Here is a 55,486-nt window from a genome sequence, read left to right as displayed (position 1 = left end):
AGGCCCAGCACTTCGGTTTCCATGCTCAGCGCCCGCTACGCGCCCGACCCAACCCTTGCAGGTAGGCGACCAGGGCATCCATTTCGGTCTTGCCGGCCACGTCCGCCGCCGCCGCTTCGATCTCTTCGTCGGTGTAGGGATCTCCGAGTCGCTGCAAGGCGCGCATCCGCAGTTGTATCGTCGCCGCATCCACCGGATTTTCCGCCAGCCACGGGTAGCCCGGCATGTTGGACTCGGGCACGACATCGCGCGGGTTGTTCAGGTGAATCACGTGCCACTCGTCGCTGTAGCGCCCTCCCACCCGCGCCAGGTCCGGCCCGGTGCGCTTGGAACCCCACTGGAAGGGCCGGTCGTAGACACTTTCGCCGGCCACCGAATAGGCGCCGTAGCGCTCGATCTCGCTGCGAAACGGCCGCACCATCTGGGAATGGCAGTTGTAGCAGCCCTCGCTGACGTAAACGTCCCGGCCGGCCAACTCCAGAGCCGGATAAGGCCGCACACCCTCAGCCGGCTGACGGGGCTCGTTGAAGATCAAAGGCAGGATTTCGATCAAACCACCGATGCTGACGGCGATGACGATCAGCACGGCCATCAAAGAGATGTTTTTCTCGAGAATCTTGTGACCGGAGCTCATGCTGCGTCTCCCCAGTATGCCGGCGCGGCCGCACGAAATTCCGGCACCGCCTTGGCGGTCATCGTTTTCCAGGTATTCCACGCCATGATGAACATGCCGCTGAGGTACAGAATGCCACCCAGCAGGCGAACGACGTAGTAAGGCTTGGTCGCGGCAAGCGACTCGATGAACGTGTAGGTCAGGGTTCCGTCGTCATTGAACGCACGCCACATCAAGCCCTGCATCACGCCCGCGATCCACATCGATGCAATGTACAGAACGATACCGATGGTCGAGACCCAAAAATGAATTTCCACGGCTTTGACGCTGAACATCTTTTTCTCGCCCATCAGGCGGGGAATCATGCAGTACAGTGACCCGATGGTGATCAGGCCGACCCAACCCAGGGCCCCGGAATGCACGTGTCCGATGGTCCAGTCGGTGTAGTGGCTCAGGGCATTGACCGTCTTGATCGACATCATCGGGCCTTCGAACGTGGACATGCCGTAGAAGCTGAGCGCGACGATCATGAATTTGAGAACCGGGTCGGTTCGCAGTTTGTGCCACGAGCCCGACAGGGTCATGATGCCGTTGATCATCCCGCCCCAACTCGGCGCCAGCAGAATCAGCGAAAACACCATGCCCAGGGACTGCAGCCAATCCGGCAGCGCCGTGTAGTGCAGGTGGTGTGGCCCGGCCCACATGTAGATTGAAATCAAAGCCCAGAAATGCACGATGGACAGCCGGTAGGAATAAACCGGTCCTTCGGCCTGTTTGGGCACGAAGTAATACATCATGGCCAGGAAACCGGCGGTCAGGAAAAACGCCACCGCATTGTGCCCGTACCACCATTGAACCATCGCGTCGACGGCGCCCGAATACACCGGGTATGACTTCCACCATCCCGCGGGTATGGCCAGGTTATTGAAGATGTGCAGCAACGCGATGGTCAGGATGAAAGCCGCGTAGAACCAGTTGGCCACGTAGATGTGGCTGACCCGCCGCTTCGCAATGGTGCCGAAGAAAACGATGCCGTAGGCGACCCAGACCAGCGTGATCAGCACATCGATCGGCCACTCCAGTTCCGCGTACTCCTTGCTCTGGGTGATGCCCAGTGGAAGCGTGATCGCGGCCGCGACGATGACCGCCTGCCAGCCCCAGAACACGAAGTTCGCCAGTCCCCCGGCAAACAGCCGCACGTGGCAGGTTCTCTGCACCACATACAACGACGTGCCGATGAGGCCCGAACCGCCGAAAGCGAAGATCACCGCATTGGTGTGCAGCGGCCGCAGCCGCGAATAGGTCAGCCATGGAATGTCGAAATTCAACTGGGGCAGCCATAGCTGGGCGGCTATGAACACGCCAACGAGCATGCCGACGATGCCCCACACCACGGTCATGACGGCGAATTGCCGAACGACCTTGTCGTTGTATGTCATGGTCTCATTCATCCGGACACACCACTCCCTCTCCGGCCGGACCTGTGTCCGACCGGCTGTTAAGTATCAGTTGGACACCGGGAATCCCCTCCCGGCCATTCAACGTGGATGCCAGCGCACCAGACTCACCGGGACGGTTGTCGCTGCCCCGGTCAGTTCATAAGGCGCCCATTCAGGACTTGGCCACCCAGGCATTGCACCAGCCCGCACCCACCACCGGGCGATTCTGGAAGATGCTGCACGGTGCGGTCTCGGCATCGGCTTCGCCGGCATACAGCGCGCAGTTGTGGCAGAACTGATTCGCGCCGGCGTCACCGGCCCGCTTCGGGAACTTGGTGGTATCCACCTGCGAAGCGTCTTCCACGTAGCCCATGGCTTGCGCCAGCGGCTCGGACGGATCGACCTTTTCCTGCGCCACGAGCTGAATCGGAATGGCGCTCAAGGCCAGCACGCCACCTCCAGCCTGCATGCCGAACTTCAGAAATTGACGACGAGGAAGTTTTTGGGCTTTGTTCACGATATTCTCCGAACGGTTTGAATGAGGTTATGAGCGCAGGTTGGCGCTCATCTATTTTGCCTTCCCGGCAGTTTGTTCAGCAAATCCAATAAGCGGCCCTGCGGAAATGGCTTTTCGAGATAGTCGCTCGCGCCCATCCGAATCAGGTCCACGGCCCGCTGCAACGGCAGCTCGTGGCCGGTAAACACCAGCGGCAGTGAACGAGCCGAACACTGTGCCAGAACGTCGGCTGCTTCCAGGCCCGGCAGGCTGGACTCGCTGATCACGGCAATAACGCCAGCCCGGTCGAGCAGCTCGTCCAAATCCGCGCCCTGGCCCGACTCGATGACACGCCAGCCTTGTTCGCGCAGCAAAACCGCCAGCGCGTCGCGCACGCTGTTATCCGGCTCGATCAACACGAGAGAAGGCTGTAAGGATGTCGCTTGAATCGCTGCTTCTCCCTGCCCCATGGCTGAGCCACTGTCCGTCACCCGGTACATCGTTTGCATGCTATCGGTGAGCTGCATGGCCATCATCAGGGAAAATACGTAGACAGGGTGACCGACATCAGCCCGGCGAACCGGGAGCGTCTGCGTCGCCGTTCAAATCGGGTTCAACGACGGTGATCATGCGCACCAGTGTCGCCAGGGAGTCCGCCTCCATTTTTTCCATCACGTGGGCGCGATGTATTTCCACGGTGCGGGGACTGATCGCCAGGTGGTCGGCGATCCCCTTGTTCGGCAGCCCCTGCACCATCAGGTCGAGTACATCGCGCTCCCGCGGCGTACAGGTCGCCAGGCGGCGTTTGATTTCCTGCAACGTACGCCGGCGGTCACGATCGGCCTCGTACCGCTCGATGGCGTGCCCGATCCGTTCCAGCAGCTGACCCTCTTCGAAGGGTTTGGTCAGAAAATCGAACGCGCCTTGCTGGATCGCAGCGACGGCCAGCGGAATATCACCGTGTCCGGTGATGAAAATGATGGGATACCCCACCCGCTCCCGCATCAGTTGCCGAAACAGGTCAAGGCCGTCGGTGCCCGGCATGCGGATATCGAGCAGCATGCAGTCGAAAGTTTCGCCCGTTCCCTCCGCGAGATAGTGGTCCGCCGATGCGAATGTCCGGGTTTGAAAACCGGCGGCGAACAGCAACAAACGCAGAGACTCCCGGATGGCCTCGTCATCGTCAATGATGCAAACGGTTCGGGTCATGGCGGCCGGATCGCGTGACTTCAGCCGATTGCCGCCAGCGGCAGACTGAGGATGAATCGGGCACCGCCGCTTTCCGGCCGCTCGTGCACCAGTCTTCCGCCGTGGACGGCCGCGATGCTCTTGCAGATGCTCAGACCCAGCCCGACTCCTTTCGGCTTGCTGGTGAAAAAGGGCTCGAACAGATGCGTTTCCTGCTCGACGGGGACACCGGGGCCGTCGTCGCTGACGCTGATGGCCAGGTTTTCCTCCCGCCGGACGACGACGATGCGTATCCGCCCCTCGGAGCGGCCGTCATCCCGAATGGCGTCCATGCTGTTCTTGACCAGATTCACCAGCACCTGCTGAATCTGGATTTCATCCACGTAAATCTCCGGCAACCCGTCCACGGCCTCGAACTCGATACGGATGTCACTGCTGTTCACCTCGTGCTCGAACAAGGGCAGCATGTTGCGGACAATGTCATTGATGTCGTGCCGCGACTTGCTCACGCCACCACCGCGCACGAGTTTGCGCAGTCGGGTCACGACCGCAGCGGCCCGGCGTGACTGCTCACCAATCCGTGCGCAAACGTCCATCAGGTCATCCCCGACCGCCCCCGGCTTGCCGGCGATCTGCCGACCCGCATCGGCATAGGCGGCGATCGCGGTCAGGGGTTGATTGATCTCGTGCGCGATGCCGGCGGTCAATTCACCAAGGGTCACCAATCGGTCGGCATGAAACAGTTGCTGCTCCAGCCGGCGCATCTTGTTCTCGGCTTCCACCCGATGCGTCAGGTCGTGGATGATGCCAACGAAGTTCACCTTGCCGCCGCGACGCGATTCGCCCACCGACAGCCACATGGGAAAAATCTCTCCGTTTTTGCGCATGCCCTGCTCCCGCCGTCCCTTGCCGATGATGGCCGGCTGACCGGTACGCAGGTAATTCTCCAGATAGGAGTCATGCCGGCCACGATTGGGTTCGGGCATCAGATCGCGAACATTGCGGCCGAGTATTTCCTGCTCGGTGTAGCCGAACAACCGCTGCGCGCTGAGGTTGAAGCGTTCGATCCGGCCGCGGTGATCGATGATGATGATGGCATCGACCGCGGCATCCATCAGGGTGTCCAGGAAATCAGCGCGGCGGGCGTTGCCGAGGCCCTCGCCCGGTGCGGCCGCTTCTCCGCATCCGGTAGCCGGGGCCGGACCCCGCCCTGTGGAATCGCCACCACTCATGACAGGCCACCAGGGGAGCCGCCAACACGTCCGTCTCCGGCGGTGAAGGGTGGATGACGCAGCCAGGTGCGCAATACCCGGTAGTCGTCCGCGTCATTGCGCCAGGATGCGACCACAACCCGTTGACGCCGGCCTTCGAGGGCCAGCGACACAACGGTTAGCCAGGCGGTCGACCACGCGGCAGGTGACCAGGAACCGCTTTTTCCGCCGAGCTCCGCACTGCCGTCTTGAAACAGGCGCAAGCGCTCCCGCGGGCAAGCGGGCTGCCAATGACCGGGCCATTCGGAAACCAGAACGAGGCCGGCCAGTACCACTGCGGCGGCCGGCAGACGGCCAGCCAGTGCCAGTATCCCCACGGCCGACCCCAGCCACAAACCCAGTGAGCACCGGCCGAACACACGGCCCGTGCCCGGGGTCAGCTCAATGGCGGAATTCCGTGTCATGACGAATGCGGTCCAGCAGGGCCCGGTACGGCCTGGCGTCCGGGTGCTGGCTGTTCTGCAGCCAGTCCCACAAGCGGTCGTCCTCGGTTTGCAGCAGGGATTCCAGTTCCGGCCATGCGCCGTGCTCCAGCGAATCCTGCTCGGACGCCAGAAAGCGTTCGAGCATGAGGTCCAGTTCCTTCATGCCCCGGCGGCACAGCCATTTCAGGCGCCGAACCCGCCGGTTGGTCACTGACGGCACGGCCGGGCGGACCGGCTCAAACCCCGCTGCGCGCCATCAGCATCTTCTTGATTTCAGCGATCGCCTTGGCGGGGTTGAGACCCTTGGGACAGGTGCGGGTGCAATTCATGATGGTGTGACAGCGATAGAGCTTGAACGGGTCTTCGAGATCGTCGAGCCGCTCGCCCGTCGCTTCGTCCCGCGAATCCGCCAGCCAGCGGTACGCCTGCAACAGAATGGCCGGTCCCAGGTACCGGTCTCCGTTCCACCAGTAACTCGGGCACGAGGTGGAACAACAGGCACAGAGAATGCATTCATACAGCCCGTCGAGCTGCTCACGGTCTTCGTGTGACTGCAGTCGTTCGCGATCGGGCGGCGCGGTGCTCTGGGTGCGCAACCACGGCTGAATGGACGCGTACTGGGCATAGAAATGCGTCATGTCCGGCACCAGATCCTTGACCACCGGCAGATGGGGCAAGGGGTAGATTTTCACGTCGCCGGAAATGTCCTCGATCGGCATCGTGCACGCCAGCGTATTGACGCCATCGATGTTCATCGCGCAGGAACCGCAGATTCCCTCACGGCACGAGCGGCGGAACGTCAGGGTCGGATCAATTTCATTCTTGATCTTGATGATGGCGTCCAGAACCATCGGACCGCAGCTGTCCAGATCCACCTCGTAGCGGTCCACGCTGGGATTCGCCTCGTCATCGGGGCTCCAGCGGTAGATCACGAAGGTCTTGGTATTACCTGCACTCTCCGGCGCGGCGAAGGTCTTGCCGCCGCGGATCCTGGAATGTTCGGGAAGTTGGAATTCAGCCATGCTTCAATGTCTCCGGCGCCTGTGCGCCAAACTCAGTAAACGCGCGCCTTCGGCGGCACGACTTCGACGTCGTCGCTGAGGGTGACCATGTGGACCGGCCGGTAATCGATACTGACCCGCCCTGCATCGTCGAGCCAGCTCAACGTATGTTTCATCCACTCGGTGTCGTCGCGGTTCGGGTAATCCTCACGGGCATGCGCCCCGCGGCTTTCCTTGCGGTTCTCGGCCGATATCATCGTGGTGACCGCGCACCCCAGCAGATTGCGCAGTTCGAGGGTTTCGACCAGGTCGGAATTCCACACCAGTGAACGGTCGCTGACCCCCACTTCGGCGAAGCTGCGATTGACCACGTCGATCTTCTGACAGCCTTCCTGCAGAACCTCACCGGTCCGGAAGACCGCCGCGTTGGATTGCATCACCTGCTGCATGTCATCACGAATCTCCGCCGTCGGCCGGTTGCCGGAGGCATTCCGCAGGCGGTCGAACTCACCGACCACCTGGTCGGTCACCCGATCGGGCAGTGAAGGATGCCGCGATCCCGGCTCGATAACCTCGGCGCAACGGTGCGCCACCGCACGCCCGAAAACGATAATGTCCAGCAGCGAATTGGAGCCCAGGCGGTTGGCGCCGTGCACCGAAACGCAGGCGGCCTCGCCAATGGCGAACAGCCCCGGTACCACGGTATCCGGATCGCCATTCTTCAGGGTTACGACTTCGCCGTGATAATTGGTAGGAATTCCACCCATGTTGTAGTGCACGGTGGGCAGCACCGGAATGGGTTCCTTCGCCACGTCCACGCCGGCAAAGATGCGCGCGGTTTCCGCGATACCCGGCAGGCGCTCATTGATGACGTCGGCTCCCAGGTGTTGCAGGTTCAGATAGATGTGGTCCTCGCGCGCGCCGACGCCCCGCCCTTCACGAATTTCAATGGTCATTGAACGGCTGACCACATCACGCGAGGCGAGGTCCTTGGCGTTCGGCGCGTAGCGCTCCATGAACCGCTCGCCCTGCGAGTTGGTCAGGTAACCGCCTTCGCCGCGCACGCCCTCGGTGATCAGGCAGCCCGCGCCGTACACCCCGGTCGGGTGGAACTGCACGAACTCCATATCCTGCAATGGCAGACCGGCCCGCAGCACCATGCCGTTGCCGTCGCCGGTGCAGGTATGGGCCGAGGTGCAGGAGAAAAATGAACGGCCGTACCCGCCGGTGGCGAGGATGACCGCATGGGCGCGAAAAACATGCAATGTGCCGTTGGCCAGATCCCAGGCCAGCACACCGCGGCAGACGCCATCGTCGTCCATCAGGAGGTCGGTGGCGAAATATTCGATGTAGAAGGTCGCGTCGTGTTTGAGCGACTGCTGATACAGCGTATGCAGAATCGCGTGCCCGGTGCGGTCGGCCGCCGCGCAGGTGCGCTGGGCCGTTCCTTCACCGAAATGCGTGGTCATGCCGCCGAACGGGCGCTGGTAAATGCGGCCGTCCTCGGTGCGTGAAAACGGCACCCCGAAATGCTCCAGTTCGATAACCGAAGGCACGGCTTCGCGGCACATGTATTCGATGGCGTCCTGGTCACCCAGCCAGTCCGAACCCTTGATGGTGTCGTACATGTGCCAGCGCCAGTCGTCCTCGCCCATGTTGCCCAGGGCCGCGGACATGCCACCCTGCGCGGCCACGGTGTGGCTGCGGGTCGGGAATACCTTCGAGATGCAGGCGGTATTCAGCCCGGTAGCCGCCAGACCCATGGTCGCGCGCAACCCGGCGCCGCCGGCCCCGACGACGACGACGTCGTACTGGTGTTGTTGTATGTCGTAGGCTTTGCTCATTTCGTTACGACCCAAGGGTAAGTTTCAGAATATGGACAACCCCGAACACCGCGCCGGTGAGCGCCAGGGCGCGCACGGCGAAATGCAGGGTCAGTTCAACCGCTCGACGGTGCACGTAATCTTCGATGACGACCTGCAGACCGAGCGTCGCGTGATACAGCAGGGTCAGTACCAGCAGGATGAGTCCGGTCGCATTCCAGGGACGGCCGACGAATGCCGCCGCTTCGGCGTGAGTGGCGCCCCCCAGGCTGACCAGGGCGTATACGGCCCAGGGAATCAGAATCAGCAGCAGAACCGCCGAGATGCGCTGAGCGATCCAGTGGTGAACACCGCCGCCGGCGCTGCCGTGTCCGCGGGCCCGCGCCAACGGGTGTCTGAACGCGCTCATGCCAGCACCCCCAGGGTGATGACGGTGCAGATGGCGCTGAGGACCAGAACCGCCCAGCCGGAGCGATAGGCGGCCTCCAGTTCCAGCATGCGGCCGGTGTCCCACACCAGGTGGCGCACGCCGTTGAAGAAATGGAACCACAGGCTGAACAGCAGAACGAGGCCAAGCGCCAGGCCAGGCAAGCCCCCGAGCACCGCGGTCATCGACCGGTAGGCATCGGGTCCACTGCTGACGGCCGCCAGCCACCACAGCATCAACGGTGCGCCAACGAGGCTCAGCAGCACACCGGTCAGACGGTGGGTGATGGAAAGCATGGAAGTCAGTTGAGGCCGGTAATACGGGCCGATCATGAACGGAGACAGCGGTCTTTGCTTCACTTCTCTGATTCCTGGATACGAAACGTGAGGGGAGCCCGCCGGCCGGATTCGGTCAACGGCAAGCCCCTAGAAATCGGTGCAACGCCCATTTTTTTCCCAATCCCCGTAGCGCGTGGGTTCCGGCCCCTTGCGCCCGCCAATCTCGCGAACGGCAGCGTTATCGCTGCCGCGGTGATCGGCCACGGCATGTGTTTTCGGGGGGGCGGAATTCGGAGCCGGACTTTCTGGCTTGCCGGCTGTCGCGCTGACCTCGCCCGTTCCGGCATCTGAACGGGATTTGGGCGGCAACGATTCGGTCGGGCCTGAAATTTCGGGCGTCATTTTTTGCAGGTCGAACACAACCCGGAAAGCCTACTGATTCAGCGTTCGTTAATCAAGGAAAAAACCCACTGAAAGCAGGTCGTAACACCGACAAATTCGGTACAATGCGCCGTATGCGGCATTCGGCAGATTATCCCCGCGTTCCCATCGCGTGAACACCGTGATCCCCCTCCCCTACCTGACCGTTTTCCGGGTCCGGGGCCCCGATGCGGCCACCTTCCTGCACGGGCAGATGGCCGCGGACCTGGAGAACCTGGACGAAGGCGACGCGACCTTTTCCGCCTACTGCTCTCCGCGCGGTCAGGTCATCGCCATGCTGCTGATCCAGCGCACCGGCAACGACTGGCTGCTGGCCGGCCACAGCGAACTGATGGAGCCCGTGATCGAGCGCCTGAGGCGGTTCGTGCTGCGGGCGGACGTTCAATTCGAAGCCGAGACCGGCTCATTGGCCGGGGTCCCGAAACCCGGCAAGGCCCGGGGGACGGTTACGCCGGGCGGAACCGGATTGCATTATGTCTTTGGCAACAACTCGGCGGCGGCCCCGGAAACTGCCGTGTCCGATTGGCGGTGGCGGGAACTGGAACAGGGGGTGAGCTGGCTCGGACCCGCCAGCAGTGAACGATTCATCCCGCAGATGATCGGTCTGGATCGCATTGGCGCGGTGAGTTTCAGCAAGGGCTGTTTCCCCGGCCAGGAGGTCATTGCCCGGGCCCGCTACCTGGGCAAGGTCAAGCGCGGTCCCGTGCTAGTGGCTTTTCGCGGTCTATCCGATCTGGCCGTCGGCGACGATGTCAGCCTGACGGCGGATGACCAATCGGCGGACGGAGTGGTGGTGGAACTGGTGCGCCGGGCCGACGATGCCGTCCTGGTGGTGGTGGTCAGTTCGCTGGATGAATCCGCACCGGTCAGGCGCATCGAACACCGTGGCGAAAACGCGCAGGCGGATCGGATTCAGCGCCTGGACTGAACACCGGTGCGCGGTGGGCGGAAGTGGCGGCTGGTCGCGGCCACTGACAGCCCTGCCCGATCAGCGCTGGGCCACCAGGTAGCAGATCCACCCGGCGTCGGCATCACCCACTTCGCTGGGCTCGTAAATGCCGTTCCCCTCGTTGCTGTCCTCGTCGGTGCCTTCCCAGTAGACCTCAGCCGAAACGAAACCGGCTTCCAACAGTAACTCCCGGATTTCCGGCAGGGTCCACAACCGCCACTGATAACTGAAGGCGCGGTCCATGCGGGAGCCGTCGGGAAATTCAAAGTGGATGTGGCAGGTCATCCCGGAATCGATCGGATTGAAGTCGGCCTGGTCCCAGATGTAGGTGAACCCGTCGCATTCCCGGCTCTCCTCGATCTCGCGCGGCGCGTCGTAACCGCCGTAGGCGTCAAGAACGAAGATACCGTCCTCACTGAGGCCGTCGAAGACACTGCGGAAGTACGCCAGCAATTCCGGCCGGGAGCGAAACAACCAGTAACTGAAGTTCATCGCCAACACGATGTCGGCCGCGCCGCAGTCAGCCTCCAGCACGTCGCCCTGAAGCAGGTCGATGCGTTCGCTTTCATCGGCGTCGAGCGTGGTCAGGTTATGACGCACACCCCAATCCAGCACGTCACCGTCGATATCGACGCCGATGGCGTAATGATCCTCGCTTCGCCGCACCCATTCGCAGGCGGTGTTCGCCGTGCCACAGAAATCCTCACGCAGAACCCCGGCCGGCCGGTCCCGCAATGCGTTCCAGGTTTCCAGCACGAAGTCGATTTCGGCTTCGGTGTCCTGCACCGAACGCTGGTACAGGTCATGCGGGTCGGCCAGATCGGCCATTTTCTTTTTCTTGCGCATCAAAGCCATGTTCGGGGTATCTCGATCCGGTGCTGAAGGGGTGGGCGATTATCCGTCTGCCACGGATTCCGTGTGTGATGGATAGTGGTCGGCCACATATTTTTCAATCATGTCGAGGAATTCCCCGGTCAGGTTTTCCCCGCGCAAGGTAGCCTGCTTCTCACCATCCACGAAGACCGGTGCGACCGGCGCTTCACCGGTTCCCGGCAAGCTGATGCCGATGTTGGCGTGGCGGCTTTCGCCCGGCCCGTTGACCACGCAGCCCATCACCGCCAGGGTGAGGTTTTCGACCCCATCGAAACGGGTCCGCCATTCCGGCATCCGCCGCCGCACGAAGTCCTGAACGTCACTGGCCAGGCTCTGGAAAAACGTACTGGTCGTACGGCCGCAGCCCGGGCATGCGGTGACCATCGGGGAAAAGGCGCGCAAGCCCATGCTTTGCAGCAGTTCCTGCGCCACCACCACCTCATCGGTGCGCGGCTGGCCCGGCGCGGGAGTCAGGGAGATCCGGATGGTGTCGCCGATGCCTTCCTGCAGCAGCACCGCGAGCGCGGCGGTGGATGAAACAATCCCCTTGCTGCCCATGCCGGCCTCGGTCAGGCCCAGGTGCAGCGGATAGTCGCAACGCCGCGCCAGCGATCGGTACACCGCGATCAGGTCCTGTACGTCGCTGACCTTGCAGGACAGAATGATGCGATCGTGCCCGAGGCCCAGTTCCTCGGCCTGCGCCGCGCTGTCGACGGCCGAACGGATCAGCGCTTCGCGCATGACCTCGTGCGCCTCCAACGGCTCGTCACCGCGTGCGTTTTCATCCATCAGGGCCGCCAGCAGCTTCTGGTCCAGGCTGCCCCAGTTGACTCCGATCCGCACCGGTTTATCGTGCTCGATGGCCAGCCGCACGATGGTCGCGAATTGTTCGTCGCGTTTGCGGCCGAAGCCCACGTTGCCGGGATTGATCCGGTACTTGGCCAGCAGGCGGGCGCACTCGGGCACGGCGGTCAGCAACTGGTGTCCGTTGTAATGGAAATCGCCCACCAGCGGAACGTCGCAGGACATCATGTCGAGGCGGCGAACGATCTCCGGAACGGCTTCCGCGGCTTGCAGCGTGTTGACCGTGATGCGGACAATTTCCGAACCGGCCCGGGCGAGGTCCGCGACCTGCTCGGCCGTGCCCTTCACGTCGGCCGTGTCGGTATTGGTCATCGACTGCACCACGACGGGCTGACGGCCGCCGACCGGCACATGGCCGATGCGGACGGTGGGCGTTTCACGGCGGTGAGATAAAGAAGTCATGGAATGCCTGGTCTTTGCGTTGCCGATCCGTGGCCGGTTACGGGTTGGAACCGGTATCCCCGGCGGCGTCTTCGGATGCATCGGGAACGCGCCCTTCGTACGCCTGGTGGTGACGGGAATCGGAGATGACGGGCCAGGCCGACTGCAGGTAGGACCACATCGACCACAGGGTCAGGGCCGCCGCCGTGTACAACAGGATTTCACCGATCAGGGCAATCGGCAACGGGCCGAGGTCCTCGTGGTACAACAGGAAACCGATGGCGGTCATCTGGAATCCCGTTTTGGTCTTGCCGATCCACGACACACTGACCAGCGCCCGTTCACCAATACCCGACATCCATTCACGCAGCGCTGAAATCGTGATTTCACGCCCGACGATGACGGCGGCGGAGATGGCGAACACAACCTCGCGAATTTCCTGCTGCTGCACCAGCAGTATCAGGGCCGTCGCCACCATGATTTTGTCGGCCACCGGATCGAGAAACTCACCAAACCGGGTCAACTGACCGATCCGCCGCGCCAGGTAGCCGTCGGCCCAATCCGTGACCGCGGCCAGAATGAACACCGCCACGGTGGCGATATTGGACCACCCGAACGGCAGATAGAACAGCACCACCAACACAGGAACCAGCGCGATGCGCATCAGGGTCAGCAGTGTCGGAAGCGTCATGGGCATTGTGGGACCGGTCCGCAATCGCGGGCTGTGAAACGGCCAGCGGATGATGGCGCCGCAGGCCTGAGGCGTACATTATTGCAGACCGCCGCCCCCAAAGTCACCGGATTCCGAACAAGCGGATCGCAGGATTCAGTGCAGGGTGCGAAAAATCTGTTCGGCCAGGTGGCGGTTGATGCCGGGCACGCTGGCGAGTTCCTCCACGCCGGCCTTGCGCACGCCCTGCAGACCCCCGAAATGGCTGAGCAACTGGCGCCGGCGCTTGGGGCCCACCCCCGGAATGTCTTCCAGGCCGGAATGGGTCGATGCCTTGGTTCGGCTGGCCCGGTGCCCGGTAATGGCGAAACGGTGTGCTTCGTCCCGAATGCGCTGCACCAGGTGCGATGCCGGAGAAGCCGGACCCGGGTACAAGGGAGCCTGCGGCGGCGGGCGTACCCACTCTTCGTAACCCGGACGCCGCGAGGGCCCCTTGGCCACCCCGACCAGGGCGACGTCGTTGAGCCCCAGATCGGCCAGCACCTCGATGGCCTGCTTGAGCTGACCCTTGCCGCCATCGATCAGTACGAGGTCCGGCAGCTCACCCTCCTCCGCCTGCAACCTGCCGTAGCGCCGGGTCAGCACCTGTTTCATGGCGGCGTAGTCATCGCCCGGCGTAATGTCGCGCAGCTTGTATCGGCGGTAACAGGATTTCACCGGACCCGAGGCATCGAAGGCCACGCAGGAGCCCATGGCCTGGCTGCCCGCCGTGTGGGAAATATCGAAGCATTCGATGCTGGCCGGCACTTCGTCGAGCCCCAGTTCGTCGCGCAGCGACTCCAGTTGCCGCTGCACGTTCGCTTCGCTGGCCAGCCGCAGACCCAGCGCCTGCGCTGCGTTTTTCTGCGCCAGTTCGACCATCTGCCGACGCGCGCCACGCGGATGCGGCTGGATTTGCACCTTGCGCCCCGCCGCCGCGCTCAGGGCATCGGCAAGCAGATCCCGGTCCTCGATGGCGTGAGACAGCACGATGTGCGCCGGCGGCAACCGGTTCTGATAGTACTGGCCGACGAAGGCATTCAGAACTTCGCCGGCCTCGCGGTGTTCGGCCTGGCTGGGGAAGTGACTGCGCTGGCCGAGATTGCGCCCGCCGCGAACCGACACCACCTGCACGCAGCTCTTGCCGCGGTCCTGGGCGACGGCGACGAAATCCACGTCGCCGCCTCCGGAAACAAATTGGTGGGCCTGCATCTGCTTCAGCGCATTGATCTGGTCGCGGTACATCGCCGCCGCCTCGTACTCCTGGCGCTCCGCGGCCTCTTCCATGCGGCGGATCAGCCGGGTGAGGATTTTCTGGTCGCGCCCTTCCAGGAACAACACCGCGTCGCTGACCTGCTCGGCGTATTCCTCCGCGGTCACGAAGCCCACGCACGGCGCCGTGCACCGGCGGATCTGGTACTGCAGGCACGGCCGCTTGCGGTGCTCGAAGTAGCTGTCCTCGCAATTACGAATACGGAACAGCTTCTGGATCAGGCTCAGGCTTTCGCGCACCGAACCCGCCGACGGATACGGCCCGAAATAGCGGTTGCCGGAATCCTTCGCGCCGCGGTGAAACGTGATGCGGGGAAACTGGTGCCGGTCGGTAACCACGATCCGGGGGTAGGATTTGTCGTCGCGCAGCAGGATGTTGTAGCGCGGTTTGAGCGATTTGATCCATTCGTTCTCGAGCAGCAGGGCTTCGCCTTCGGTGCGCGTCAGGCTGACTTCCATCGATTCGACCTGCGCCAGCATGCGCATGATGCGATCGACTTTCGGCCGCGTGTCGAAATAGCTGGCCACCCGCTTGCGCAGATTGCGGGCCTTGCCGACATACAGCGCCCGCTCTTCGGCGTCCCGCATCATGTACACACCGGGACCCGTCGGCAGACGGCCCGCGAACACCTTGCCGTCGAAGCCGGGACCGGCCCCGCCCTCTGGCGCTTCGTCACTCACGACAATTGCCCGCGGACGCGCTCGAGATCGGCCTCGGTATCAACGCCGGCGGGAATGGGCCGGCAGGCGCGCGCCATGGCAATGCGCCCCCCGCTTTCCAGCACCCGCAGCTGCTCCAGGCGTTCGGCGATTTCCAGCGGTGACGGCGGGCGCGCCGCGAACTCGCGGAGTGCACCGACCCGGTAGGCGTACAGCCCGACATGGCGCTTCCATGTCTGTCCCGCCCGCAAGGCCTGGGACACATCACCCCAGGCGCGCGGAAAAGGCAGCACGGAACGGCTGAAGAACAAGGCCGAGCCATCCGCCGCCGTCACCACCTTGACCACGTTCGGATCGGCGATTTCCGCTTCATCCTGCAGGGGCCACCACAGGCTGGCCATCGACGCACCCGAATCGTCGGCCAGCAGGCCGGCCACCTGATCCAGGCATTCCGGCGGCATCAGGGGTTCGTCGCCCTGCAGATTGACCACCAGCGCATCGTCCGGCCAGCCGCTCAGCGCGGCGCACTCGGCGATTCGATCGGTACCGCTCTGGTGCGCGGCCGAGGTCATCAGGGCCTCGCCACCGAACACGCCGGCGGCCGACGCGATGCGCTCGTCATCGGTGGCGATGATCACTGTCTCGGCGGAAGCCGCGCACGCACGACGATAAACGTGCTGGACCAGCGGTTGACCGGCAATATCCGCCAACGGCTTGCCGGGCAGACGTTCCGAGGCCATGCGCGCGGGAATGACGATGTGATAGCGAGCCGTCACGCCGGCGTGACCGCCTGGAGCATGCGTTCGGCAATCGCGCCTTCCCAGCGGGCCGGCAGGCTCGCGTCGATGGACAGGTACCAGGCATTCTCGAGTCCCATGCCGCGGCATTTTACCGCGTCCTTCTCGGTCATGATCAGTGGCAGGCCCGGTTCAAGCCGTTCCAGGTCGGCCGCGACATAGCGGTGATGATCGGGAAACACGTAGCGGTTGAGCTTCAAGCCGGCCTGTTCCAGCACGCGAAAGAATCGTTCCGGATTGCCGATACCGGCCACGGCGTTGGCCCGGCAACCCGCGAACTGGGAAATCCGCCACGACTCCCGGTCATCGAGAGAACGGAGCGGTCCGGGAAGCAACTGCATCGCGACCGCGCCCACCAGCCGCGGTTCGGCCAGCGGGTCCGCGGTATTGACCACCACGTGATCCACCCGGCGCAGGCGCTCCACCGGCTCGCGCAGGGGTCCGGCAGGCAGCAGACGGCCATTGCCGAACTGGCGCTGGGCATCGACGACACAGATTTCCAGGGTGCGTGGCAAGCGATGGTGTTGCAGACCGTCGTCGGTCACGATCACGTCGGCGCCGCCGGCCAGCAGGCTGCGCGCGGCGGCGCAGCGGTCGGATCCCACCGCCACCGGCAAGCCGGTGCGGCCCGCCATCAGCAGGGCCTCGTCGCCCACGACCGCGGCCGACGAGTTTTCGCTCACGCGCACCACACCGCGCCGCCGTCCGCCGTAGCCCCGGCTGACGATGCCCGGCTTCAGTCCGGCCTCCCGCAACACCTGGCACAGGCGGATGACCAGGGGCGTCTTGCCGCTACCACCGGCGGTCAGGTTGCCGACCACGACGATGGGTGCATTCAGCAGATCGGGTGGACGCCGATAGCGCCCGATGGCGCGATGAGTGAGAAAAACCACCCGGTAGACCGGCGCCAGCGCACGCAGCCACCAGGGAGCCTCGGCAGCGCCATACCAGATGCCGTTGAGCCAGCTTTCAATCCTGCCCCGCACCGTTTGCCCGCTCCCTGCCGAATTGCGTGTGGTAGAGGCTGGCGTAGACCTTGCCGTTCGCCAGCAGTTCCTCGTGAGTACCGGACTCGATGACCCGTCCACTCTCCAGCACGATGACCTGGTCGGCGTTTTCTATGGTCGACAAGCGGTGGGCAATGACCAGGGTCGTGCGGTGCTTCATGACCTCGGCGAGGGCTTCCTGGATAGCGCGTTCGGATTCATTGTCGAGCGCCGAAGTGGCTTCATCCAGAATCAGGATGGGCGCGTCCTTGAGCAGGGCTCGCGCGATGGCCAGGCGCTGGCGCTGACCACCCGACAGCAGGGTACCGTTCTCGCCGACCAGGGTGTCGAGCTGCTGCGGAAGTTTCTCGATAAACCCCATCGCATGGGCGGCGCGCGCCGCGTCCTCGATGGCTTCACGCGAGGCCTCGGCGAGCGCGCCATAGGCGATGTTGCCGGCCACGCTGTCGTTGAACAACACCACGTCCTGGCTGACCAGTGCGATCTGGCTGCGCAGATTGTCGAGCCGGTATTCCTTCAGCTCGCGCCCGTCGAGCAGAACGTGACCAGCGCTGTACGGATAAAACCGGGGCAACAGGCCGGCCAGGGTTGTCTTGCCGCTGCCGGAATGGCCGACCAGCGCAGTGACGCTGCCGGCCGGAACCCGGAAACTGATGTCCTGCAGCACCGGCGTGTCGGTACCGGGGTAGCTGAAGCTCACGTTGCGCAGTTCGATTTCGCCGCGGACCCGTTCCGCCTCGAAGCGCCCGGTATCCTGTTCCGGCTCGGTGTCCAGAACCTGGAATATGCTGTCGGCCGCGGCGACCCCCTTCTGCATCTGCGACTGCACCGTGGTCAGGCGCTTGAGAGGCGGAATGGTGCCGACCATGGCCCAGAAGATCGTCGTGAAGGTGCCGGCCGAAATCGACTCCAGCATGCCCGGCCGGGTCGCCACGATCATCAGCACGACAATCGCCGCGGCTGCCGCCACCTGCACCATTGACGAGCCCGCCAGGTGGGTCGCCTGCATGCGCATGTGCAAGCGCCGCGTCTTGTCGTTGACCGTGGCGAAGCGGTGGATTTCCGCATCCTGCCCCTGGAACACCTTCACCACCCGGTGTCCGGTCACGGCCTCCTCGGTCACGTGGGACACATCGCCCATCGAATCCTGGATGCGGTGGGAAATGCGCCGGAAACGGCGGCTGATGACGGTCACGAGCAGCCCGATCATGGGCACCAGCAGCAGCATCACCAGGGTGAGTTTCAGATTGCTGGTGACCATGACGCCGACCAGCAGGATCACCAGCATCACATCGCGCAGGGCCGAGATGATCGACTTGGTGGCGGCATTGGCGACCTGTTCGCTGTTATAGGCCAGCTTGGAGATCAACGAGCCCGAACTGAAGCGGTCGAAGAATGCCGCCGGCAAAGCCGTGTACTGGCGGAACAGTTCATACCGCAGATCCGCGACCACCTTGCGGCCGACCCACTCCATGCCGTAAACGCCGGCGAAATTGCCGATGATCCGACCCACACTGATCAGTACGATTATGCCGGCCAGCCACAAACCGAACGCCGAGTCCTTGCCCACGAACACGCGATCGATCAGCGGTTCCATGAACTTGACGAACGCCGCCTGCATGGCGGCATCCAGCGTCACCCCGAGCACCCCCAGGGCGAACATCCAGCCGTAACGGCGGGTGTACGTCCACAGGCGGCCGTACACGGCCATGGAGGAGGCTTCGGTGCGGCTCATCTGTCCGGGCTCAGTCCGTACCGCTGGACCGGTCGGCGGCAATCGAGAGGTTGGTGAAGCCGAGCCGGGCGGCGACATCCATCGCCGTGACGACGTAATGATGGGGCGTTTCCCGGTCGGCCCGCAGGATCAGGGGCAGGTCGCGGTTCTCACCCACCGCTTCACTGAACGCAGCGGCGAGAGTGGCATCGCTGGAATCGATCAACTGGCGCTCGTTGAGGTACATGCGCCCGGTAGCGTCGATCACGAGTTCCAGCCGTTCGGGCAGATCACGCGGCGCTTCGACCTCACTCGCCTCCGGCAGATCGATTTTGAGCGCCGCCTGACGCTCGAATGTCGTGCTCACCATGAAGAAAATCAACAGCAGGAATACCACGTCGATCAGCGACGTGAGATCAATGGTCGGCTCCTCCAGTGATTGTGAGCGCAGTTTCATCGTCGGCCTCGGGGCTTCAACCGCCCGGAACCCGCGCGGTCAACTGCGCCACGTTGCCCCGTTCGATGGCCTCGATCAGCCGGATGGCCTGCTCTTCCATCGTCACCACGTATTCACTCACCCGGCCCTTGAAATAGCGGTAAAAGAAATAGCTGGGTATGGCCACGGTCAGACCGGCCGCGGTGGTGATCAGCGCTTCGGAAATACCGCCCGCGAGTTCATTGGCGTTACCGACGCCGTGGGCGATGATGGCCGAGAAGACCTTGATCATGCCGATCACGGTGCCCAGCAGCCCGAGCAGGGGTGAAATGCCCGCGATGGTTCCCAGGGTATTGAGGAAACGCTCGAGTTCATGCACGACGTGCCTGCCGGTGTCCTCGACGGCTTCCTTGATCAGTTCGCGCGGCCGATGGCGGTTGGCCAGGGCGGCGGCCAACACCCGCCCGAGCGCCGAAGCGGAACGCAACTGCTCGATGTGCCGTTTGTCCAGTTCATGACGGGCGGCCCATTCCTCGACCTGTTCACCCACCCCGGGGGGGATGACCTTGCCCCGGCGCAGGGTCCAGAACCGCTCGGCGATGATGGCCAGTGCCAGCACGGAGCAAACCAGGATCGGCACCATGAGCCATCCGCCGGCATAGATGATTTCAAGCACGCGTGATCACTCCTTTGAAAGCAGCCAACCGAATCATACAGGGCGCAACCGATGCTGGCCACGCGTGCGGGATCGATCCCCCGTTCCCGTTCGGTGAACCCCGGTACCGACCCCGTCGACCGGCTCCAATCAGGGGCAGGTTTCCGCGGCCGGCCAGCGCCAGGGCGCGGCCCGCGCGCGGCGCGCGCTCTGCGCGCGGATTTCCCCGCCGGCAGACACCTCGATGCGCAGCGCGCCGCAATTACCGGTGGACCACAGCGGCACCCCCCGTTCCCGAAAGCGCCGGCGGACTTCCGTGCGCGGAAAACCAAACCGGTTACCCGGACCGGCGGTCACCGGCGCCACCCGCGAACGCACGGTGTCCAGCAGGTATGGCGAGGACGAAGAGGCGCTGCCATGGTGTGGCACCAACAGAACATCGTGCTGCCGCAGACCGTTATCGACCAGCCGCCGTTCCACCGCCGCGGAGATGTCGCCCGGCAGGAGCACCGACCAGCCTGGCGCGCGAACACTCACCACGCAAGAAGCGTCGTTTCCCAGGTAGGGCAACCAACGGCCGGGGTGCAGGACCCGGAAATCCACCGTTTCCCAGGACCACGCCAGCCGGTCATCGCAGCGACCCACCCCGTCCCGGCCGAACTTCAGGCGGGCGTGGACCGGACTGTGCGGATAGCGTTGCAGAAGGCGCTCCAGTCCGCCGGCATGGTCCATATCGCCGTGACTGACGATGATGCGATCAGGTGGCCCCGCGCGTTGCGCACGAATCGCCGGCCCAATGACGGCATCGACACGGTCGAACCCCCGCCCGTTGCCGGGACCCGCGTCATAGAGCAGAACCCGCTCGTGCGCCGTCAACACCACGGCACTGCCCTGCCCCGTGTCCAGCACTTCCAGCCTTGCCGCCCCCGGGGGCGGTGCCGGCAGGGCAATCAGCAACGGCAGCATCCAGAGCACGCCGGTCCGCCGCCCCGGCAGACCGCGGGGTGCCATCAGCAGCAATGCGCCAGTCACGCCGGCCAGCACCGCCAGCAAGCCGGGCTGTGGCAAGTCGAGCCGGGCGAAAGGCAGCCTGCCCAGTTCGGTCAGGAACACGCCGAGCCAGTCGGCGGTCATCCCGGCCAGGCTGAACACCGGCCCGGCCACCGCATCACCCAGCGGCAGCGCGGCCAGGCCCAGCAGTGTGGCGGGAACCACCACCGCACTCACCCAGGGAATGGCGATCAGGTTGGCCGCGAACCCCGCCAGGCTGACGGTCTGGAACCACCAGGCCGACAACGGCAACATCAGCACCATGATGGCGGTCTGCGCCGCAGCCAGGCTGCGCCAGAAGCCCCAGGCCGCGGAACGGCGCGGCGCGAACAGGAACAGCAGCGCGCCGACCGCGGCGAACGAAAGCCAGAATCCGGCCCGCAGCGGGGCCAGCGGATCGATGATCAGTACACCGGCCAGCGCCAACAGCCAGGCCCGGCCCGGCGGCAGCTGGCGCCGCGACTGCAGCGCCAGCAGAGCCACGGCCAACATGATCAGGGCACGCAGCGTGGAGGTGCCGAAACCGGCCAGCGCCGCGTAAGCCAGCGCCGTCAGGCCACCCAGCAGCGGACACAGGGCGTACAGCCGGGACGTACCCCACCCGGCCGGCAGCAAGATCAGCAGAAAGCGGGCGAGCACGTACCCGTAAAGCGCGGCCAGGCCGACGTGCAATCCGGAGATTGCGAGCAAATGGGCCGTTCCCGTCGCGGCCAGGGACAAGCGATCGCCCGGCGTCAGTTCACCGCGATCGGCGATCGCCAGCGCCAACACCACTCCGCGCCGGTCGGCCTGCGGGATCAGACCACCGAGACGCTCGCGCACGGCGAACCGCCAGCGGTGCCAGGGCGCGCCCTTCAGCGGAAGGTCCAATCGCACCCCGTCCCGCACCGTCGCCACCGCGTCGATACCCTCGGCGAAATACCAGCGCTCACGGTCCGCTCCCTGGAAATTCACTTCCGACCACGGAGGCTTCAGGCTCACCCGCAGCCGCCAGGTTTCCCCGGGCCGCAACTCAGGGGCGCCACGGTACCAGTACACCCGCAGTAATTCGGGTCCCGCCCTTGCCGGAAAATCCGCCGCGGCAGGGACGGCAGAATCCAAACCCGAATCAACCGTGGAAAAGTCGGTAACCCGCAATCGAAACCGCGTATGGGACTCGAACGTCTGCGGCAAGGCGTCGACCCGGCCTTCGATCAGGAACTCCCGGTCCGGCAATGCCTGGGAAAGCCGATGATCGAGTCGACTCTCCAGCGCCTGTTCCGACCAGCACAATCCGATGGCCAATGCAGCCGGGAGTACGCGGCGACCCAGCGCGGCGATCAACACCAGCACGAGTGACGGCAGGACGACAGAAACTCCGAACCAGAACGACAAATGCCCGCCAAGCACACCCGCCGTGAAACCGGCAGGCAGCCTCCAGCCCGGCAGAAGCATGATCAGTCAGGGGTGCGAACGCGCCCCAGGTGAAGTTCCAGGGTACGATCCATCCGCGCCGCCAGACGCGTGTCGTGCGTGACCAGCAACAGACTGGTACCGAGTTCGCGATTAAGCTCCAGCAGCAGACCGTAAACGTGATCGGCGGTACGCTCGTCGAGGTTGCCGGTGGGCTCGTCACCCAGCACGACCCGCGGGTTTCCCACCAGCGCCCGGGCCACGGCCGCGCGCTGGCGTTCACCGCCGGACAGTTCGCCGGGCTTGTGGGTGACCCGTTGACCCAGCCCGACCCGGTCGAGCAGTTCGCCCGCACGTGCGGCCGCGTCGCTCGGGGAAACACCGCGAATGAGCAGCGGCATGGCGACATTTTCCAGCGCGGTGAATTCAGGCAGCAGGTGATGGAACTGGTAGACGAAACCGAGCGTGCGGTTACGCATGGCGCCGCGGGCGGCTTCCGGCAACGACCAGAGGGACTGGCCTTCGATCAGCACTTCGCCTGCGTCGGGCCGGTCCAGCCCACCGAGGATATGCAGTAATGTGCTCTTGCCGGCACCGGACGCGCCGACGATGGCCAGAGACGTGCCCGGCTCCAGCTTCAGGTCGATATCGCGCAGCACGTCGATGGTCCGGCTGCCCTGCCGAAAGGTCCGGCCGATACCACGGGCCTCCAGCACGAAGGTTTCCTGTGACGGGCTCATCGCAAATCACTCATAGCGCAGCGCCTCTGCCGGATGGGTTCGCGAAGCCCGCCAGGCAGGATACAGTGTGGACAGCAAGGACATGCCCAGCGCCATCAACGCGAACTTGCTCACGTCGCCGGCACGCAATTCGGAAGGCAATTCGGTGATGTAATAGATGTCCGAGGGAAACAGGCTGAAACCGAACACCTGTTCAAGGTAGGGCACCACCGCACTGATGTTCATGGCCAGAGCGATACCGCCAATGACACCGAGCGTGGTGCCGATGATGCCGATCAGGCTGCCCTGGATTACGAAAACGCGCAGAATGGTCGCTGGCCGGGCGCCCATGGTCTTGAGGATCGCGATGTCCGACTGCTTGTCGGTAACCACCATCACCAGCATGGAAATCATGTTGAAGGCCGCTACCGCGATGATCAGCGAAAGGATCACCCACATCACGGTTTTTTCGGTGCGCACGGCCTGGAACAGATTGCCGCGCTCCTGGGTCCAGTCACGCACGTAGTAATGACCCGGCAGCGCGGTTGAAATTTCCCGCGCCACGCGCCAGGCCTGATCCATGTCGGCCAGTCGCAGGCGCACACCACCCGCATCTCCAGCCGGCATGCGCAGCAGGCGGGCCGCATCGTCCATGTGCACCAGGGCCAGCGCCGAATCGTTCTCGTACTCCCCGAACTCGAAGGCGCCGACCACCGTGAAACGCCGCATCAGCGGGCTGGCACCGACCGGCGTGGCCTTGAGCCTCGGCGCGATGATCGTCACCCGGTCACCCGGCCCCACCCGCAGGCGGCCGGCCAGCCCGATGCCAAGCACGATGCCGTATTCACCCGGCTGCAAATCCGCCAACTCCCCCATGACCATTTTGTCCGCGACTTCGGATACCCGGCTTTCCAATGCCGGGTCGATACCGCGCAGCAAGGCACCGGACGATTCTTCGCCCTGCAGCCACACACCCTCCTCGATGTAGGGCGCCGCTCCCAGCACTTCAGGATGGTTCCCGACCTCGCCGAGCACGGAATGCCAGTCCTCCATCTCCCCGTCCACCGGCTGGATGGTGGCATGAGCGATAGCGCCGAGGATGCGCGAGCGCAGTTCCTTCTCGAAACCATTCATGACCGAAATCACGGTGATCAGCGTGGTTACGCCGAGAGCGATACCCAGCATGGAAACCAGCGAGATGAAGGAAATGAAATGGTTGCTTCGCTTGGCGCGCAGGTAGCGCAGACCGATGAAGGCGGAGAGTGGCCGGTACATTGCGCGAATTAGAGCACAGGCGCCGCGGGGCGGCCAGCGCCGATTGCCCCGGTATCGTGTAGGAAAAGCACGGTCGTTTCGCGGCCGGTCATGCGATGTCAGGCATCCAGCCGGGCCAGCACGGCGCGCAGTTCGGGCGGTAGTGGGGCGCTGACGGCTATGCCTTCACCGTGTTCATCTTCAAATTCCAGCCGGTGGGCGTGCAGAAACAAGCGCCGCAGCCCGCGGTTGGCCCAGCGCTCGAGCGCCAGAGGATCGCCATAACGCGGATCGCCAGCCAGCGGCGCATCGAGATGGGCCGCATGTACGCGAATCTGGTGGGTGCGGCCGGTGAACAACTCCGCCTCAACGTACGTGCAGTAACGATAGCGCTCCAGTTCGGTAAAGCGTGTTTTGGCCCGCTTGCCGGATTCGATCACCGCCATTTTCGGTACGCCGCCCTCTCCCGGCCCGGTTTCCGCGCGGCCGATCGGCGCGTTCAGGGTCACGACCGGGTCCAGCAGGCGCCCGTCGAGCAGGCACAGGTACCGTTTGATCACCCGGCCTTCGCGAAAAGCGTCCGAGAGGTGGCGCAGCGCGCGCCCGTTCAGCGCCAGGACCACACAGCCGCTGGTTTCGCGGTCGATACGATGCGCCAGTTCAACAAAGCCATCGCCCCGCAATCGCCGAACGGCATCGATCAGACCCCAGGCGAGTCCACTGCCGGCATGCACCGCCATTCCGGCCGGTTTGTCCACCACCAGGTAGTCCGCGTTTTCGAACACGATGGCGGCGCGAACCTGGTCCAGTACCGCCTGCGAGACCGGAGCCGGCCCGCTCGAACCGGCCGTTCTGACCGGCGGAATGCGCACGGTCTGGCCAGCGGACAATTTGCGCGTGGGCTTGCTGCGGCCACCGTCGACGCGCACCTGACCGGTTCGGATCAACCGGTATACCGCCGATTTGGGCACCCCCTTGAGTTGGCCGAGCAGAAAATTGTCGAGGCGTTGCCCGTCCCGGTTGGCATCGACCTTCACCAGCCGGACCGTGTTAGCCTCGGCTTCCCCGCCCGGAGGCCGCCCGCCATCAACCGGTTTCGCCCGATTTCGCGGGTCGCCCCGAGATGGAGCGACGGAGCGATCGGAACCGCGCCCCCGGGGGCGGTCGGTCCGGCGTTTTCGCCCACCGCCGGAAGCGGAACGGGACTTTGTGCGGGACTTCGAAATCACAAGACAACTCATTGATTGGGCGAAAAAAGGCTGTTATATTACAAAGCTTCGGACTTCCGCGCTGAACAATCGGTGAATGGTTCCGCCATCACGGCAAACCCACCGGCCAATCCAGCCGAATTCACCGGCCTGCAGCTCTGATTACCTGCCAGCCCGGCTCACGGGATTTTGATCCCGATCCCGTGATCGTATCCGAACGCGCCTCACGGCGTAGTAGTGCGTAATGATTGAGCACATGCCGTTCGAGCACCTGGTGCCCGAACCCATCGGGAACCCGGGTATCTTTCATGCCCCGGAAATCCCGGCAACGGCCATGATTGGTGTGACCGTTGTCAGCCGCTCACGTTCCGCGTGCGGATCAACCAGATATTGCGTCGGCGGCCCCAAGGCCGCTGTACAAGGGCCTGCCGCCTTCGGGCAGCAGGTCTACACACTAACGAATAGGCATTCCTGGTCGAAAGCAGCACGTTCACCAGGAGAACAAGACATCGTGTCCGCCCGGTCTTCATGACCCGTGGCAAGGTGCGTGTTCAGGCCAGGATGCCTGAGGTATAACAACATGCTGAGAATGCTGATTAACGCAACTCAACCCGAGGAGTTGCGTGTGGCCATCGCCGATGGCCAGATGTTGGTCGACCTGGACATTGAAACCCCCGCCCTGGAACAGAAGAAGTCCAACGTCTACAAAGCTCGAGTCACCCGCGTAGAACCCTCACTGGAAGCCTGTTTCGTCGATTTCGGCTCCACCCGCCACGGCTTTTTGCCACTGAAGGAAATCTGCCCCCAGTTCTACCACCCGTCGAAACGTAAATCCGAAGGCAAGGTTTCCATCCAGGAAGCGGTCAAGGAAGGGCAGGAACTCATCGTTCAGGTGGAAAAGGAAGAGCGCGGCAACAAGGGCGCGGCGCTGACCACCTACATTTCCCTGGCCGGACGCTACCTCGTGCTGATGCCCACCAACCCGAAGGCCGGGGGCGTGTCGCGCCGGATCAGCGGCGAGGACCGGCAGGACCTGCGCGAACAATTGCAGAACGTGATGGCGCCGGACAATGTCGGCATCATCGTGCGCACCGCCGGCGTGGGCCGCGAAGCCGAAGAGCTGCAATGGGATCTCGACTACCTGCTGCAGTTGTGGGGTGCGATTGAAAAAGCGGCCGACGAGCGCAAGGCACCGTTCCTGATCTACCAGGAAAGCAATCTCTTCATTCGCGCGCTGCGCGATCACATGCGCAACGACATCGGTGAAATCCTGGTTGACGACCCACGGGTATTCGAAGACGCCAAACAGTTCATCGACGATGTCATGCCGCACAACGCGCGCAAGCTGAAGCTCTACAGCGACGATGTGCCGCTGTTCAGCCGGTATCAGATCGAGAGCCAGATCGAGTCGGCCTTCTCGCGCACGGTACACCTGCCCTCGGGCGGTTCACTGGTGATCGACCACACCGAGGCCATGATCTGCATCGATATCAACTCGGCGCGCGCCACCAAGGGATCCGATATCGAGGAAACCGCACACCAGACAAACCTGGAAGCGGCCGACGAAATCGCCCGCCAGTTGCGCCTGCGCGATCTGGGCGGCCTGATCGTCATCGACTTCATCGACATGATGGACCGCAAGCATCAGCGGGCCGTCGAAGAACGCCTGCGTCATGCCTTGCAGATCGACAAGGCGCGGGTGCAGACCGGACGAATTTCACGCTTCGGCCTGTTGGAAATGTCGCGTCAGCGCCTGCGGCCTTCCCTGGGTGAATCCAGTCTCGAGACCTGCCCGCGCTGCGAAGGACACGGCACCATCCGCAGCACCGAATCACTGTCCCTGTCGATTCTCCGCCTGGCCGAAGAAGAGGCCATGAAGGAGTTCACCGGTCAGGTTCTGGTACAGGTACCGACCCGGGTCGCGAACTTCCTGCTCAACGAAAAACGCCGGATGCTGGCCGAAATCGAAGCGCGCCACCAGGTGCCCATCCTGATCATCGCCAACGAATACATGGAACGCCCGCGCTATGAAATCGAGCGCGTGCGCAAGGCCGATGTCAGCGACGCGCCGAGCTACAGCCATGTGGAACAACCGGAAGCCGATACCCGCAACGCGGAATCCGAAGTGACCGGGCGTGAAGCCGCAAAACCGGCGGTGGCCACGATCAGCCCGAATCGCCCGGCACCGAGCCGCAACGAGAAACTGGCACCGGATCCGGCGCAGAACGAACAGAACGAGCGCACCGGCTTCCTCGGCCGCGTGTTCGGACGCCTGTTCGCGGCGGGTGAAAAGCCGGCGGCCACGGCCGCCGAAGGAAAGGCTGCGGCCAGCAGCACCGCAACCACGGCGGCCAGCACGGCGCCCGCGCGCAACGCAGAAGACGACAAAGACAAGCGCGCTTCCGGCGATGGCAACCGGAGCCGAGGCGGAGGGCGCAAGAAAGCCCCCCGCAGCGGCAAGAAGACGACGCGCAAAAAATCCACGCGCAAGAAAACGTCGAAAAAAGCGACACGCAAGACCCGCAGCACCAAGAAAACCGAGGCACGCAAGCCGGAAGACGGCGGCACGCAGGAAGCTGCGGCAAAGACCACCGAAGGCGGCGAACGCAAGCCTTCGCGTCGAGGCCGGCGCCGCCGTTCCCGGTACAACACCGGCAAGGCGGGCGCTGATGGAGCCCCGGAAGCGAAGTCAGGTTCGGAAGCAGCCGGCGATGCCGGCAAGCCGGGCACGTCCGGCGAGCAGGGCAACGCGCCGAAGCCGAAACCGGCACAGGGCGGAGCCGATGCAACCGGCGGCAGGTCATCCCGGCCTGAAGGTCAGTCCGAAGCCAAACCGGCAACCAGGTCCGAAGGCAAACCGGAAAACAGAACCGAGGGCAAAACTGAAGCCAGGCCCCAGGCCAGGCCCGACAGCAAAGCTGAAAGCAGGCCCGAGACCAAATCGGAGGCCAAATCGGAAACCAAATCCGAGGCCCGTCCCGAAGCCAAGGCCCAGGTAAAGACCGAAACCCGGACCGAGGCGAAGACCGGCGGCAAGGCCGACGCTCCATCGGGAACGGAAGCCGGCCGCTCATCCGCCCCCCGGGCCGACAACCGGTCGCAGGCAGGTTCAAACGCACCCGCCCGCGCTCCCGCCGAATCCCAGCCCGGCCCATCCACCCGGCCCGCCAGTGGCAGTGGTGCCGATTCGGGTGACCGTTCCAAGCCGGGATCTTCGGATCGGCAAAACGCCCCGGCCCGGGAAACCGTGCGCCAGGCGGAACCGAAGGCGACCGGGAACGATACCCCGGCTGCAAGGCCGCAGCGCGGCGACGGGTCCGGCAATACACCTGAACCCGCCAAACCGCGTGAATCCGCACCCGCGGCCGATACCCGCAAGACGGCACGCACGACCGATGCACCTGCGAAGCAGGCCTCCGAAAGCGGGGCGCGCAACGGTTCGCCTGAACCTGCGCCCTCAGCCCGAGCCCAGCCGAAACCGTCCGGACCCGAAACGCCGCGTACTTCCGCGAGTCGCCCCGATTCCGCGCTGCAGAAAAAGGCGGTTCCCGACGCCAAGGGTATCTACACCCTGAAACCCGCGGACAGCGGCAGCCAATCCACATCCAAGGCCGCCGACAAGCCCACGGCACCGGCTCAGAACGAGAGCAGCTGAACCCATTCCGCGCTACTGCGGGAAGGGACATCGATACACAGCCCGGCCGGCTCCCGGCCGGGCTGTCGTCGTTCAGGCGGGTGTCACGATTCCGTAACGTACCGCCATGCGTGTCATCTCCACGTCATTGCGCGTATCGAGTTTGTCGAAAATACGGTATTTGTACGTGGCGATGGTCTTGGGACTCAGGTGCATGGCTTCGGCCACCTCGGAAATGCGCTGACCGTCCGCCAACATCATCAACACTTCCAGTTCACGCGCCGACAACGCCTCGAAGGGCGAAACCTCCTTGCCCGGCAACCGGTCCAGCGCCATTTTCTGCGCTACAGCGGAACCCACGTGACGGCCACCCCGGCTCACCGTGCGAATGGCTTGCACAATCTCGGTCACGGGACAGCCTTTGCTCAGGTAACCGGAGGCACCGGCTTCCATGACCCGCCCGGGAATGGGCGCGGCTTCATGCACGCTGAGAACCAGCACCGCCAGAGTCGGCCTGGCCTGTTTCAGGCGCGTGGTGAGTTCCAGGCCCGACAGGCCGGGCATGCAGATGTCGACCAGTGCCACATCGGGCTTGAGAAGACGATTGAGACGGATGGCGGTTTCGCCGTTGGCGGCTTCACCGACCAGTTCGATGGATGGATAGCGGACCAGAATCTGACGCAGCCCCTCGCGTACCAGTTCGTGGTCGTCCACGATCAGTAAACGGATCATTGATTCTCCCCCTTAAAAAGAATCGCACCCTATGTTTGACCCGCTTTCACTATACGGGCTGGTCCCGGCGGCGTCGACGGATATGGGGAAGTTGGGGGGAATTCCTACGTGGGGTGCGAAGGTGGAAGGTCCGGCGTTAAAGGGATTGGAGACCGAAGTGGCGGAGGGGGTGTCTAACTTGGCGGCATTCCTGGCCGTTCGCTTCCGTTCGCAGCATTGCCCGAAACCCTTACTACTGCAAGCTTTCATAATCCGCATGTAGTCGCTTCCATCCGTTGACATTCGCCCCCGTTCGGCGCATGGTGTAGGGAACAGAGGCGGGAACATACCCCCGTTTCGAGTTTGACGGAGGCGCCGGGATCACACCCGGGCCTGTTCCCCGCGGAGGCCAAATCATGCGCGAAAAACTCAACGCTACCACGGTCGAGAAGATGACGAAACCGGGCAGGCACGCCGACGGCGGTGGCCTGTACCTGCTGGTGAAGACTGACGGCCGCAAGACCTGGGTATTCCGCTGGCGCGACCGCGTGACCGGCAAGCTGCGCGACATGGGCCTGGGGCCTTATGGAAAACGCGACGTGACGCTGGCCGAGGCACGCGACAAGGCCGGCGAAGCCCGGCGCATCGTGCGGGACGGTCTGGACCCCATCGAGGAACGCCGCAGGAGGCTGCAGGACGCGAAATTAGCCCACGCCCGGCGCCTGACCTTCGGCGAGTGCGCGGAGAAGTGCATCGAGGCGAAGCGGGCCGAATGGAAGAACCCGAAGCACGCCGCACAGTGGCCGGCGACGCTCGACAAATACGCGGCAGTGCTGAAACCGCTGCCGGTCACCGAGATCGACACCGGGCTCGTGCTGCAGTGCCTGGAGCCCATCTGGCAGAAGAAGACCGAAACCGCGACGCGAGTGCGCCAACGCATCGAGGCCGTGCTCGATTGGGCAACAGCGAGGAAATACCGCGAGGGTGAGAACCCCGCCCGCTGGCGCGGCCACCTGAAGACGATGCTGCCAGACCCGTCGAAGGTGAAAAAGGTACAGCATCACTCCGCTCTGCCCTACGCCGAAATCGGCGCATTCATCCAGGAACTGCGCGCCACTGACACGCAGGCTGCCCGCGCTCTAGAGTTCCAGATTCTAACCGCCACGCGACCCGGCGAGACCGTGGGCGCCGCATGGGATGAAATCGACTTGCAGGCGAAGACCTGGACCATTCCCGCCGAGCGAATGAAGGCGCATAAGGAGCACGTAGTGCCGCTGTCGCCGCGCGCCGTTGCAATCCTCAAGGCCATGCCGCAGGCCTGTGACTTTGTGTTTCCCGGCCCGACGCTGAAAAAGGGCATGACCACGGCGGCCGGCATGAAGGTGCTGAAGAATCTGCGCCCCGGCATCACCCAGCACGGTTTCCGCAGCACGTTTCGGGTATGGGCAGCCGAGCAAACCGCCTTCCCGCGGGAAGTGATCGAGCACGCTCTCGCGCATCGGCTGAAAGATAAGGTGGAGGAAGCCTATCAGCGGTCCTCAGTATTCCCGAAGCGCGTGAAGCTGATGAACGCGTGGGCCGGGTACTGTGCGGCCGCGCCAGCAGCAACTGACAATGTTACCGCGATCCGTAAAGGGGCAAAGGCATGAAACCGGACCAAGACACCGGCGACCTGTTCGATTCTATATGCGACGAGCTGCGGCCCTACTGCTGGCCCGAGACGTTTCTGGAAGTTGCGGCCGAAGTGATCGCCTGGCGTAAATCTCGAAACCCACACCACATCGACACGGCGGTTCTAGTCTGCAGCCAAGCCGGGGCGCCCATAACACCCGCCGTGCAAGCCGAACTGGCCAGAGCGGCCAACCTCCGGTTGACCGGAGAAACGGCTGGTACCGCCCGCAAGGTGCGCAAAGAGCGCGTGCACTCATGGGCGCTGCTGCTGATAGCCAACCTCCACCACGCGGGCCTCGATGTGGGTACGGCCGCGCGAAAGGTGGCAGGGCTGACACACGGCTATTACAAACCTTCAACCCTCGAGAAAAATTTCGGCAGCCGTATGCGCCAACGCTACGAACGCGAGTACAAACCCGCTTGGCTGCAGAACATCCCTAACCATCAAAGCGCTTGGCGTGAGATTGCCGAACGCCTGCCCGAAGCTTTGGAAGAATAGCGTCCGAAAATTTCGCGTCGAATTTTTCCTACTAGAGTCACCCCGCGTTTCCTAACCTGCGCCCGTAACCGCACGTACCGCTGCGGGAACGGAGCGACGAAATGCCAGAGACTGCCCAACCGCTTTTTTCGAGCATCCCGGACGCCGCGCGCCGGCTGGGAGTCGGTAGAACGAAAGTCTACGAGCTGATCCAGGCCGGAAAGTTGCGGCCGGTGAAGCTCGGCACGCGCACATTGCTGCCCGAGGGCGAGTTGCAGAAATTCGCAGCCGAGCTCATCGAGCACGCTTCACAGTGAAGATCTCCGAGACGTACTTCGTCGACGGCGAGCCCGTCGGCAAGATCGTCCGCGACGACCACCGAGGCACGGTCGGCTTCATTCCGCGAGAAGGCAAACCGAAGCCCCCTGCGCGCCCCTGGAAGGACGTCGACGAACTGAAGCGCATGCTGATGCATCTTTACGGGCCGGCCAATGGCTGAGGCGTTCACGGACTTGATTCGCAATGATTTGGCCGCGCCGTTCCAGGACGACGTCGATGCGATCGAGCGCAACCTCACCGAAGTGCCGGTCGATGTGCAGGTTGTCTACTACGCCACTCGCGGTGGCAAACGAAAACGCGTGCCGATTCGTGAGCTCTCGATCGGCGAATGCCTGGGCGCCAGCCGGCACATCGAAAAGCACGCGCTCCGACTCGTTCAACGAGCCCGGCAGCAGGTCTTCCAGGTCTTCCTCGAACAAGGCAAGACTGACCGATTCTTCAGCGACCTGAACCCACGGAAGGAACCAGACGATGAGGGCACCTGAAATACGAAGGCCCCCGAACATTGGAAATGCTCGAGGGCCTGGAAATGCGAACTGGACGGGCTCGCGGCTCAATTCTACACCAATCCTCAATGCCGCAAAGGCACTCGAGGAAATCAGCATCGACCTGCAACTCATGGCTTGGGCGGTCATTTTCGATGACGACATGGCGCACGAGCCCGAGAACGTCGAGCTGATCGAGCGTCACGCGAAGCAACTACAGAACATTCAAAGGTGGGCCCGTGACCAGCGCGCCGCGTGAAATGCCGGTCGCGGATTCGGATGCGGCAGACGACAGCAAGCACCGTTTCGGCCTGGTCCGCGTCGACACGATTCTGCAGGACGTCCCACCCCCTGATTGGCTGATTCCCGGCTTCCTGGAGCGTGTCACAACCGCGACGTGCATTGGCCCGCCGGCCCACGGCAAGAGCGCCCATGCGATCGACTGGTGCTGTCGTATGGCCACCGGCACCGCCTGGCATGGCCACCCGGTAAAACAGAGCCCCGCGGTCTACGTGTGCGGCGAAGGCCGGAATGGCATCGCCCGCCGGCTGCAGGCCTGGCAGGCCTTCAACGACATTCCGCTCACGGGCGCACCCTTCGCGATCAGCACCCAGGCGGCACACCTGACTGTCGAGATGCAGGCCTACGAGGTGCACAAGGCGATCGTGGAAACCTTCGACGACTCGCCCGGCTTAATCGTCGTTGACACGCTGGCGCGTAATTTCGGGGCGAACGAGAACAGCACTGAGGACATGCAGCGATTCATCGACCACGTCGACTATTACCTGCGCGATGCCTTCCAGGCCTGCGTACTGATCGTTCATCACACCGGCCACGCCGCTGGAGACCGAGGCCGGGGATCGAGCGCGCTGTTCGCCGGCGTCGATACCGAATACCACATCAAGAAGGACCCCGGCGGGCTGGTGACGCTGCACTGCACAAAGATGAAGGACCATACCGAACCGCGAGATGAACTGATGCGCCTGAAGGGCATCGAGGTTCCCGGGCACGACCACTACGGCAACCCGATAACTGCGCCCGTCTTGGAGCCACTGGACGGCCCAGTGAGCGCGGCCCTCACCAGACCCCTGGGCAAGAATCAGCAAACCGCCCTCGAGATCGTGCTGGACCTCAACGACCTGGCGCTCGAAAAAGCTGGAGCCGGTGAACCGGTGCGCGTGAGTATTGCGGAATGGCGGCAGAAGTGCTCTGCCGCTGGCCTCGACCGCCGACGCTGGACCGAGGCCAGCAACGGCCTGCAGAGCTTGGGCAAGATCAGAATGGAGGGCGGGCATGTCTACGTCACCGAATAACCGTCCGAAGTGCGTCCGAATCACCGTCCGAACACCGTCCGAACTGCTTCGGGGGCGAACCGTCCGAAACAGCGTCCGAAACGGGGTCCCCTTAGGGACCCGTTCGGACGTTTTCGGTCGCCGTCCGAAATCGTGTCCGAAATGGCTATTTCTGGAGACTGGTTTTCAGGGGCTTCTGGGGACAGATGAGACGAAACGATTGGCGCATGAAAAAGAGACGTAATTTCAATGTGTTACCGGGTTTTCTGCGATAAAGCGAGTGAGTTCGATTGAGCTTGTATCCGTAAAGAATATCGTTAAAACAAATAGTTATGTTATACGAAAGATTTTGTTCCCTACGTTGTCCCCAACTGTTATCATGCAGCACATGATTTCCCGCATGAGCGGGCAGTAAGGGAGCGCAGTGAATTTCACCACGGCACCGGAGGCCAAAGACCATGACCATGGTTAACCCGCAAGTCCTGAGTTCAACATTCACCATGCTGCGCGCGCGAGCAATCGAACCCCGTGACGGCGAGTCCGAGATCGACAACGCGGTGCGCGCCATCGACCGTTCGATCGAGGCCGCCAACGAGCTGCACGCATCCGTCGAGCGCACCCGCCAGAATGCCGACGTCAGCGAACTAGGCAAAACGAAGCAGATTGTGAAGTCGACCGTCCACTATGGCGAGCCCGCCCTGGAGACCATCCACGAGGCCAGGAAGCGCCTCAGCGAGCGGTCCGAGTCCCTGGTCTCTGACATCAAGGCCATGCCCGACCTCACCCCCGACCAGAAGGCGATCGGCGTCGAGATCCGCGCCCACTTCAAAGCACTGGAATCCTCGAAGCGAATGCAGCACGTCCTGGATGCTATGAAGCGCATGGACGAAACGGACGTACTGACGATCCGCTCGCTGCTGGATGGCCCGACATACCTCACTGGCCTGGATGCAGAGTTTCTGGAGAAGGCCCGCGAGCAGCTGCATAAGAGACTGGCACCGACCGAGACGCAGCGCCGCGAGCGGATCGCGGAGATGGACGGCCTTCTGGCTACCATCGAGCGCACCCTGCAGCGGGCGGTCGACGACGCGAAGACCACGCCGGTGGAGAGCCGCGCCGCATGAAATACTCGGCTACCTCAGCCCCGCTATTCCCGGGACATGCGCCCGGGTTTTCTATTCGGGTGGGCCGATGAAACGCGGCCCTGCCTGCCTGAGTTGCGAGCACGCACAGCGGGCCGAGCTCGAGCTTGGTCTTGCCAATCACGTGCCGCTTCGGATCCTCTCCAAGCGATTCGGGATCAGCCCGAATGCACTGTGCTCACACCGCAAAAACCACATGGACGCGGAGCTGCTGGCCCGGTTGAAGACCACCGGCAGTGATGAACCGATAGACTTGGAGCAGCTCCGTATCACGGAATCGGAAGGCTTACTGCAGCACCTGGTCGCCGTCCGCGGCCGGCTCTATCGCGCCCTGGACAAGGCAGAGGAAATCGGCAACCCGGGCGACGTCGCGAAGGTCGCGGCGCCCTTGCACAAGAATCTGGAGATCACCGGCAAGCTGCTGGGCGACCTCAAGACCGGTAGCACCGTGAACAATCTCACGTTGATTGCAGCGCCTGAATATCACCAGTTGAGGGTTGGGCTGGTCCAGGCCTTAAAACCCTTCCCTGCAGCGCGTGACGCGGTCCTGGAGGTGCTCCAGCAGATCGAGCAGGTAGACCGTCCAGCCCTGGAGCATGCGGCGTGACGCTCCGGCACCGGTTCACGGCACGATCCGGTCACAAGTACAACGCCCGCGCTACCGTGGTCGACGGCATTCGGTTCGATTTCCAAAAGGAGGCCCGCTACTACCAGCAGTTGAAACTCCGCCAGGACGCCGGCGAGGTGCTCTGTTTCCTGCGCCAGGTGCCGATCCATCTACCCGGCAGCACGAAGCTCGTGGTCGACTTCCTCGAGTTCCACGCGGACGGGACGGTGCACGTGGTCGATACCAAGGGCGTGGAGACCGAGACCTTCAAGCTGAAGCGCCGCCAAGTCGAGTCGCTCTATCCGTTCGACGTCGAGGTGATCTGATGAACCTCGCCCGCGACCTGTCCCGAGCACTCCGCCCCGGCTGGGTCATGCACGACGCCGGGCTCGACCCCGACCCCTGGCAGACGCAGCTACTGGTGTCCGAGGAACCCCGGCATCTGCTCCTATGCTCCCGCCAGTCCGGCAAGAGCACGACGGTGGCGAGCAAGGCGGTCGAGACGGCCATCTTCGACCCCGGCCTGATCCTGATGATCGCCCCCGCTCAGCGCCAGTCCGGCGAATTGTTCCGCAAGGCGAAGGACATTTACCTCGCCCTCGATGACGTGCCCCGCATTGTTCAGGAATCGGCGCGCAGCATGGAGCTGGCGAACGGTTCGCGGATCGTCGCGCTTCCCGGTACCGAGGCCACCATTCGCGGCTACAGCGCCCCGAAACTGGTCCTGGTCGACGAGGCGGCCCGGGTCGAGGATGCGCTCTATCACAGCATCACGCCCATGCTGGCGGTCAGCAGGGGGCGCCTGATCGCCCTGACGACACCCTACGGCCGCCGGGGTTGGTTCTACGAGGCTTGGGAGCACGGAGGCGACTACTGGCAGCGCACCAAGATCAGCGCACACGACTGTCCGCGTATTGACGCCGAGTGGTTGAAGGCAGAACGGGAATCGGTGGGTGATTGGGCTTTTCGGCAGGAATACCTGGTCGAGTTCGTCGACACCGACGAGCAGTTCTTCAGCTCGGCCCTGATTGAGGCTGCCATTGACCCGGACCTGGAGCCGATATGGTGACTCCGGAAACTCTGGAAACGCCGAAGCCCTCGGAACTGCAAGACGGCCTGTGGATCCGCTCGCGCTGGTATGTCGGCGTCGACCTGGGCCAAGCGCACGACCCGACCGCGGTTTGTGTACTGGAGGAGAAGTACGCGGAAGTTCCGCCGAATGCCTGGGGCCACAATGTCCGGCCGCTGGAATACCGCGCGCGGCAGTACGAATCGCCCCTGCTGGTCCGACACCTGGAGCGCCTGCCGCTGGAGATGACCTATCCCGCGCAGGTGGAGCACGTGAGGGCGCTACTGGCCCGCCCGCCACTGCGAGAGCCGCTGACACTGATTGACTACACCGGCGTTGGCCGGCCGGTCTTCGATCTCTTTAAGAAGGCGCGAGTACCGCGGCTAAAGGGTGTCGCGATCACAGCCGGCAATCAGGTGCACAAGCAGCGTCACGGCTGGTCGGTGCCCAAGCAGATCCTGATGTCGAAGCTCCAGGCCCTGCTGCACTCCGAGAAGCTCAGGATCGCGGCCGGGATCAAGGATGCGCCAGTTCTGCTCCGAGAGATGAAGGATTTTCGGGTGAACTTCACCAGCGCCGGCAACGCGATATTCAACGCCCGGGAGGGCGCGCACGACGACCTGGTGCTGGCAGTGGCTCTGGCGGTGTTCGGCGCCACGCAACCCCGGCCGGCTTCTTGGGAAGACATCGCTGAGAACCCCGTAATTCAGCGGATTCAGTATCGCCTGTGACGGAGGACAAGATGGTCAACGAAACAGTCAGACTCAATTTCGTTCCCCACTCGCGCGACGTAAAGACAGCCACGTCGGAACTCGCCCCCCGGGTTGGAAACGTGCTGAAGTACGGAATCTGAAACAGGAGGAAAGCTCTTGGCGAGGGAAGCACTAGCCGTTACCGGTGCCGCGATCGGGTTTGTCGCCAGCGGCGGCAATCCGCAGGGCGCCCTGGTCGGATTCAACATCGGCTACGGCGTCGGCTCATATGTCGACCCGGTCACGATCAAAGCGCCGGGCCTGAATGATGCGCCGATCCAGACCTCGCGCGATGGTGTGCCGATCACCCTGTTCTGGGGCCTGCAGTACGGCCACGGCAACATCATCCAGAAGAACCCCGAGGAAATAGTCACCGAGACGGAGCGGGTCGGCAAGGGCGGCGGGACGGAGGTCGAATCGCAGCGCCGGTTCCGCACCTTCGCCATCGGCATCGGGCAGGGCCCCTATGGCTCCATACACGAAGTCACCCGCATCTGGGAGAACAACAAACTCGTTTACGACGTGCGCGACACCCCGGCCATCTCGGCCGAGGAAACCGCCGCCTACGCCGAGGGGATCACGATCTACACCGGCGACGAGTCGCAACTGCCGGACACCGAACTGGAATCGCACTGGGGTACCGACGAGACCCCGGCATATCGCGGCCTGGCCTACATCGTATTTAACAACAAAGACCTGACCGATTTCGGTGGATCCATCCCGCAATTCGCGTTCGAGGTCAACGGGTCGAAGGACTACACGATCACATCCCGGCCGTACCCGGTCGAGGCGGTCGATGGCATCACGTTTAGCGTCGACGACCTCAACGATCGCGAGTTCAACGTCCCGATTGAGGGCATTGACCAGACGGTCACGGTCACCAGCATTTCGATCGCGGCGCCTCTGGTTGAACACACCGTCCCGACCGAGGGCATCGAGCAGACGGTCACCGTGCCGGACATCACCCTGCGGACCCTGCTGAACGAATACGACATCACCGAGGGCATCGACCAGACGGTCACCGTCACCGACATCACCCTCGCCATCGACCTCGTCGAATACACCTACGAGCCGGAAGGCATCGACCAAACCGTCACCGTCACGAATATCACGCTGATCTAACAGAACCAGTTCGCTCTAAGTGCGGAGCACGCGCGATAATGCGGGAGGACTGATTCCCGAGACCATTGTGCTATGAAGATTGAAGAGTATCCGAAGTTAGCCGTAGCCGAACGCCAGCTTTATCACGCCGTCGATCTGTATTTGGAGGGGCAGCACCTACTGTCAGTCATTACGTTGGCTGGCGCAGCAGAAGAGATTCTCGGAAAATTCCTAAACGACCATGGCGAGAAACACGCGCTTGCAGAGTCAATCGAAAATCTATGCGAATTGTACCGAGATGCGTATGGAAACCCAGAGTTGTTTCCAGAACCCCCCGAACCCGACGAGAGTGAATTTGCGAAACTCCTTAACACCGCTCGAAATGGTTGCAAGCATTACGACAAGGGCAAGCCATTGTCGGTGGATATTGATTGGGAAGCTTACAGGTTGCTCCAGCGGGCGATTCGGAATTATCAGAAGCTGCGAGTGGTGCCGGATCTCGACTTTGGACTAAAGGTCCCCCAGGTGCGACGCGTATTCGGTCAGCGGCACTCGTAGAGTTGAACACCACCAGCCGCGGGAGTATTCTGAGTCGTGAGGCGTGGAAACCTCATAAGGCGGGCATAAAAACCGCCACCGTTATTGGCGGCTTTTTCGTGCCCGGACCTCGATGGTCTGGAGGCCCGGTATCGGTAACGCCCGGGGCCTGTCCTTATCAGGTTCCAACCTCCAGGCCACCCCACCCCGGGGCGGCCGCTGACCGGGAGAAATGACTATGAATGACGCATACGACACCCTCGAAGCCCGCCTCGATCAGGCTATTTCAATCCTCTACTCCATCGACGGTCACGACAACCTGGCCGAGCTTACTCCGCAGGCCCTTTCCGGCACCATAGGCGCGACCCGTGAACTGATCGCGCAAGCACAGATGGCTTTTCAGGAAATCTGCGCGGAACAACCCCCCAAATCGGTTGAAGTGCGGATTCAGGACGAACCAGAAGGAGTGCGACTCATGCGCGAGCTGCGCAGCGACGTTAGCGGCGTTCTGGTGTGCATGAACACCTACCTGAATGAGTACGTGCGGAACGGTAACTACAGGGAATAGCGCCGCAAACGAGGAGCCCCGGAGGGCTGTGGCCTTCCGGGGCGTCATTCCAACCCGGTCCATAGTCCGACGATCGAAACGCGCTGCTACAGGTCCTCACGCAGCGAGAACACGGATGCCGCGGCTTATAGCAATCAAGGCTTTCTGATTTCGCCAGTTTCAACCCAATGATCAAACGCCCCCAGGCTGACATATAGCCTCCCGCCCTGGACCTTCGTCACGGTGCCGTCCGGCCAGATTCCCCGGGCCCGCTTGATCTTTACGGAGTTCACTGAGTGCCCCGTCAGCTCGGCAAATTTCTCGGCCAACACCCAATCGGGGCCCCGTCGGCCTACTCGATCTGAGTCAGCGGCTTTTGGAGCGTCGCTCACGCTTGATCTCTTCGAGCAGCTCACGCGGGTCAATGAGATCCGCGCTTTTCAATGAGGAAATCCGGGGGTGCCGATCCGGCGCCGGAGATATGCTCGGGTCCGGAGCATCGAGGAATGCGGTCAAATTCCGCTCCAGAATGACCCATGCACGCCCCACCTTTCGAGCGCGAAGCTTGCCCGATCGAATTGCATCGTAGATGGATCCGGGGTGGCAACGGCACACCTTGGCGGCTTGCTGCACTGAGTAGGTTTTCAGTGTCATACGCAAATACTAGATCAAAATGGCAGGAGTGCTTACCGGATTCGCGATAGAATTTCCGTATGATCTACCTAAACCCCTCAGACTCCGATGATTTGGTGTTCGCATTGCTCAAGGCGATAAAGCGGTCTGGGCTCTCTCTCGACGATATCTGTTTGGAGCTGCAGGCACGGTACGCTGTTTCACTCACTCCGAGCGGCCTTAGCCATTCTGTTCGCCGCGGGTCGATCCGGTTTCAGCGAGCATTGCAGATTTTTGATGTTTGCAGCGAGCAAAGACTACAAATTTCGACCAAAAACTTACAGAGCTAGACATCAAGACTTACGCAAAGTAAGTCAGCATAACGCCATCGAGTACTTTGACTGAGCCCTCATCCCCACTCTCGCCCCAAACTGAGATTAGACGCCCCACTCGCGACCCGCCGTTAGCTATTGAGCCTAACCCGAATTTCCTATTATCGAACCTCAGGTTCGGGCACGTAATTTCCAACTTCGTGTACCAGAAACTAGAATTGGGCAACAATTTAAATTCATCCGGGGAATCTTGTGAAAGAATTTGAAGGTCATTATTTGTTCGTAGACGGAGCATACTTAGATAAAGTACTAGCCTCTTACGCCGATCGTTTCTACCAAGGCAAAGCTATTGAGATTGATTACAGAAGGATAATTGGTGGCCACGAAAGGTGCTTTTATTACGATTGCCCAGTTCAAAAGAAAAGCAACCAAAGCAAAGCCGCCTTCCAGGAGGATGTTCAAATCCAGCTTGAAAAGTTTCAGAAAATTGCATCCACCAAAGGGGTTCATTTGTTCACGGGTCAACTGCGGGGTCGCGACAGCAGGATTCGGCAAAAAGGCATTGACGTAAAAATGGCGGTTGACATGTTCAGTCACGCGATCCGCAAGAACATGACGCACGCGACCCTGCTTTCAGGGGATTTGGATTTCTACCCCATCGTAGACGCGTTGGTAGATCATGGGATATTTGTCACTTTGTATTGCGACAAGAAGTCGGCCTCACAGGACTTAATTCGAGCAGCAGACGACAAACAGTTCTTTAGCCCCTGGAGTATTTTCAGATGGATTTCGAAGTCTATGACCAACCCGCCAATTGAACCGATTAAGCGAAAACTTATCCTCCTTCCCAACATCCCCGTAATCAAGACTGGTTCGAGATTTGACGGAAAAAAAGTATATGCATATCGACAGCCCGACGGTTACAGCATCGCTTATCCGCAAGGCGCTTCAGGAGACTATTGCGAAATCCGCCACCCAGACTTCGACATTGCGCTTAACTTCGTTGAACTAGAAATTGACTCAGTTTCCTGGAACGAATCTGAGTAATTAGTTCTCATGAATCCTTAAACCATACAGCCAACGTTTGACACCCATAGAGTTTCCATTCGTCGCCTTCCTTGACGTCTACTTCAAAAGTCAATTCACCTGGTGCATCCACTTGGACGGCCGACATTTTGACAACGGTCTTGTGTGTTACCGAATGCTGGTCGGCAAGGTCGAACTCCCCCTCTAGCTCCTCCTGGAAAAACAGTTCGCCGGAAGGCATTCTGCAAGTCAAGCGAAAAGTGAATTTTGGATCATCCGTTAGCTCACGTTTCCAGTTCATAGCAAGGGAAACATCTGCTTGTACAGCAAGAGGAAATCCACTTTCCTTTGCTTTATCCAGCGTTATCCCCAGGCGCATTCCTTCAACACAGTCCAAAAGACTGAACAGCCCAGTTGGCTGGTCGGTAGTTACCCGTCGACAAATCACAAACCACTTTAGTTTTAGCACTTGACCTTTTCGCTCTAGTGATAAGTACTGGCAATCTCAGCGGGATCGTCCATTGCCTCAGGAATAGCCTCTCGTTCAGGCTTAGTCTTCCGCACAATGCCAAAAGAAGGGGCTCGATTACTTATCACACATTCATTGGCCGACATTACGAAGTAAGCGCCAGGGTCTTCGCTAACGCCAAAGCCGTAGCTGGCGACTCTCGCGCGATATTTGATGCTCTCATTCGGAAGACCGAGAGTCCAAACGTTCTTTTGACGAGAAATTAGTTCTTGTCGTACCAACTCAGTCATGCCACGTTGCTGCACAATGAACCGAAATGCGTCTGGAATACTTGCCACAACCCGAAGCAAAATATCCATTGCCAAGCTCTGGCAAACAGCACCGGACTCGTACTTATGAAATGAATTTTTACCCCCACCAAAGAGCAAAGAACACTCTCGCTGATTCAAGCCGAGACCAGTTCGAACGGCGGCGATTTCTTGAGACGTGAGTAGCCCTTGCGCTGCACGACGCACATCAGAAAATTTGCCGTCGTTCCTTCGCGCCTGGTCGCGCAGAACAGGATCTGCACCGCAATTTGTGCAGTTTGAGAACTCCAAACCCCGAACGGGGTATTCAACCCCATTTACTTCAACCGACGAGTCAAAGGTATCCGCTACTAAAGTCGACTGACCGCACTCTGGACACTTGCAATTCAATTCTGTGTTCTTACCCATCATAACTCCCGTGGAACGAGCCTATATCTAGCCAAAGACCATCTCCGGATATCCGCACCTTGATGTAGGCACGGATGTGCCTTCCTAGTGAATCTCGCAATTGAATCAAGTAAGAGTCATCGGGGGCTTGTTGCTTGCCATAATGATGTGTCTTTTCGTAGTCCATGGGACAAAGACAGGCAATATGTTCACACACTTCATGTAGCGTAAGACCGAGTTCCCGCTGACAACGTTCATACGCCCTCCGGCCCCGGAAATTAGCGGATTCCAAGACTGCCAGCCTCCGAATCTCCGCTAGGTCATATACCGGTTCGCGAGTATGGTTAACCATTATGGTTACTATTTTCTACCGTTGTCAATTTGTCAGATAACCCGAAATTTTCTCAACCTTTGCGTGTGATGGGGTTAATATAGGGAACAACAAAACAATACTAAATTACTTCTTTTTATTCATTAGCTTACAAGGCATATTGGCGGAGGGGGTGGGATTCGAACCCACGAAGGGCTTTCACCCTTGCTGGTTTTCAAGACCAGTGCATTCAACCGCTCTGCCACCCCTCCGCTGTTTCCAACCTTTCGCGATGCTATTCATCGCTCTACCCGTGTCACGGAATTCTCGGGTGGGATTACTCCGGGCATCCTGCCCTCCGCCCCTGCGGGGCCGCCGCCGCGTTGCGGCAGCGTTCCAATTCGCTCCCGGCGAATTGGTCGAACCCACGAAGGGCTTTCACCCTTGCTGGTTTTCAAGACCAGTGCATTCAACCGCTCTGCCACCCCTCCGTTTTGATCGTGCCTGCGGGTGCGCGTGCGTGAATCGAGGCGCGCAGGATACCCCAAACCCCTGCCCTGCTCCAGCCCTGGCAACGAATCTGAATGCGGCTTGCGCGGGTTTCGCGCATTCCGCCGCCGGTACCTGACATCTGGCACGTGCGGCGCCCTGCCGGTACGTCCATCGTGGGCCCCTTGATCGCCGGCCGGGCGACCCCAAATTCATGTTACCCGTAATTTTTTTCGGGTATCATCAGTAGCACATATCATTACAGGAGCGTGAAACACCGATGAACACACCCATGTACCGTGCATCCGCAACGACCGCCGTCCCGACACTGACGGTCAATCGCGTACTGCGCAATACGTACGCCCTGCTCGCGATGCTGTTCGTGTTCGGCGGCATCACCGCCTACGCCGCGCAGGCGGCGCACATCCGGCTGGGCTTCCTGCCGTTCATCATTGGTATCTTCGCGTTTTCGTTCGCCATCGGCGCCACACGCAACAGCGCCTGGGGCCTGGTGGTCGCATTCGGTTTCGCCGGTTTCCTCGGCGTGTTCACGGGCGGGAACGTGGATGCCATTCTGTACCAGTACCGCAATGGCGGTGAACTGGTCGCGGCCTCGTTCGGCCTGACCGCCGGCATTTTCCTGGCCCTGTCGGCCTATGCGATGACCACCAAGCGCGACTTCAGTGGCTGGTTCGCGTTTCTGGGTGTCGGCACCCTGGCGATTCTGGGCGCCATCATCCTGAATTTCTTCCTGCAGATTCCGGCGCTCTCGCTGGCGCTCTCCACCATGGTCATTCTGCTGGCCTGTGGCTGGATCATCTGGCAGACGCAGATGATCGTGCGTGGCGGCGAAACCAATTACATCCTCGCAGCCACCGGCCTGCTGGCCGACATCTTCGTGCTGTTCAACAACCTGCTCGCCCTGCTGGGCTTCGGGTTCGGCGAAGACTGATCGTCCGCAACACCATGCAGTAAACGGAAAAGGCCCGCGATCAGCGGGCCTTTTTCATGGTGCGGACGGCATCGCCACGGTGAACCGGGCAGACCCGCGAGGCGGACGGACCACGCCGGCGGAAACGCTTATCGACAGCGCGTCCTGTCGAGCGCCCTATGCCGGGCCCGGAATCGTTTCCAGTCCACCCATGTAGGGGCGCAAGACCTCGGGAACGGTGATCGAACCGTCGCGCTGCTGGTAGTTCTCCATCACCGCGATCAGGGTGCGCCCCACGGCCAGGCCGGATCCGTTCAGGGTGTGTGCCAGTTCCGGCTTGCCGGTATCCGGATTGCGGAAGCGGGCCAGCATGCGGCGCGACTGGAAATCGGTGCACACGCTGCACGATGAGATTTCCCGGTACGCGTTCTGTCCCGGCAGCCACACCTCCAGATCGTAGGTCTTGGCCGCCGCGAACCCCATGTCGCCGGTGCACAGCAGCATCACGCGATAAGGCAATTCCAGGCGCTGCAGGATAACCTCGGCGTGACCGGTCAATTCCTCCAGGGCCTCGGATGAATGCTGCGGATGCGTGATCTGCACCAGTTCCACTTTTTCGAACTGGTGCTGGCGAATCATGCCGCGGGTGTCCTTGCCGTAGGAACCGGCCTCGCGGCGGAAGCAAGGCGTCTGCGAGGTCATGCGCAACGGCAACTCGGCGGCATCGAAGATCTGCTCGCCCGCCAGGTTGGTCATCGGCACTTCGGCGGTCGGCACCAGGTAGCGCGGCGGCTCGTCGGTGGTGGCGAAGGCGTCGTCACCGAACTTGGGCAACTGGCCGGTACCGGTCATCGCCTCGGCGTTGACCAGGTACGGCAGATAGACCTCGGTGTAGCCGTGCTCGGTGGTGTGGGTGTCCAGCATGAACTGGGCCAGCGCCCGGTGTAGCCGCGACAGGGCCCCGCGCAACACCGTGAAGCGCGCTCCGGCCAGGCGGGCCGCCGCCTCGGCGTCCATCAGGCCACCGGCGTCACCCAGGGCGACATGGTCGCGCGGTTCGTACTCGAACTCACGCGGCTCGCCCCAGCGGCGTACCTCGGCATTGTCATCCTCGCTGGTGCCAACCGGCACCTCGGGCAATGCCAGGTTCGGCATCTCCAGGGCCCAGGCGGACTGCCGCTCGCGCACGGTCGCGAACTCGGTTTCGACCTGCTCCAGTTCGTCGCCCAATTGCTTGACGGCATCCAGCAGGGGCTGGATGTCCTCGCCCTGCGACTTGGCCTTGCCGATGGACTTGGCGCTCTGGTTCTTGCGGTTCTGCAGGTCCTGCATGCGCACCTGGAGATCCTTGCGCTGTTCTTCCAGCGCACGCCAGGCGGGCACGTCCAGTTCGTAGTTGCGGGCCGCCAGCGCGCGGGCGACGCCTTCGGGGTCGTTACGGAGGATCTGTGGATCGAGCATGCGGGTTTCCGGATTTCGGCCTGAGATTCGGCTCAGGTTGGGTCAAGTGGCCAGGGGCCGGGAAAACGCCGCATTGTACCGGTTACGCCGGTGGATTACCGCCCGGACCGGACTCGCCGGTGAAGCCGCCGTGTCCGCTTCCCCGCTCCCGCGGGCTCAATTCGCCCCGTGCAGCCCGCGCGCCAGCAGATAACCCAGCCACACCGCGCCCAGGCAAACGACGAGGGTCAGCGCCACGTTCAGCCCGGCGCGCAGGAAATGTCCGTTCTGCGCCAACACCAGGGTTTCCAGGGAGAAGGTACTGAAGGTGGTGAAACCGCCCAGCAGGCCGGTGATCAGCAGGAGACGAAGCAGCGGAATCCCCACCGCGCTATCGGGGAGGAAAACCACGAGATAACCAATCAGGGCTGAACCGGCCGCGTTCACCACCAGGGTGCCGTACGGAAATCCATAACCCAGCAACTGGTGGGTTGCGATGGCGATCAGGTAACGCAGGCTGGCACCCAGGGCGCCACCCAGCGCCACGGCTGCCACCTGCAGCAGGCCGACCTTCACGGCGGGGTTGCAGTGCCGATCACATCGACGTCGGGCGGTGGGTCGAACGTGAATTGCGCCGGGTCGATGGGTTGATTGCGGCGCACGTCGTGAAAGCGGATCTCGGTGCGCAGACCGAAGGCGTCTTCCATGGCCATCAATTCCAGGGTGTCGTCACGCAGACCGAGAAGAATCCGCTCGAACTCGGCATCCGCCACGTCGCCGCCACCGGACACCGGCCTTAGTTCCAGCAGACTGGCACCGTCGATTTCGCCGGCTTCGCGCACTTCGAATTCGCGGTCGAGCCGATCGATGTCGGTAAGCAGGGTGAGCGGAGAATCGGCCGCGGCCGTGGACTGCGGTTTCACGGTGACCTGCTCCAGTTCCACATCGTGAATCCAGATGTGGCGGCCGTCGGCCACCACCACTTCGGGAAAATCGCCGCCGTACTCCCAGCGAAAAAAGTGCGGCTGCGCCAGCCACAACCGCCCTTCACTGGCATCCGCGATCGCGCCGTCGGTGCCGATGACCTGCTGCTCGAAACGGGCCTCGAAGGTTTCGAGGTCCTGCGCCAGGCGTTCGAGCTGCTGACGCCCCGGTGTTTCCACCTGTGCCATCGCGAGGCCGGGTGCAAGACCGGGCAACAGCATGCAGACGAAAAGCACCGTCCGGGCGGCACGCAAGCGCGCACCCATCCCGACCCGGCCGGGTGGAGACGGTTGATTCCGGCTGATTGTGCGCTGATAAACGCCTGCCTGGGTCACTGGCTTACTCCCTGCTGTCGACGGGGTTGCGCGAGCGGCTACACGCGGCGGCGAACGGGCCGCGCGTTCATCCTGGTCCGCGCCGAAAACGGTTTCAATCTTTCGGCGGCGGCGGGGCCAGCACTTCGCGCTGCCCGTTGTGCTCCGGAGGACTCACCACACCGGCCGCCTCCATTTCCTCGACCAGCCGGGCCGCCCGGTTGTAACCGATGCGAAGCTGGCGTTGCACGCTGGAAATCGACGCCCTCCGGCTCTTCGTCACGTAGGCGACGGCCTGGTCGTAAAGTTCGTCCTGTTCGCCGCCGGCGGCTTCGGGCAAGCCGGTCGCGCCGACCGTCATGCCGTCGGCCATCACCTGCGTGTCCTCTAGGACATCGTCCAGGTAGTCGGGTTCCCCGTGCTGCTTGAGGTACTCGACCACCGCGTGCACCTCGTGATCGTCGACGAAGGCGCCGTGGATACGCTCCGGCAACGCCGAACCGGGCGGCAGATACAGCATGTCGCCGTGGCCCAGAAGCTGCTCGGCGCCCATCTGATCCAGGATGGTGCGCGAATCGACCCGTGAAGACACCTGGAAGGCGATACGCGCCGGAATATTGGCCTTGATCAGGCCGGTGATCACATCGACCGACGGGCGCTGCGTGGCCAGGATCAAATGGATGCCGGCGGCGCGGGCTTTCTGCGCCAGCCGGGCGATCAGCTCCTCGATCTTCTTGCCGACGATCATCATCATGTCGGCGAACTCGTCGATGACCACGACGATGTAGGGCATGGGCTCCAGATCGGGCGCTTCCTGACCTTCGTCCAGCAGTTCGGGCTGCCACAGCGGATCCTTCATCGGCTTGCCGGAATCCGCGGCTTCGCGCACCTTGCGGTTGAATCCTGCCAGGTTGCGCACCCCGGCCGATGCCATCAGCCGGTAGCGCCGCTCCATTTCGGCCACGCACCAGCGCAAGGCGTTGGCGGCCTCCTTCATGTCGGTCACCACCGGCGCCAGCAGATGCGGTACGCCCTCGTACACCGACAGTTCCAGCATCTTCGGGTCGATCATGATCAGGCGAACCTGATCCGGGGTGCCCTTGTACAACAGGCTGAGGATCATCGCGTTCAGGGCCACCGACTTGCCCGAGCCGGTGGTGCCGGCCACCAGCAGATGCGGCATGCGCGCCACATCGGCCACCATGGGCCGGCCGCTGATGCCCTTGCCCAGCGCCAGGGTGAGTGGCGAGGACGCCCGGTCGTAGGCTTCCGACTGCAGGATCTCGGACAGGTAGACGATCTGACGCGACGCGTTGGGGATTTCCAGGCCGATGGTCGACTTGCCGGGAATCACTTCCACCACGCGCACCGATATCACGCTCAAACCCCGCGCCAGGTCCTTGGCCAGGTTGGAAATCTGGGCCGATTTGACCCCGGCCGCCGGTTGCAGTTCGAAGCGCGTGATGACCGGCCCCGGATGCACCTCGACCACATCCACCTGCACCCCGAAATCGGCCAGTTTCAGTTCCACCTGGCGCGACAGGGCTTCCAGCGCCTCGGTGCTGTAACCCGGCGTCTGATCCGGCGGCGAGTCCAGCAACTCCAAGGGAGGCAGCGGTCCCGCGGGCAGATTTTTGAACAGCGGGCGCTGCTTTTCGCGGGCCGCCCGTTTGCTCGGCTCCGCTTCCTTGGGGGGATCGGCGGTTTCAATGCGGGGTTTCGGCTTGTTCTTCTGGCGCACCGAATCGGCCTTGCGCGTGACCTCGCGCTTGGCCTTGGCGCGGCGGCCGGCGAACCAGTCGCGCAGACGGGCCACGGATTCCACCAGCCAATGAATGGCGATCAGGGTGTAGCGCCCGGTGTGGTCCATGACCCGGAACCAGGAAATGCCGGCGAACAGGGTCAGCCCGGCCAGCACGATGGCCAGCAGGAACAGGGTCGAACCGAGCGCACCGGTATTGTTCAACAGCGGCGCGGCCACCTGCAGGCCGATCACACCGCCGCCGCCCGCCGGCATGGAACCCACCGGTGGCAGGGTGTGCATGTGCGCGAGACCGGTGGCCGACAGAATGAACAGCAGCAGACCGGTCAGCCGCGCCAGCCATTCCAGCGGCCCCTTCTGTTCCAGGGGACCGTCCGCGCCGCGGTAAACCAACCAACCGACGTAGACCACGACCAGCGGTAATGTGTAGGCCAGATACCCGGTCAGGAACAGGAAGAAATTGGCCAGCCACGCACCCAGCAATCGTCCGATATTCTGGATTTCATGGCTGGAAATCGTATTGAACGGCCCGGGGTCGGTCGGACTGTAGGTGACCAGGCAGGCCGCCAGGTAAAACGCCAGCAAAATCGCGAGAATAAAAAAGCTCTCGCCCAGCAGGTGGCGCATGCGTCCGGTGTTTGCATGGGCGCGGGTTGATTTTTTCCTGGCTTGCCGCAAGTAGGTGTACCTGGCCGTATTTATCGGGTGTTTTTCTGTGAGCCATCAGAATCGGGGCGATTATACATGAGCGATGTCCAGCACTTCCGGCTGTTGATCCTGGGTTCGGGACCCGCCGGTTACACCGCCGCCATTTACGCGGCGCGCGCCAACCTTCAGCCAGCCGTCATCACCGGCCTGGAACAGGGCGGTCAATTGACCACCACCACCGACGTGGACAACTGGCCGGGCGATGTCGAAGGACTGCAGGGTCCCGACCTGATGCAGCGGATGCTGGCGCACGCGGAACGCTTCGACAGCCACATGGTGTTCGATCACATCCACACCGCCGACCTGTCCCGGCGCCCGTTCCGGCTGGAAGGCGACAGCGGGGTGTACACCGCCGACGCGCTGATCATTGCCACCGGCGCCAGCGCCATGTATCTCGGCCTGCCTTCGGAGGAAGCGTTCAAAGGACGCGGCGTCTCAGCCTGTGCCACCTGTGACGGTTTTTTCTACCGCAACCAGAAAGTCGCCGTGGTCGGCGGCGGAAACACCGCGGTCGAGGAGGCCCTGTACCTTTCCAACCTCGCATCCGAAGTCACCCTGGTGCACCGGCGGGACGAACTGCGGGCGGAAAAAATCCTGCAGGACCGCCTGTTCGAGCGTGAAAAAAACGGCAACGTGCGCATCCTGTGGGACCACGTGGTCGACGAGGTCCTGGGCGATGACAACGGCGTGACCGGTCTGCGGGTGAAAAACGTCAAGAGCGAGCAGACCGAGGACCTCGAACTGCAGGGCGTGTTCATCGCGGTCGGACATTCGCCCAACACCGAAATCTTCAACGGCCAGCTCGACATGGCCGGTGGCTACATCAGCGTGCGCAGCGGCACCGACGGTTACGCCACCGCCACCAGCGTACCGGGCGTGTTCGCCGCCGGCGACGTGGCGGACCACGTTTACCGCCAGGCCGTGACCTCGGCCGGTTTCGGCTGCATGGCCGCGCTGGATGCCGAGCGCTGGCTCGACGAACATCCGGCGAACGCGGCCGCCGCGTAGTACCGGCCGCCGATGACCTGAGCGATGCCACCGCTTTCCGCCCGCGTCGTCACGGACATCGGCAACGTCGATCCAACCGACTGGGACGGACTGGAGCACGACGGAGACCCGTTCGTTTCCCATGGGTTTCTGCAGGCCCTTGAAAGCTCCGGATCGGTGTGCCCGGAATCGGGCTGGCAGCCCCATCATCTGGCACTGTACGAGGGAGGCCGGCTGGTCGCCTTCGCGCCGACCTACCTGAAAGCCCACTCGCACGGCGAGTTCGTGTTCGACTGGGCCTGGGCCGATGCCTACCAGCGTTACGGCCATGCCTATTACCCCAAGCTACTGACCGCGGTACCCTACTCTCCGGTGCCCGGTCCGCGCTTGCTGGTCGCGGCCGGGCATCCAGACCCCGCTGCGCTGCGCGCCGCGCTGGTGAGCAAGGCCATCGAAACCTGCGAGGAACTCAACCTGTCCAGTTGGCACTGCAATTTCTTCAGCGAGACGGACCGCACCGCGCTGCGGCGTGACCCGCTGCTGGCGCGGCATGACTGGCAGTTCCACTGGTTCAACGCCGGTTACAGATCTTTCGACGAATTTCTCGCGAGCCTGCGCTCGAAAAAGCGCAAAAACATGCGCCGCGACCGCCGCCTGGTGGCGGATGCCGGCATTCGCCTGGAGCGCCGCGCCGGTGGCGAACTCAGCGAGGCGGAACGGGACTTCGTTTACGCCTGCTACCAGCAGACCTTTCTGGAACACGGCAACCACCCGGCGCTGACCGCCGATTTCTTCAACCGCCTGAGCACCACGATGCCCGAGGCCGTGATGGTGGCCCTGGCCCTGCGCGAGGGCCGGCCCATCGCCATGAGCTGGTTTCTGCAGGGTGGCGGCACCCTGTACGGGCGCTACTGGGGCTGCATCGAGCAGCACGCCGGCCTGCATTTCGAAACCGCCTACCACCAGGGCATCGAACATTGCATCGAACGCGGCCTGAAGGTGTTCCAGCCCGGCGCCCAGGGCGAACACAAGATGAGCCGCGGTTTTGTCGCCACGCAGACCCGCTCGGCTCACCTGGTGCGGGATCCCGTGTTCCGGCGGGCCATCGCGGCGCACCTGGAGCGCGAAGACGACTGGCTGGACCAGTACCGCGAGGAACTGGAGGCACACCAACCCTTTCGCCGCGACGGAACGGACAGGGACCGACCGTGAGCCAGTTGCAACTGCCCCACCTGGGCCCGACCGCGAGCGCGCCCTTTCCGCCGACCAACCAGGCCTTGCCGCGCCCGAACGGCTTGCTGGCCTGGGGCGGCGGACTGGAACCGGAGCGCCTGCTGCGCGCCTACCGGCGGGGAATTTTCCCCTGGTATTCGGACGGTGAACCCATCCTGTGGTGGACGCCCAATCCACGCTGCGTGGTCTACCCGAACGAGCTGCACGTATCGCGCCGCACCCGGCGGCGCCACCACGCCGGCAACCATCGCATCACCGCCGATCGCGCCTTCGCCGCCGTCATCGACGGCTGCGCCGAGCCCCGCGAGCCGCAGGGGGGCACCTGGATTACGGACGAATTGAAGCACGCCTTTGTCGCCTTGCATGACATGGGCATCGCCCATTCGGTGGAGGTGTGGCGGGACGAAGCGCTGGTCGGCGGCATTTACGGACTGGCCATCGGCCGGGTGTTCTTCGGCGAGTCGATGTTCAGCCGCGTCACCGATGCCAGCAAACTGGCGCTGACCGCCCTGTGTCATCAACTGGAGGACTGGTCCTTCGCCCTGCTCGACTGCCAGGTCACCAACCCGCACCTGCTGTCACTCGGCGCGGTCGAGGTTCCGCGTCACGAATTCGAGGCGCAACTGGCCGCCGCGGTCGATGCCCCCGGCTCGCCGCCGGGTGCATGGACCGGCCGGTTCACGCCGCGGGTGCGCTGGTGAGCCGCGTCGCACAGCATTCCGGCCGGGCCATCGCGCTGATGATGGCGGGTGTTTGCATGCTCGCGCTGATGGACGTGGCGTTCAAACTGCTGGTCGCGCACTACTCCAGCATGCAGGTGGTGTTTCTGCGCTGCGCGGTCTCGGCGGCGGTGTTCTTTGTCTGGATCCTGGTCACCGGCCGCCAGCAGTTCAAAACGGCCTACCCGCTCGGCCACCTGATCAGGGGCATCATCGGTCTGGGCATGCTGTACACCGTGGGCGAATGCTTTCGCGAACTGCACCTGCCCGACGCCTACGCGATTTTCTTCGCCGCGCCCCTGTTGATCACGCTCCTTGCCGGGCCGGTCCTGGGGGAGCCGGCCGGGCCGCTGCGCATCCTCGCCGCAATGGCCGGTTTCAGCGGCGTGCTGCTGGTGCTCAAACCCACCGGCGCCGGCTGGATCAGCTACGGCGGTGTGATGGGCCTGCTGGCGGTGGTCTGTTACGCCGCCACCGTGATGCTGCTGCGGCGCATTGGCGAGAAGGACAACAGCGTCACCATCGCGTTCTGGTTCACGGCGCTGATCGGCGTCGGTTCCGCCTTCGTCGCCATCCCGGGGTGGCGCGATGTCGCAGCCGAACACTGGACCCTGGTCGCGGTACTGGGCGTTTCCGGCACGCTCGGCCAGGTCGCGCTGACGGCGGCGTTTCGTCGGGCGCCGGTCGCGGTGCTCGCGCCGTTCGACTACACCCACATGATCTGGGCGGTGATTTACAGCTACCTCATCTGGGGTTTCCTGCCTACCGGCCGCACCTGGGTCGGTGCCTCCATCGTGGTGGCGTCGGGCCTGTTCGTGCTGTATCGGGAACAGCGCGCGAAACGCCGCGCGCGCGAGGCCATCGGCAAGGCCTGAGGGCTGAAAATTCGGGCTGACGTTTCGGGTTGGGCTTCGGGCTAGCGTTTCGAGCCGGTGCGGTCCGGGCGGCCGCGGTTCAGTCCTTTTCCTGCAGATCGGGACCCGGCTCGCCCTCGAGCAGAAAATAAATGTGGGTGACGAGTTCATCCTCCGGGGTCGCGCCCGGATCGGAAATGTACTGTTCCCACGAGACCGACCCTTCCTTCAGCCCGTGCACCGCCATGTATGCCGCCAACCGGTCGTAGGTCGGCTTCATGCGGTCGTAGGGCCCGCGGTGAATTACCCGCACGGCGTGCCCGGACGGCGACCAGCCGGCCTGCACCTCGCCATCCGGATCGAGACCGTTGGTCCCGGCCGGAATCGCCGCGTCAAAGGCGTAGCCGTTTTCGTCCCAGGCACGGGTGATGGCCATCGGCTGGGCGGACGTTTCCAGGTTGTGCTCCAGAATGAACCCCATGATTTTCTGGTAGGCATCCGCCAGCGCATTGGCCACGTCACCGGGATCCTGGCGGCTGCCGGTTTCGATGTACAGGATCTCCACCGGTTCGACGTCGAGAATTTCCGCGTCCAGCCCCGAGATATCCACATCCGGCAGTTCCTCGGCAAAGGCCTTGAGGTTGGACAGCCCGCGCTCGTAATCGGTGCCGATCCAGCGGTCGAAAAACAGTCCGAAGTAACGCGCCACGAGTCCCGACAGCGCGGATTGCCCCTCGGTGAGATCGGTATCGAAACCCCAGGTCACCCGGGTGCCGGCGTCGACCGCCTGCAGCGCGAAATACGAGTCGGCCTCGCCCTGCTGGTCGAACCGAAGCCGGGTACGCACCAGCCGGTAAGGCTCGCTGAGCACGATTTCCTGCTCGCCCCTGCCGGTGAGCCGCGGGTCGCCCTCCCATTCCATGCGCGCTCCCACGCCCCGGTCGGGGCCGCTGACCTGGTAACTTGCCGTCGGGTCCTGGACGGCCCACGGCGACCAGGCATTGAAGGTGGCGTAGCCGTCGACCAGCGCGAACACGGTTGGAGCCGGCCGCTCGATGACGATGCTGCGCTCGACGTGTACTTCCCGAGGCAGAAACAGCCCGATAACGAGCAAAGCTATTACAATAATTACAATGGAATAGAAGACTTTTTTAAGCATTTTTCTTACTATTCTTCCCGGTCGCGCTCACGGCGCGGCGCGTCCAGCGCGTCAGTATCGTTCTCAGGATACCACTCGGGTACGCTGTCATCGTCTTCCCAGTCGTAACGCTTGACCGGCACCCGGTCCCAGCGCCGGAACACGAACGCCAGCAGCACGCCCATCATCGCCCCGGTCAGATGCAGTTCCCATGACATGTTGGGGCGAATCGGGAACACCCCCCAGATCATCGCGCCGTACAGGAAACCCACCAGCATGGAGACCGACACCGAGCGCATGTCGCGACGCAACACGCCGCCCACGAAAACAAAGGCCAGCAGACCGTACAGCAGACCGCTGGCGCCGAAGTGCAGGCTGGGGCGGCCGATGAACCAGCCCAGCAGTCCGGATCCCAGCCAGATCAGCGGAATCGCGCGCAGCGCCGAATTGGGATACAGGTAGAGAATGGCCGTCGTGGCCACCACCAGGGGAATGCTGTTGTTGAACAGATGCCCTGCCCCGCCGTGCAGCAACGGCGCGGTGACAATACCGACCAGGCCGGACACCCGGCCGGGCCGCAGGCCGAAGCGATACAGGTCGAGGCCGAACAGGCCGTCGGCCAGCAAAATAGCCCACAACAGCGCCACGAAGGCCAGCGAGACGCGCAGCGCGAGGCTGAAATTGGCCTGGGCGCGGCGCGAGCGGATGAAGTCCGGGTCAGGCTGGTGCAGCGGCATCAGCGGGACGGTCCGGCGCGGTCAGACGCGAGGCGATGG

Annotated in this window: 61 protein-coding genes and 1 tRNA gene (2 of these 62 only partly in view); 23 read left to right on the top strand and 39 right to left on the bottom strand. The window is 62.8% G+C overall.

Features of this window, described 5'->3' with window-relative positions:
* From V3330_RS11830 to V3330_RS11765, 14 genes are all read right to left on the bottom strand, one after another.
* Window positions 1-23: the 5' end (the start) of a cbb3-type cytochrome oxidase subunit 3 gene (locus tag V3330_RS11830; protein ID WP_354695631.1), read on the bottom strand. 181 nt of this gene lie to the left of the window's left edge; 23 of the gene's 204 nt are visible here — the first part of the coding sequence; it begins with the start codon at window positions 21-23; its stop codon lies off the left edge, out of view.
* 2 nt (window positions 24-25) lie between these two features.
* Complete coding sequence (ccoO, locus tag V3330_RS11825) at window positions 26-634, bottom strand: cytochrome-c oxidase, cbb3-type subunit II (protein WP_354695630.1); 609 nt, start codon at window positions 632-634, stop codon at window positions 26-28.
* Window positions 631-2,064 (bottom strand): cytochrome-c oxidase, cbb3-type subunit I, encoded by a 1,434-nt coding sequence (gene ccoN / locus V3330_RS11820; protein ID WP_354695629.1) that lies wholly within the window; start codon window positions 2,062-2,064, stop codon window positions 631-633. The genes ccoO and ccoN overlap by 4 nt, the downstream gene beginning before the upstream one ends.
* Before the next feature lie 160 nt (window positions 2,065-2,224).
* Complete coding sequence (locus V3330_RS11815) at window positions 2,225-2,569, bottom strand: high-potential iron-sulfur protein (protein WP_354695628.1); 345 nt, start codon at window positions 2,567-2,569, stop codon at window positions 2,225-2,227.
* 47 nt (window positions 2,570-2,616) lie between these two features.
* On the bottom strand, window positions 2,617-3,084 hold the full coding sequence (locus V3330_RS11810) for a response regulator (protein WP_354695627.1): 468 nt from the start codon (window positions 3,082-3,084) through the stop codon (window positions 2,617-2,619).
* Between the two features lie 31 nt (window positions 3,085-3,115).
* Window positions 3,116-3,757, bottom strand: a complete 642-nt coding sequence (locus V3330_RS11805) for a response regulator transcription factor (RefSeq protein WP_354695626.1) — start codon at window positions 3,755-3,757, stop codon at window positions 3,116-3,118.
* Window positions 3,758-3,777: 20 nt separating this feature from the next.
* Window positions 3,778-4,968 (bottom strand): two-component system sensor histidine kinase NtrB, encoded by a 1,191-nt coding sequence (locus tag V3330_RS11800; RefSeq protein ID WP_354695625.1) that lies wholly within the window; start codon window positions 4,966-4,968, stop codon window positions 3,778-3,780.
* Window positions 4,965-5,411, bottom strand: a complete 447-nt coding sequence (locus V3330_RS11795) for a hypothetical protein (protein ID WP_354695624.1) — start codon at window positions 5,409-5,411, stop codon at window positions 4,965-4,967. Before V3330_RS11795 ends, V3330_RS11800 begins: the two co-directional genes overlap by 4 nt.
* The gene (locus V3330_RS11790; protein ID WP_354695623.1) at window positions 5,389-5,652 is read right to left on the bottom strand and encodes an FAD assembly factor SdhE; all 264 of its coding nucleotides are present in this window, start codon (window positions 5,650-5,652) and stop codon (window positions 5,389-5,391) included. The genes V3330_RS11795 and V3330_RS11790 overlap by 23 nt, the downstream gene beginning before the upstream one ends.
* Before the next feature lie 16 nt (window positions 5,653-5,668).
* Window positions 5,669-6,454: a succinate dehydrogenase iron-sulfur subunit gene (locus tag V3330_RS11785; protein WP_354695622.1), complete on the bottom strand. Its 786-nt coding sequence runs from the start codon at window positions 6,452-6,454 to the stop codon at window positions 5,669-5,671.
* A 32-nt stretch (window positions 6,455-6,486) separates the two neighbouring features.
* Window positions 6,487-8,277, bottom strand: coding sequence for a succinate dehydrogenase flavoprotein subunit (gene sdhA / locus V3330_RS11780; RefSeq protein WP_354695621.1), 1,791 nt, complete (start codon window positions 8,275-8,277; stop codon window positions 6,487-6,489).
* Between the two features lie 4 nt (window positions 8,278-8,281).
* A complete protein-coding gene (gene sdhD / locus V3330_RS11775) occupies window positions 8,282-8,665 on the bottom strand; it encodes a succinate dehydrogenase, hydrophobic membrane anchor protein (RefSeq protein WP_354695620.1) in 384 nt (127 codons plus the stop codon).
* A complete protein-coding gene (gene sdhC / locus V3330_RS11770; protein WP_354695619.1) occupies window positions 8,662-9,042 on the bottom strand; it encodes a succinate dehydrogenase, cytochrome b556 subunit in 381 nt (126 codons plus the stop codon). Before sdhC ends, sdhD begins: the two co-directional genes overlap by 4 nt.
* Before the next feature lie 66 nt (window positions 9,043-9,108).
* On the bottom strand, window positions 9,109-9,363 hold the full coding sequence (locus V3330_RS11765) for a DUF1674 domain-containing protein (RefSeq protein WP_354695713.1): 255 nt from the start codon (window positions 9,361-9,363) through the stop codon (window positions 9,109-9,111).
* A 160-nt stretch (window positions 9,364-9,523) separates the two neighbouring features.
* On the opposite strand from V3330_RS11765, the gene ygfZ reads away from it, so the two are divergent.
* Window positions 9,524-10,330 (top strand): CAF17-like 4Fe-4S cluster assembly/insertion protein YgfZ, encoded by an 807-nt coding sequence (gene ygfZ, locus V3330_RS11760; RefSeq protein ID WP_354695618.1) that lies wholly within the window; start codon window positions 9,524-9,526, stop codon window positions 10,328-10,330.
* A 60-nt stretch (window positions 10,331-10,390) separates the two neighbouring features.
* Here ygfZ and V3330_RS11755 read toward each other — a convergent pair whose 3' ends face one another.
* The 13 genes from V3330_RS11755 to V3330_RS11695 form a co-directional block, all read right to left on the bottom strand.
* The gene (locus V3330_RS11755) at window positions 10,391-11,206 is read right to left on the bottom strand and encodes a class I SAM-dependent methyltransferase (RefSeq protein WP_354695617.1); all 816 of its coding nucleotides are present in this window, start codon (window positions 11,204-11,206) and stop codon (window positions 10,391-10,393) included.
* A 39-nt stretch (window positions 11,207-11,245) separates the two neighbouring features.
* On the bottom strand, window positions 11,246-12,490 hold the full coding sequence (ispG, locus tag V3330_RS11750) for a flavodoxin-dependent (E)-4-hydroxy-3-methylbut-2-enyl-diphosphate synthase (protein WP_354695616.1): 1,245 nt from the start codon (window positions 12,488-12,490) through the stop codon (window positions 11,246-11,248).
* Window positions 12,491-12,527: 37 nt separating this feature from the next.
* The gene (gene pgsA / locus V3330_RS11745) at window positions 12,528-13,166 is read right to left on the bottom strand and encodes a CDP-diacylglycerol--glycerol-3-phosphate 3-phosphatidyltransferase (protein ID WP_435791821.1); all 639 of its coding nucleotides are present in this window, start codon (window positions 13,164-13,166) and stop codon (window positions 12,528-12,530) included.
* 129 nt (window positions 13,167-13,295) lie between these two features.
* Window positions 13,296-15,131, bottom strand: a complete 1,836-nt coding sequence (gene uvrC, locus V3330_RS11740) for an excinuclease ABC subunit UvrC (RefSeq protein ID WP_435791820.1) — start codon at window positions 15,129-15,131, stop codon at window positions 13,296-13,298.
* Window positions 15,128-15,886 (bottom strand): 3-deoxy-manno-octulosonate cytidylyltransferase, encoded by a 759-nt coding sequence (gene kdsB, locus V3330_RS11735; protein WP_354695614.1) that lies wholly within the window; start codon window positions 15,884-15,886, stop codon window positions 15,128-15,130. The genes uvrC and kdsB overlap by 4 nt, the downstream gene beginning before the upstream one ends.
* Window positions 15,883-16,893, bottom strand: coding sequence for a tetraacyldisaccharide 4'-kinase (gene lpxK / locus V3330_RS11730; RefSeq protein WP_354695613.1), 1,011 nt, complete (start codon window positions 16,891-16,893; stop codon window positions 15,883-15,885). The genes kdsB and lpxK overlap by 4 nt, the downstream gene beginning before the upstream one ends.
* Entirely contained in the window at window positions 16,877-18,649 is a 1,773-nt protein-coding gene (msbA, locus tag V3330_RS11725; RefSeq protein WP_354695612.1) for a lipid A export permease/ATP-binding protein MsbA, read from the bottom strand. The genes lpxK and msbA overlap by 17 nt, the downstream gene beginning before the upstream one ends.
* 10 nt (window positions 18,650-18,659) lie before the next feature.
* Window positions 18,660-19,085, bottom strand: coding sequence for an ExbD/TolR family protein (locus V3330_RS11720; RefSeq protein WP_354695611.1), 426 nt, complete (start codon window positions 19,083-19,085; stop codon window positions 18,660-18,662).
* Window positions 19,086-19,101: 16 nt separating this feature from the next.
* Window positions 19,102-19,740, bottom strand: coding sequence for a MotA/TolQ/ExbB proton channel family protein (locus V3330_RS11715; RefSeq protein WP_354695610.1), 639 nt, complete (start codon window positions 19,738-19,740; stop codon window positions 19,102-19,104).
* 129 nt (window positions 19,741-19,869) lie between these two features.
* The gene (locus V3330_RS11710) at window positions 19,870-22,203 is read right to left on the bottom strand and encodes a DNA internalization-related competence protein ComEC/Rec2 (RefSeq protein WP_354695609.1); all 2,334 of its coding nucleotides are present in this window, start codon (window positions 22,201-22,203) and stop codon (window positions 19,870-19,872) included.
* A gap of 2 nt (window positions 22,204-22,205) precedes the next feature.
* Complete coding sequence (gene lolD / locus V3330_RS11705) at window positions 22,206-22,901, bottom strand: lipoprotein-releasing ABC transporter ATP-binding protein LolD (protein WP_354695608.1); 696 nt, start codon at window positions 22,899-22,901, stop codon at window positions 22,206-22,208.
* Window positions 22,902-22,907: 6 nt separating this feature from the next.
* Window positions 22,908-24,155: a lipoprotein-releasing ABC transporter permease subunit gene (locus V3330_RS11700; protein ID WP_354695607.1), complete on the bottom strand. Its 1,248-nt coding sequence runs from the start codon at window positions 24,153-24,155 to the stop codon at window positions 22,908-22,910.
* A 98-nt stretch (window positions 24,156-24,253) separates the two neighbouring features.
* Window positions 24,254-25,171: an RluA family pseudouridine synthase gene (locus V3330_RS11695; RefSeq protein WP_354695606.1), complete on the bottom strand. Its 918-nt coding sequence runs from the start codon at window positions 25,169-25,171 to the stop codon at window positions 24,254-24,256.
* Window positions 25,172-25,922: 751 nt separating this feature from the next.
* On the opposite strand from V3330_RS11695, the gene V3330_RS11690 reads away from it, so the two are divergent.
* On the top strand, window positions 25,923-28,997 hold the full coding sequence (locus tag V3330_RS11690; RefSeq protein WP_354695605.1) for a ribonuclease E/G: 3,075 nt from the start codon (window positions 25,923-25,925) through the stop codon (window positions 28,995-28,997).
* 72 nt (window positions 28,998-29,069) lie between these two features.
* Here V3330_RS11690 and V3330_RS11685 read toward each other — a convergent pair whose 3' ends face one another.
* Entirely contained in the window at window positions 29,070-29,708 is a 639-nt protein-coding gene (locus V3330_RS11685; protein WP_354695604.1) for a response regulator, read from the bottom strand.
* A 395-nt stretch (window positions 29,709-30,103) separates the two neighbouring features.
* Here V3330_RS11685 and V3330_RS11680 point away from each other — a divergent pair, with 395 nt between their 5' ends.
* From V3330_RS11680 to V3330_RS11610, 15 genes are all read left to right on the top strand, one after another.
* Window positions 30,104-31,336: a tyrosine-type recombinase/integrase gene (locus V3330_RS11680; RefSeq protein ID WP_354695603.1), complete on the top strand. Its 1,233-nt coding sequence runs from the start codon at window positions 30,104-30,106 to the stop codon at window positions 31,334-31,336.
* Window positions 31,333-31,857, top strand: coding sequence for a hypothetical protein (locus V3330_RS11675; RefSeq protein WP_354695602.1), 525 nt, complete (start codon window positions 31,333-31,335; stop codon window positions 31,855-31,857). Before V3330_RS11680 ends, V3330_RS11675 begins: the two co-directional genes overlap by 4 nt.
* 101 nt (window positions 31,858-31,958) lie before the next feature.
* Entirely contained in the window at window positions 31,959-32,153 is a 195-nt protein-coding gene (locus tag V3330_RS11670; RefSeq protein WP_354695601.1) for a helix-turn-helix transcriptional regulator, read from the top strand.
* On the top strand, window positions 32,150-32,335 hold the full coding sequence (locus V3330_RS11665) for a hypothetical protein (RefSeq protein ID WP_354695600.1): 186 nt from the start codon (window positions 32,150-32,152) through the stop codon (window positions 32,333-32,335). The genes V3330_RS11670 and V3330_RS11665 overlap by 4 nt, the downstream gene beginning before the upstream one ends.
* A complete protein-coding gene (locus V3330_RS11660; protein WP_354695599.1) occupies window positions 32,328-32,660 on the top strand; it encodes a hypothetical protein in 333 nt (110 codons plus the stop codon). Before V3330_RS11665 ends, V3330_RS11660 begins: the two co-directional genes overlap by 8 nt.
* A complete protein-coding gene (locus tag V3330_RS11655; protein WP_354695598.1) occupies window positions 32,647-32,919 on the top strand; it encodes a hypothetical protein in 273 nt (90 codons plus the stop codon). Before V3330_RS11660 ends, V3330_RS11655 begins: the two co-directional genes overlap by 14 nt.
* Complete coding sequence (locus V3330_RS11650; protein WP_354695597.1) at window positions 32,900-33,973, top strand: AAA family ATPase; 1,074 nt, start codon at window positions 32,900-32,902, stop codon at window positions 33,971-33,973. Before V3330_RS11655 ends, V3330_RS11650 begins: the two co-directional genes overlap by 20 nt.
* Window positions 33,974-34,410: 437 nt before the next feature.
* A complete protein-coding gene (locus V3330_RS11645; protein ID WP_354695596.1) occupies window positions 34,411-35,076 on the top strand; it encodes a hypothetical protein in 666 nt (221 codons plus the stop codon).
* A gap of 67 nt (window positions 35,077-35,143) precedes the next feature.
* Window positions 35,144-35,701: a hypothetical protein gene (locus tag V3330_RS11640; RefSeq protein WP_354695595.1), complete on the top strand. Its 558-nt coding sequence runs from the start codon at window positions 35,144-35,146 to the stop codon at window positions 35,699-35,701.
* Window positions 35,698-36,027, top strand: coding sequence for a DUF1064 domain-containing protein (locus V3330_RS11635; protein ID WP_354695594.1), 330 nt, complete (start codon window positions 35,698-35,700; stop codon window positions 36,025-36,027). The genes V3330_RS11640 and V3330_RS11635 overlap by 4 nt, the downstream gene beginning before the upstream one ends.
* The gene (locus V3330_RS11630) at window positions 36,027-36,770 is read left to right on the top strand and encodes a phage terminase large subunit (RefSeq protein WP_354695593.1); all 744 of its coding nucleotides are present in this window, start codon (window positions 36,027-36,029) and stop codon (window positions 36,768-36,770) included. Before V3330_RS11635 ends, V3330_RS11630 begins: the two co-directional genes overlap by 1 nt.
* On the top strand, window positions 36,764-37,501 hold the full coding sequence (locus V3330_RS11625) for a hypothetical protein (protein ID WP_354695592.1): 738 nt from the start codon (window positions 36,764-36,766) through the stop codon (window positions 37,499-37,501). The genes V3330_RS11630 and V3330_RS11625 overlap by 7 nt, the downstream gene beginning before the upstream one ends.
* A gap of 138 nt (window positions 37,502-37,639) precedes the next feature.
* Window positions 37,640-38,644 carry a hypothetical protein gene (locus tag V3330_RS11620; protein WP_354695591.1) on the top strand — a complete coding sequence of 335 codons (1,005 nt, stop codon included), beginning with the start codon at window positions 37,640-37,642 and terminating at the stop codon, window positions 38,642-38,644.
* Window positions 38,645-38,716: 72 nt separating this feature from the next.
* Window positions 38,717-39,181, top strand: a complete 465-nt coding sequence (locus tag V3330_RS11615; protein WP_354695590.1) for a hypothetical protein — start codon at window positions 38,717-38,719, stop codon at window positions 39,179-39,181.
* Between the two features lie 217 nt (window positions 39,182-39,398).
* Window positions 39,399-39,728, top strand: a complete 330-nt coding sequence (locus tag V3330_RS11610; protein WP_354695589.1) for a hypothetical protein — start codon at window positions 39,399-39,401, stop codon at window positions 39,726-39,728.
* 345 nt (window positions 39,729-40,073) lie between these two features.
* Here the strand turns inward: V3330_RS11610 and V3330_RS11605 are convergent, their stop codons facing one another.
* On the bottom strand, window positions 40,074-40,361 hold the full coding sequence (locus V3330_RS11605) for a helix-turn-helix domain-containing protein (RefSeq protein ID WP_354695588.1): 288 nt from the start codon (window positions 40,359-40,361) through the stop codon (window positions 40,074-40,076).
* Between the two features lie 542 nt (window positions 40,362-40,903).
* Between V3330_RS11605 and V3330_RS11600 the strand changes: the two genes are divergently transcribed.
* On the top strand, window positions 40,904-41,698 hold the full coding sequence (locus V3330_RS11600; protein WP_354695587.1) for an NYN domain-containing protein: 795 nt from the start codon (window positions 40,904-40,906) through the stop codon (window positions 41,696-41,698).
* Between the two features lie 7 nt (window positions 41,699-41,705).
* Here the strand turns inward: V3330_RS11600 and V3330_RS11595 are convergent, their stop codons facing one another.
* The 3 genes from V3330_RS11595 to V3330_RS11585 all read right to left on the bottom strand — a co-directional run bounded on the left by V3330_RS11595 (window position 41,706) and on the right by V3330_RS11585 (window position 43,423).
* Window positions 41,706-42,146: a DUF6941 family protein gene (locus V3330_RS11595; protein ID WP_354695586.1), complete on the bottom strand. Its 441-nt coding sequence runs from the start codon at window positions 42,144-42,146 to the stop codon at window positions 41,706-41,708.
* Window positions 42,147-42,160: 14 nt separating this feature from the next.
* Window positions 42,161-42,862: a type II TA system antitoxin MqsA family protein gene (locus tag V3330_RS11590; protein ID WP_354695585.1), complete on the bottom strand. Its 702-nt coding sequence runs from the start codon at window positions 42,860-42,862 to the stop codon at window positions 42,161-42,163.
* A 471-nt stretch (window positions 42,863-43,333) separates the two neighbouring features.
* Window positions 43,334-43,423: transfer RNA gene (locus tag V3330_RS11585), tRNA-Ser, on the bottom strand.
* Between the two features lie 497 nt (window positions 43,424-43,920).
* On the opposite strand from V3330_RS11585, the gene V3330_RS11580 reads away from it, so the two are divergent.
* Window positions 43,921-44,592 (top strand): Bax inhibitor-1 family protein, encoded by a 672-nt coding sequence (locus V3330_RS11580; protein ID WP_354695584.1) that lies wholly within the window; start codon window positions 43,921-43,923, stop codon window positions 44,590-44,592.
* Window positions 44,593-44,748: 156 nt separating this feature from the next.
* On the opposite strand, the gene serS is transcribed toward V3330_RS11580, so the two are convergent.
* The 4 genes from serS to V3330_RS11560 form a co-directional block, all read right to left on the bottom strand.
* The gene (serS, locus tag V3330_RS11575; RefSeq protein ID WP_354695583.1) at window positions 44,749-46,032 is read right to left on the bottom strand and encodes a serine--tRNA ligase; all 1,284 of its coding nucleotides are present in this window, start codon (window positions 46,030-46,032) and stop codon (window positions 44,749-44,751) included.
* A 156-nt stretch (window positions 46,033-46,188) separates the two neighbouring features.
* Complete coding sequence (gene crcB, locus V3330_RS11570) at window positions 46,189-46,587, bottom strand: fluoride efflux transporter CrcB (protein ID WP_354695582.1); 399 nt, start codon at window positions 46,585-46,587, stop codon at window positions 46,189-46,191.
* Window positions 46,584-47,330, bottom strand: coding sequence for an outer membrane lipoprotein periplasmic chaperone LolA (lolA, locus tag V3330_RS11565; RefSeq protein ID WP_354695581.1), 747 nt, complete (start codon window positions 47,328-47,330; stop codon window positions 46,584-46,586). Before lolA ends, crcB begins: the two co-directional genes overlap by 4 nt.
* A gap of 94 nt (window positions 47,331-47,424) precedes the next feature.
* Complete coding sequence (locus V3330_RS11560; protein WP_354695580.1) at window positions 47,425-49,698, bottom strand: DNA translocase FtsK; 2,274 nt, start codon at window positions 49,696-49,698, stop codon at window positions 47,425-47,427.
* Between the two features lie 117 nt (window positions 49,699-49,815).
* Between V3330_RS11560 and trxB the strand changes: the two genes are divergently transcribed.
* From trxB to V3330_RS11540, 4 genes are read left to right on the top strand one after another with little or no spacing between them, the layout of a single operon-like run.
* Complete coding sequence (trxB, locus tag V3330_RS11555) at window positions 49,816-50,787, top strand: thioredoxin-disulfide reductase (protein WP_354695579.1); 972 nt, start codon at window positions 49,816-49,818, stop codon at window positions 50,785-50,787.
* A 24-nt stretch (window positions 50,788-50,811) separates the two neighbouring features.
* Entirely contained in the window at window positions 50,812-51,978 is a 1,167-nt protein-coding gene (locus tag V3330_RS11550; RefSeq protein WP_354695578.1) for a GNAT family N-acetyltransferase, read from the top strand.
* The gene (aat, locus tag V3330_RS11545; protein WP_354695577.1) at window positions 51,975-52,700 is read left to right on the top strand and encodes a leucyl/phenylalanyl-tRNA--protein transferase; all 726 of its coding nucleotides are present in this window, start codon (window positions 51,975-51,977) and stop codon (window positions 52,698-52,700) included. The genes V3330_RS11550 and aat overlap by 4 nt, the downstream gene beginning before the upstream one ends.
* On the top strand, window positions 52,697-53,593 hold the full coding sequence (locus tag V3330_RS11540) for a DMT family transporter (RefSeq protein WP_354695576.1): 897 nt from the start codon (window positions 52,697-52,699) through the stop codon (window positions 53,591-53,593). The genes aat and V3330_RS11540 overlap by 4 nt, the downstream gene beginning before the upstream one ends.
* Window positions 53,594-53,672: 79 nt before the next feature.
* On the opposite strand, the gene V3330_RS11535 is transcribed toward V3330_RS11540, so the two are convergent.
* The 3 genes in view from V3330_RS11535 to V3330_RS11525 are tightly spaced (at most 8 nt apart) and all read right to left on the bottom strand, a layout consistent with a single transcriptional unit that may run on beyond the window.
* Entirely contained in the window at window positions 53,673-54,731 is a 1,059-nt protein-coding gene (locus tag V3330_RS11535; RefSeq protein WP_354695575.1) for an SRPBCC family protein, read from the bottom strand.
* 8 nt (window positions 54,732-54,739) lie between these two features.
* On the bottom strand, window positions 54,740-55,447 hold the full coding sequence (locus V3330_RS11530; RefSeq protein WP_354695574.1) for a rhomboid family intramembrane serine protease: 708 nt from the start codon (window positions 55,445-55,447) through the stop codon (window positions 54,740-54,742).
* On the bottom strand, window positions 55,428-55,486 hold the end of the coding sequence (locus V3330_RS11525) for a lysophospholipid acyltransferase family protein (RefSeq protein ID WP_354695573.1). Its footprint extends 706 nt past the window's final position; the window shows 59 of its 765 coding nt (coding positions 707-765); the start codon falls outside the window, past its right edge; it ends in the stop codon at window positions 55,428-55,430. Before V3330_RS11525 ends, V3330_RS11530 begins: the two co-directional genes overlap by 20 nt.

The organism is Elongatibacter sediminis, from assembly GCF_037892215.1.
Taxonomy (GTDB): Bacteria; Pseudomonadota; Gammaproteobacteria; order Xanthomonadales; family SZUA-36; genus Elongatibacter; species Elongatibacter sediminis.
Note: the sequence above shows the minus strand (reverse complement) of the source record. Positions and strands in the feature narration are given on the sequence as shown.

What these genes read in the sequence shown, in the direction of transcription:
- msbA (WP_354695612.1), bottom strand. Translation starts at nt 18,649, where the DNA reads ATGAGCCGCACCGAAGCCTCCTCCATGGCCGTGTACGGCCGCCTGTGG.
- V3330_RS11720 (WP_354695611.1), bottom strand. Translation starts at nt 19,085, where the DNA reads ATGAAACTGCGCTCACAATCACTGGAGGAGCCGACCATTGATCTCACG.
- V3330_RS11610 (WP_354695589.1), top strand. Translation starts at nt 39,399, where the DNA reads ATGAATGACGCATACGACACCCTCGAAGCCCGCCTCGATCAGGCTATT.
- V3330_RS11535 (WP_354695575.1), bottom strand. Translation starts at nt 54,731, where the DNA reads ATGCTTAAAAAAGTCTTCTATTCCATTGTAATTATTGTAATAGCTTTG.
- V3330_RS11700 (WP_354695607.1), bottom strand. Translation starts at nt 24,155, where the DNA reads ATGTACCGGCCACTCTCCGCCTTCATCGGTCTGCGCTACCTGCGCGCC.
- V3330_RS11580 (WP_354695584.1), top strand. Translation starts at nt 43,921, where the DNA reads ATGAACACACCCATGTACCGTGCATCCGCAACGACCGCCGTCCCGACA.
- V3330_RS11560 (WP_354695580.1), bottom strand. Translation starts at nt 49,698, where the DNA reads ATGCGCCACCTGCTGGGCGAGAGCTTTTTTATTCTCGCGATTTTGCTG.
- V3330_RS11805 (WP_354695626.1), bottom strand. Translation starts at nt 3,757, where the DNA reads ATGACCCGAACCGTTTGCATCATTGACGATGACGAGGCCATCCGGGAG.
- V3330_RS11800 (WP_354695625.1), bottom strand. Translation starts at nt 4,968, where the DNA reads ATGAGTGGTGGCGATTCCACAGGGCGGGGTCCGGCCCCGGCTACCGGA.
- V3330_RS11795 (WP_354695624.1), bottom strand. Translation starts at nt 5,411, where the DNA reads ATGACACGGAATTCCGCCATTGAGCTGACCCCGGGCACGGGCCGTGTG.
- V3330_RS11680 (WP_354695603.1), top strand. Translation starts at nt 30,104, where the DNA reads ATGCGCGAAAAACTCAACGCTACCACGGTCGAGAAGATGACGAAACCG.
- V3330_RS11755 (WP_354695617.1), bottom strand. Translation starts at nt 11,206, where the DNA reads ATGGCTTTGATGCGCAAGAAAAAGAAAATGGCCGATCTGGCCGACCCG.
- V3330_RS11615 (WP_354695590.1), top strand. Translation starts at nt 38,717, where the DNA reads ATGAAGATTGAAGAGTATCCGAAGTTAGCCGTAGCCGAACGCCAGCTT.
- ispG (WP_354695616.1), bottom strand. Translation starts at nt 12,490, where the DNA reads ATGACTTCTTTATCTCACCGCCGTGAAACGCCCACCGTCCGCATCGGC.
- V3330_RS11605 (WP_354695588.1), bottom strand. Translation starts at nt 40,361, where the DNA reads ATGACACTGAAAACCTACTCAGTGCAGCAAGCCGCCAAGGTGTGCCGT.
- V3330_RS11645 (WP_354695596.1), top strand. Translation starts at nt 34,411, where the DNA reads ATGACCATGGTTAACCCGCAAGTCCTGAGTTCAACATTCACCATGCTG.
- V3330_RS11765 (WP_354695713.1), bottom strand. Translation starts at nt 9,363, where the DNA reads ATGACGCCCGAAATTTCAGGCCCGACCGAATCGTTGCCGCCCAAATCC.
- V3330_RS11785 (WP_354695622.1), bottom strand. Translation starts at nt 6,454, where the DNA reads ATGGCTGAATTCCAACTTCCCGAACATTCCAGGATCCGCGGCGGCAAG.
- lolD (WP_354695608.1), bottom strand. Translation starts at nt 22,901, where the DNA reads ATGAGCCCGTCACAGGAAACCTTCGTGCTGGAGGCCCGTGGTATCGGC.
- ccoN (WP_354695629.1), bottom strand. Translation starts at nt 2,064, where the DNA reads ATGAATGAGACCATGACATACAACGACAAGGTCGTTCGGCAATTCGCC.
- V3330_RS11655 (WP_354695598.1), top strand. Translation starts at nt 32,647, where the DNA reads ATGAGGGCACCTGAAATACGAAGGCCCCCGAACATTGGAAATGCTCGA.
- V3330_RS11590 (WP_354695585.1), bottom strand. Translation starts at nt 42,862, where the DNA reads ATGGGTAAGAACACAGAATTGAATTGCAAGTGTCCAGAGTGCGGTCAG.
- V3330_RS11530 (WP_354695574.1), bottom strand. Translation starts at nt 55,447, where the DNA reads ATGCCGCTGCACCAGCCTGACCCGGACTTCATCCGCTCGCGCCGCGCC.
- V3330_RS11810 (WP_354695627.1), bottom strand. Translation starts at nt 3,084, where the DNA reads ATGATGGCCATGCAGCTCACCGATAGCATGCAAACGATGTACCGGGTG.
- V3330_RS11685 (WP_354695604.1), bottom strand. Translation starts at nt 29,708, where the DNA reads ATGATCCGTTTACTGATCGTGGACGACCACGAACTGGTACGCGAGGGG.
- sdhA (WP_354695621.1), bottom strand. Translation starts at nt 8,277, where the DNA reads ATGAGCAAAGCCTACGACATACAACAACACCAGTACGACGTCGTCGTC.
- V3330_RS11670 (WP_354695601.1), top strand. Translation starts at nt 31,959, where the DNA reads ATGCCAGAGACTGCCCAACCGCTTTTTTCGAGCATCCCGGACGCCGCG.
- V3330_RS11690 (WP_354695605.1), top strand. Translation starts at nt 25,923, where the DNA reads ATGCTGAGAATGCTGATTAACGCAACTCAACCCGAGGAGTTGCGTGTG.
- V3330_RS11710 (WP_354695609.1), bottom strand. Translation starts at nt 22,203, where the DNA reads ATGCTTCTGCCGGGCTGGAGGCTGCCTGCCGGTTTCACGGCGGGTGTG.
- trxB (WP_354695579.1), top strand. Translation starts at nt 49,816, where the DNA reads ATGAGCGATGTCCAGCACTTCCGGCTGTTGATCCTGGGTTCGGGACCC.
- ccoO (WP_354695630.1), bottom strand. Translation starts at nt 634, where the DNA reads ATGAGCTCCGGTCACAAGATTCTCGAGAAAAACATCTCTTTGATGGCC.
- V3330_RS11660 (WP_354695599.1), top strand. Translation starts at nt 32,328, where the DNA reads ATGGCTGAGGCGTTCACGGACTTGATTCGCAATGATTTGGCCGCGCCG.
- sdhD (WP_354695620.1), bottom strand. Translation starts at nt 8,665, where the DNA reads ATGAGCGCGTTCAGACACCCGTTGGCGCGGGCCCGCGGACACGGCAGC.
- V3330_RS11640 (WP_354695595.1), top strand. Translation starts at nt 35,144, where the DNA reads ATGAAACGCGGCCCTGCCTGCCTGAGTTGCGAGCACGCACAGCGGGCC.
- serS (WP_354695583.1), bottom strand. Translation starts at nt 46,032, where the DNA reads ATGCTCGATCCACAGATCCTCCGTAACGACCCCGAAGGCGTCGCCCGC.
- V3330_RS11675 (WP_354695602.1), top strand. Translation starts at nt 31,333, where the DNA reads ATGAAACCGGACCAAGACACCGGCGACCTGTTCGATTCTATATGCGAC.
- V3330_RS11625 (WP_354695592.1), top strand. Translation starts at nt 36,764, where the DNA reads ATGGTGACTCCGGAAACTCTGGAAACGCCGAAGCCCTCGGAACTGCAA.
- V3330_RS11550 (WP_354695578.1), top strand. Translation starts at nt 50,812, where the DNA reads ATGCCACCGCTTTCCGCCCGCGTCGTCACGGACATCGGCAACGTCGAT.
- V3330_RS11630 (WP_354695593.1), top strand. Translation starts at nt 36,027, where the DNA reads ATGAACCTCGCCCGCGACCTGTCCCGAGCACTCCGCCCCGGCTGGGTC.
- pgsA (WP_435791821.1), bottom strand. Translation starts at nt 13,166, where the DNA reads ATGCCCATGACGCTTCCGACACTGCTGACCCTGATGCGCATCGCGCTG.